44 protein-coding genes and 1 tRNA gene (2 of these 45 only partly in view) are annotated in these 57,671 nt (G+C 61.3%); 14 read left to right on the top strand and 31 right to left on the bottom strand.

The annotated features are described in order from the left end of the window. A protein-coding gene (gene chvE, locus GTW23_RS08875; RefSeq protein ID WP_152008780.1) for a multiple monosaccharide ABC transporter substrate-binding protein crosses the window boundary here: on the bottom strand, positions 1–794 show its 5' portion. It extends 271 nt beyond the left edge of the window; 794 of the gene's 1,065 nt are visible here — the first part of the coding sequence; the start codon lies at positions 792–794; the stop codon falls past the left edge of the window. 163 nt (positions 795–957) lie between these two features. Here chvE and GTW23_RS08870 point away from each other — a divergent pair, with 163 nt between their 5' ends. Continuing rightward, positions 958–1,893 carry a LysR family transcriptional regulator gene (locus tag GTW23_RS08870; protein WP_152008779.1) on the top strand — a complete coding sequence of 312 codons (936 nt, stop codon included), beginning with the start codon at positions 958–960 and terminating at the stop codon, positions 1,891–1,893. Between the two features lie 22 nt (positions 1,894–1,915). On the opposite strand, the gene pbpC is transcribed toward GTW23_RS08870, so the two are convergent. Further along, positions 1,916–4,009: a penicillin-binding protein 1C gene (gene pbpC, locus GTW23_RS08865; RefSeq protein ID WP_252915594.1), complete on the bottom strand. Its 2,094-nt coding sequence runs from the start codon at positions 4,007–4,009 to the stop codon at positions 1,916–1,918. A 14-nt stretch (positions 4,010–4,023) separates the two neighbouring features. Then, positions 4,024–9,483 (bottom strand): alpha-2-macroglobulin family protein, encoded by a 5,460-nt coding sequence (locus tag GTW23_RS08860; protein ID WP_252915429.1) that lies wholly within the window; start codon positions 9,481–9,483, stop codon positions 4,024–4,026. Positions 9,484–9,851: 368 nt separating this feature from the next. Between GTW23_RS08860 and GTW23_RS08855 the strand changes: the two genes are divergently transcribed. Continuing rightward, positions 9,852–10,214: an ArsR/SmtB family transcription factor gene (locus tag GTW23_RS08855; protein WP_252915428.1), complete on the top strand. Its 363-nt coding sequence runs from the start codon at positions 9,852–9,854 to the stop codon at positions 10,212–10,214. Between the two features lie 121 nt (positions 10,215–10,335). Here GTW23_RS08855 and hemA read toward each other — a convergent pair whose 3' ends face one another. Together hemA and GTW23_RS08845 are read right to left on the bottom strand one after the other, a co-directional pair. After that, complete coding sequence (hemA, locus tag GTW23_RS08850; protein ID WP_152008777.1) at positions 10,336–11,553, bottom strand: 5-aminolevulinate synthase; 1,218 nt, start codon at positions 11,551–11,553, stop codon at positions 10,336–10,338. Between the two features lie 210 nt (positions 11,554–11,763). Next, complete coding sequence (locus tag GTW23_RS08845; RefSeq protein WP_252915427.1) at positions 11,764–13,140, bottom strand: glutamine synthetase family protein; 1,377 nt, start codon at positions 13,138–13,140, stop codon at positions 11,764–11,766. 251 nt (positions 13,141–13,391) lie between these two features. Between GTW23_RS08845 and GTW23_RS08840 the strand changes: the two genes are divergently transcribed. Both GTW23_RS08840 and GTW23_RS08835 read left to right on the top strand, forming a co-directional pair. Continuing rightward, complete coding sequence (locus GTW23_RS08840; RefSeq protein ID WP_252915426.1) at positions 13,392–14,780, top strand: aspartate aminotransferase family protein; 1,389 nt, start codon at positions 13,392–13,394, stop codon at positions 14,778–14,780. A 107-nt stretch (positions 14,781–14,887) separates the two neighbouring features. Further along, positions 14,888–16,024: an acyltransferase family protein gene (locus GTW23_RS08835; protein WP_252915425.1), complete on the top strand. Its 1,137-nt coding sequence runs from the start codon at positions 14,888–14,890 to the stop codon at positions 16,022–16,024. Positions 16,025–16,106: 82 nt separating this feature from the next. Here GTW23_RS08835 and GTW23_RS08830 read toward each other — a convergent pair whose 3' ends face one another. The 8 genes from GTW23_RS08830 to GTW23_RS08795 all read right to left on the bottom strand — a co-directional run bounded on the left by GTW23_RS08830 (position 16,107) and on the right by GTW23_RS08795 (position 24,478). Next, positions 16,107–17,186: a BMP family ABC transporter substrate-binding protein gene (locus GTW23_RS08830; protein WP_152008773.1), complete on the bottom strand. Its 1,080-nt coding sequence runs from the start codon at positions 17,184–17,186 to the stop codon at positions 16,107–16,109. Positions 17,187–17,237: 51 nt separating this feature from the next. Beyond that, on the bottom strand, positions 17,238–18,158 hold the full coding sequence (locus GTW23_RS08825) for an ABC transporter permease (RefSeq protein WP_193217255.1): 921 nt from the start codon (positions 18,156–18,158) through the stop codon (positions 17,238–17,240). Next, positions 18,158–19,243 carry an ABC transporter permease gene (locus GTW23_RS08820; protein WP_252915424.1) on the bottom strand — a complete coding sequence of 362 codons (1,086 nt, stop codon included), beginning with the start codon at positions 19,241–19,243 and terminating at the stop codon, positions 18,158–18,160. Before GTW23_RS08820 ends, GTW23_RS08825 begins: the two co-directional genes overlap by 1 nt. After that, a complete protein-coding gene (locus GTW23_RS08815; RefSeq protein ID WP_375591130.1) occupies positions 19,233–20,804 on the bottom strand; it encodes an ABC transporter ATP-binding protein in 1,572 nt (523 codons plus the stop codon). The genes GTW23_RS08820 and GTW23_RS08815 overlap by 11 nt, the downstream gene beginning before the upstream one ends. A 305-nt stretch (positions 20,805–21,109) precedes the next feature. After that, the gene (locus tag GTW23_RS08810; protein ID WP_152008771.1) at positions 21,110–22,084 is read right to left on the bottom strand and encodes a quinone oxidoreductase family protein; all 975 of its coding nucleotides are present in this window, start codon (positions 22,082–22,084) and stop codon (positions 21,110–21,112) included. A gap of 61 nt (positions 22,085–22,145) precedes the next feature. Then, complete coding sequence (gene pcsA / locus GTW23_RS08805; protein WP_152008770.1) at positions 22,146–22,874, bottom strand: phosphatidylcholine synthase; 729 nt, start codon at positions 22,872–22,874, stop codon at positions 22,146–22,148. Between the two features lie 25 nt (positions 22,875–22,899). Beyond that, a complete protein-coding gene (locus tag GTW23_RS08800) occupies positions 22,900–23,517 on the bottom strand; it encodes a DUF1326 domain-containing protein (RefSeq protein WP_152008769.1) in 618 nt (205 codons plus the stop codon). Between the two features lie 28 nt (positions 23,518–23,545). After that, positions 23,546–24,478, bottom strand: a complete 933-nt coding sequence (locus tag GTW23_RS08795; protein ID WP_252915423.1) for a DUF2182 domain-containing protein — start codon at positions 24,476–24,478, stop codon at positions 23,546–23,548. A gap of 92 nt (positions 24,479–24,570) precedes the next feature. On the opposite strand from GTW23_RS08795, the gene GTW23_RS08790 reads away from it, so the two are divergent. Beyond that, positions 24,571–25,770 carry a UbiH/UbiF family hydroxylase gene (locus tag GTW23_RS08790; protein WP_252915422.1) on the top strand — a complete coding sequence of 400 codons (1,200 nt, stop codon included), beginning with the start codon at positions 24,571–24,573 and terminating at the stop codon, positions 25,768–25,770. An 85-nt stretch (positions 25,771–25,855) separates the two neighbouring features. On the opposite strand, the gene GTW23_RS08785 is transcribed toward GTW23_RS08790, so the two are convergent. Further along, positions 25,856–26,821 carry an AEC family transporter gene (locus GTW23_RS08785; RefSeq protein ID WP_152008766.1) on the bottom strand — a complete coding sequence of 322 codons (966 nt, stop codon included), beginning with the start codon at positions 26,819–26,821 and terminating at the stop codon, positions 25,856–25,858. A gap of 135 nt (positions 26,822–26,956) precedes the next feature. On the opposite strand from GTW23_RS08785, the gene hspQ reads away from it, so the two are divergent. Beyond that, the gene (hspQ, locus tag GTW23_RS08780) at positions 26,957–27,286 is read left to right on the top strand and encodes a heat shock protein HspQ (protein WP_152008765.1); all 330 of its coding nucleotides are present in this window, start codon (positions 26,957–26,959) and stop codon (positions 27,284–27,286) included. Positions 27,287–27,374: 88 nt separating this feature from the next. Here the strand turns inward: hspQ and GTW23_RS08775 are convergent, their stop codons facing one another. Beyond that, complete coding sequence (locus GTW23_RS08775; RefSeq protein ID WP_152008764.1) at positions 27,375–27,983, bottom strand: invasion associated locus B family protein; 609 nt, start codon at positions 27,981–27,983, stop codon at positions 27,375–27,377. A gap of 345 nt (positions 27,984–28,328) precedes the next feature. On the opposite strand from GTW23_RS08775, the gene GTW23_RS08770 reads away from it, so the two are divergent. Next, positions 28,329–30,107 carry an extracellular solute-binding protein gene (locus GTW23_RS08770; protein ID WP_252915592.1) on the top strand — a complete coding sequence of 593 codons (1,779 nt, stop codon included), beginning with the start codon at positions 28,329–28,331 and terminating at the stop codon, positions 30,105–30,107. A gap of 35 nt (positions 30,108–30,142) precedes the next feature. Beyond that, positions 30,143–30,826, top strand: coding sequence for a DsbA family oxidoreductase (locus GTW23_RS08765; protein ID WP_252915421.1), 684 nt, complete (start codon positions 30,143–30,145; stop codon positions 30,824–30,826). A gap of 7 nt (positions 30,827–30,833) precedes the next feature. On the opposite strand, the gene GTW23_RS08760 is transcribed toward GTW23_RS08765, so the two are convergent. The 4 genes from GTW23_RS08760 to GTW23_RS08745 all read right to left on the bottom strand — a co-directional run bounded on the left by GTW23_RS08760 (position 30,834) and on the right by GTW23_RS08745 (position 37,495). Further along, positions 30,834–32,141 carry an MFS transporter gene (locus GTW23_RS08760; RefSeq protein WP_252915591.1) on the bottom strand — a complete coding sequence of 436 codons (1,308 nt, stop codon included), beginning with the start codon at positions 32,139–32,141 and terminating at the stop codon, positions 30,834–30,836. Between the two features lie 219 nt (positions 32,142–32,360). Next, a complete protein-coding gene (locus GTW23_RS08755) occupies positions 32,361–33,479 on the bottom strand; it encodes a metallophosphoesterase (RefSeq protein WP_252915420.1) in 1,119 nt (372 codons plus the stop codon). Between the two features lie 189 nt (positions 33,480–33,668). Next, a complete protein-coding gene (gene mfd, locus GTW23_RS08750; RefSeq protein ID WP_252915419.1) occupies positions 33,669–37,175 on the bottom strand; it encodes a transcription-repair coupling factor in 3,507 nt (1,168 codons plus the stop codon). Continuing rightward, positions 37,172–37,495 carry an FAD assembly factor SdhE gene (locus GTW23_RS08745; protein ID WP_152008759.1) on the bottom strand — a complete coding sequence of 108 codons (324 nt, stop codon included), beginning with the start codon at positions 37,493–37,495 and terminating at the stop codon, positions 37,172–37,174. Before GTW23_RS08745 ends, mfd begins: the two co-directional genes overlap by 4 nt. 93 nt (positions 37,496–37,588) lie before the next feature. Here GTW23_RS08745 and recG point away from each other — a divergent pair, with 93 nt between their 5' ends. Then, a complete protein-coding gene (recG, locus tag GTW23_RS08740) occupies positions 37,589–39,706 on the top strand; it encodes an ATP-dependent DNA helicase RecG (RefSeq protein ID WP_252915418.1) in 2,118 nt (705 codons plus the stop codon). A gap of 6 nt (positions 39,707–39,712) precedes the next feature. Here recG and GTW23_RS08735 read toward each other — a convergent pair whose 3' ends face one another. From GTW23_RS08735 to glmU, 3 genes are all read right to left on the bottom strand, one after another. Continuing rightward, positions 39,713–40,405 (bottom strand): DUF502 domain-containing protein, encoded by a 693-nt coding sequence (locus tag GTW23_RS08735; protein ID WP_152008757.1) that lies wholly within the window; start codon positions 40,403–40,405, stop codon positions 39,713–39,715. 100 nt (positions 40,406–40,505) lie between these two features. Then, the gene (gene glmS / locus GTW23_RS08730; protein WP_252915417.1) at positions 40,506–42,332 is read right to left on the bottom strand and encodes a glutamine--fructose-6-phosphate transaminase (isomerizing); all 1,827 of its coding nucleotides are present in this window, start codon (positions 42,330–42,332) and stop codon (positions 40,506–40,508) included. Positions 42,333–42,455: 123 nt separating this feature from the next. Next, positions 42,456–43,823 (bottom strand): bifunctional UDP-N-acetylglucosamine diphosphorylase/glucosamine-1-phosphate N-acetyltransferase GlmU, encoded by a 1,368-nt coding sequence (gene glmU / locus GTW23_RS08725; protein WP_252915416.1) that lies wholly within the window; start codon positions 43,821–43,823, stop codon positions 42,456–42,458. Between the two features lie 108 nt (positions 43,824–43,931). On the opposite strand from glmU, the gene GTW23_RS08720 reads away from it, so the two are divergent. Further along, a complete protein-coding gene (locus GTW23_RS08720) occupies positions 43,932–44,861 on the top strand; it encodes a DMT family transporter (protein ID WP_252915415.1) in 930 nt (309 codons plus the stop codon). Positions 44,862–44,885: 24 nt separating this feature from the next. Here GTW23_RS08720 and GTW23_RS08715 read toward each other — a convergent pair whose 3' ends face one another. Further along, entirely contained in the window at positions 44,886–45,635 is a 750-nt protein-coding gene (locus tag GTW23_RS08715) for a cytochrome c biogenesis CcdA family protein (RefSeq protein ID WP_152008753.1), read from the bottom strand. 354 nt (positions 45,636–45,989) lie between these two features. Between GTW23_RS08715 and GTW23_RS08710 the strand changes: the two genes are divergently transcribed. Further along, positions 45,990–46,065, top strand: a tRNA-Lys gene (locus tag GTW23_RS08710). Positions 46,066–46,300: 235 nt separating this feature from the next. Here the strand turns inward: GTW23_RS08710 and GTW23_RS08705 are convergent. The 8 genes from GTW23_RS08705 to hemP form a co-directional block, all read right to left on the bottom strand. Continuing rightward, a complete protein-coding gene (locus GTW23_RS08705; protein WP_252915414.1) occupies positions 46,301–47,959 on the bottom strand; it encodes a hypothetical protein in 1,659 nt (552 codons plus the stop codon). 96 nt (positions 47,960–48,055) lie between these two features. Continuing rightward, complete coding sequence (locus GTW23_RS08700) at positions 48,056–49,339, bottom strand: flavin-dependent oxidoreductase (protein WP_252915413.1); 1,284 nt, start codon at positions 49,337–49,339, stop codon at positions 48,056–48,058. A 106-nt stretch (positions 49,340–49,445) separates the two neighbouring features. Further along, positions 49,446–50,594, bottom strand: a complete 1,149-nt coding sequence (locus tag GTW23_RS08695; RefSeq protein ID WP_252915412.1) for an NADH:flavin oxidoreductase/NADH oxidase — start codon at positions 50,592–50,594, stop codon at positions 49,446–49,448. A gap of 186 nt (positions 50,595–50,780) precedes the next feature. After that, the gene (locus GTW23_RS08690) at positions 50,781–51,575 is read right to left on the bottom strand and encodes a heme ABC transporter ATP-binding protein (protein ID WP_152008749.1); all 795 of its coding nucleotides are present in this window, start codon (positions 51,573–51,575) and stop codon (positions 50,781–50,783) included. A 1-nt stretch (position 51,576) separates the two neighbouring features. Then, entirely contained in the window at positions 51,577–52,668 is a 1,092-nt protein-coding gene (locus GTW23_RS08685; protein ID WP_252915411.1) for a FecCD family ABC transporter permease, read from the bottom strand. Next, positions 52,658–53,575 carry a heme/hemin ABC transporter substrate-binding protein gene (locus GTW23_RS08680; protein WP_152008747.1) on the bottom strand — a complete coding sequence of 306 codons (918 nt, stop codon included), beginning with the start codon at positions 53,573–53,575 and terminating at the stop codon, positions 52,658–52,660. The genes GTW23_RS08685 and GTW23_RS08680 overlap by 11 nt, the downstream gene beginning before the upstream one ends. Next, positions 53,572–54,645 (bottom strand): hemin-degrading factor, encoded by a 1,074-nt coding sequence (locus GTW23_RS08675; protein ID WP_252915410.1) that lies wholly within the window; start codon positions 54,643–54,645, stop codon positions 53,572–53,574. The genes GTW23_RS08680 and GTW23_RS08675 overlap by 4 nt, the downstream gene beginning before the upstream one ends. Before the next feature lie 8 nt (positions 54,646–54,653). Next, entirely contained in the window at positions 54,654–54,845 is a 192-nt protein-coding gene (gene hemP / locus GTW23_RS23480; protein WP_324288465.1) for a hemin uptake protein HemP, read from the bottom strand. A 238-nt stretch (positions 54,846–55,083) separates the two neighbouring features. Here hemP and GTW23_RS08665 point away from each other — a divergent pair, with 238 nt between their 5' ends. The 3 genes in view from GTW23_RS08665 to GTW23_RS08655 are tightly spaced (at most 18 nt apart) and all read left to right on the top strand, a layout consistent with a single transcriptional unit that may run on beyond the window. Beyond that, positions 55,084–57,201, top strand: coding sequence for a TonB-dependent receptor domain-containing protein (locus tag GTW23_RS08665; RefSeq protein ID WP_252915409.1), 2,118 nt, complete (start codon positions 55,084–55,086; stop codon positions 57,199–57,201). Positions 57,202–57,219: 18 nt separating this feature from the next. Further along, entirely contained in the window at positions 57,220–57,660 is a 441-nt protein-coding gene (locus tag GTW23_RS08660) for a hypothetical protein (protein WP_252915408.1), read from the top strand. Then, positions 57,657–57,671, top strand: the 5' end (the start) of a protein-coding gene (locus tag GTW23_RS08655; protein WP_252915407.1) for a MotA/TolQ/ExbB proton channel family protein. It continues 627 nt past the right edge of the window; the window shows 15 of its 642 coding nt (coding positions 1–15); the start codon lies at positions 57,657–57,659; its stop codon lies off the right edge, out of view. The genes GTW23_RS08660 and GTW23_RS08655 overlap by 4 nt, the downstream gene beginning before the upstream one ends.

The following is a 57,671-nucleotide window of genomic DNA, read 5'->3' as shown; positions in this document are numbered from 1 at the left end:
TGGCCGGTCACGATCGGCATTTTGAGGTCGCCGGAACCGTAGCCAACGCCCTTGAGCGAGGACAGGATGCCGATCGAAAGTCCGTCATAGGGTGAGAGCACGCCATGAACAGGCATGTCGGTGTAGTGGGCGGACAGAAGATTGTCCATGCGGGCCTGCGCCACCGCGCCATCCCAGCGAAGCGTGCCGACCTTGTCCATGCCCATCTGGCCGGAGACGATGACCACGTTGCCGGAATCGATCAGCGGCTGCAGAACGCTCATCGCGCCGTTGTAGAAAAAGAAGGCATTGTTGTCGTCCGGCGAGCCACCGAACAATTCGACATTGTAGGGGCCTTCGCCAAAGCGGGCCTTCAAGCCGTCAACCAGCGAACTGGCCTGCTGCACGCCGACCTTGAAGTTATCGAAGGTGGCATAATAGTCGACATTGCCGCTTTCGCGGATCAGCCGGTCATAGGCAATCACCTTGATGCCCGATGCGGCGGCATTTTCGAGCGCATTCGACAGCGTGGTACCGTCAATGGCGGCAATCACCAGAACATCCACACCCTTGGTGATCATGTTCTCGATCTGCGCCAGCTGGTTGGGAATGTCATCCTCTGCATACTGCAAATCGGTGGCGTAGCCGGCGGCGGTAAACTGCTCGACCATCGAGTTTCCGTCGGAGATCCAGCGCGCGGATGATTTGGTCGGCATGGCGATACCGACAGTGCCCTTGTCCTGGGCGATAACAGGCGTCGAAATAAGACCGACGCCAAGCGCCACTGTCGCCAGAATAGATGTAAGCTTCTTCATAAAGTCCTCCCGAGACAATGCCATGCAGCGGCCCTCCTCCTCGGAAGTCCGACCCTGCCGACCATAAGGATCCATTTGAACCCGAGCGCAGGGTAGCGGGACTTCATCATGCATTTCAAATGAATAGATTGACATTCTGCATACCAAAATTGATAAGCAGAAGATGGCACCTTCCTCCCGCAACCTGCAACTCAAGGACTTCCGCCTGATCCAGGCGATCCACGAAACCGGCCAGCTTGGTCTTGCGGCCGAGCAGCTGGCTCTTTCGCAGCCCGCCGCATCCCGCATGCTTGCGCACATTGAGCGCGCGGTCGGTGGTCCGGTATTCCTGCGTCATCCCAAGGGCATGACACCTACGCCGGTTGGCGAGACCCTGATCCGCAACGGCCACAACCTGCTCAACGGCCTTGACCGGACGCTCAGGGAGATATCGTCCGTGAGCGAGGGCCTGGCAGGCACGGCGCGGGTCGGCTCGGTTACCGATGGCGCGGTTGCCTTTGTGGTGCCGGCTATCCAGCAGCTCAAGAAGACGGCCACCGGAGCCGACATCCACGTCGATGTCGCCCCCAGTGACGCGCTCGTCGAAGGCCTGTTCCGCGGTGAATATGATTTTGTTCTCTCGCGGATACCGCCGAGTTATGACAAGCGCCAGCTCGAGGTGCGTCCGGGTAGGCACGAGGATATCTGTTTCATGACCCGGGCCGGCCACCCGCTTGCGCAGAACCCGACGGCACCGCTCGAGGAACTCGCTGCCTATGAGTGGGTCGTCCAGGCTCCGCAGACACCGCTGCGCCAGGCGGTTGAATCGGTTTTCGTCTCCGCGGGCGTCGATCTGCCTGTCGACATCGTCAACACCACATCCATGCTGGTGATGATTTCCTATCTCGCTTCATCCGACGCGCTGGCGCCGACGCCGAGACCGGTGGCGGATCTGTTTGTCGCAAACAAGCTCGCAGGCGGTCTGGCTATTGTCGGCCCCCAGGAGCAGATCCTGGTCAGTCCCTACTATCTCATCTCCCGCAAGAACGTCATCATCAGCGCGGTCGCAACGCGCCTGCGCGAACTTGTCTTTGCCGCAATGAACACCCCGGCAGCTTAACCCTGAAATGCCGTCCGGCGGATCAACGTGCGTCGATGAACACGCTGACGCTTGCCGCCCTGCCCTTTGCATCCATCACCGTCAGCGTCGATGCTCCCGGACTGTCAGGGGTCCAGTTCAGCACGCGGCGCCGTGTGGACTTCGGCAGCGCCTCGCCATTGGCGATCAACCGGTAGGGCCCCGACCCGCCCTGCAGCTTGATGACCAGCGGCATCAGTGGCCCCGCCCCGCCTGAACCGAGCGCCACGCGCGCTCCCTGCGGCGGATAGACGATCTGTGGCGGCAAAGTCCCACCGGCGGACACATTCGCTACCTTATCGGTGCTGCGGAACTTCTTCAGCGCATACGGCAGGCTGTCGCGTCCCCGCGCCACGAGTCCGCGCGGGGCTTCCGGAAAGTCCACCCGGTCCAGCCCGCTCCGCACAAAGGCCTCGAAAAGCAGCGGCGCCGCGGTCTCGATCCCCGAAAGACCTGGGACCGGCGCGGCATCGGCTCGCCCGACCCAGACTCCGAGCACATGGCGCCCGTCGAAGCCCACTGCCCAGGCATCGCGATAGCCGTAGGACGTTCCGGTCTTGTAAGCTATGGCAATGCGAGGTGCGCCCTGCGGCGCGGTGACACCGGACAGGATCTCGGCGACGCGCCACGCGGCGTCCGCCGCAATCACCGGCTGATCGAAAAGATTTTGGGGGGTGCCTTCCGTGCCATCCCGCAACATCCGTGCTGTGCCGTTGTTGGCAAAAGCGCTGTAGAGCTGGACCAGATCGCGAAGGCTTATCCCGGCTCCACCCAGACCGATCGCCAGCCCTGGTGTGCCGCCGGGCGGCAGTTCCAGTTGAATCCCGCCGCGCCTGAACCGGGACAGCAGCCGTTGCGGACCCACCGCTTCAAGCAAACGCACGGCAGGAACATTCAACGAAAACTGAAGCGCCTCGCGAATGCTGACTTCACCCATGTAACCGCGATCGAAATTGCGCGGCCGGTATCCGGAAAAATCCGCCGGCGTGTCGTCAATCATTGTCTCCGGCGCGATCAGCGCATCCTCGAAGGCCAGCCCGTAGATGAACGGCTTCAGCGTCGAGCCGGGCGAACGTATGGCGCGGGTCATGTCTATGGCGCCGGTGCGGCCCGTATCGAGGTGGCCGGTGGAACCGACGCTCGCCAGGATCTCGCCGGTTGCGGCATCGGCCAGCACCATGGCGAGCGACTGCCTGGGGCCAAGCCTGCCTGCGGTCTCGGTCGCAAGCAATTCAAGCCGTTCCTGAACCGCGCCATCGAGCGTCAGCGCAATCACATTGGCATCGGGTCGTGTCCGGATCGCGAGGTCTGCCGTGTGCGCGGCCAGGTCCGGCATCGTCATGCGGCGGTCCGGGATCTTCGTCCCCGAGGCCCGCATGATTTCGCTTTCGGGGATCAGCCCGGCTGCACTCATTCGGGAGAGGACCCGGTTTCGCGCCAGCCGCGCCTGCGCCTGGTGACGGTCCGGACGCCTTGATTCGGGCGATTGCGGCAGGGCAACAAGCAGCGCCGATTGCGACAGCGTCAGTTTCTTCGGCTCCCGCCCGAACCAGGCGAGGCTTGCGGCCCTGACCCCCTCGAGATTGCCGCCATAGGGGGCAAGCGTCAGATAGAGCGAGAGGATCTCGTCCTTGCTCATCCGCCGCTCGATCTGCAAGGCCCTCGCCATCTGCCTTAGCTTGGCGATCACCGAGCGTTCGCCGCGCGGCTCGATCAGCCGGGCGAGCTGCATGGTAATGGTCGATCCGCCTGAAACAATGCGCCCGCCATTGAGAACCAGTTGAACTGCGGCCCGCACCAGCGCCACAGGATCAATGCCAGGATGGCTACGAAACCTGCGATCCTCATAGGCAATCAGCATGTCGATGTAGTCGGGATCCACCGCATCGAGCGGCACCGGAAGCCGCCAGACGCCCCCTTCGGTTGTATAGGCGCGCAACAGCTTGCCATTCCGGTCAAGAACCCCCCGCGAAACATCGGCGGCCTGATCCAGAGGTGGCGGAAAGGCCCGATCCAGCCGGTCAAGCATCAGGGCGGTAAAACCGGTCAGGAGCATCAGGGCGACCAGCACGGTGGCTGCCCGCCGCCATGGGCGCATGCCGGCCGCGGACTTCATGGCGATCCGAGTACTTCCATGAAGCCGGTCGCCGTCCGCGCCGCGAGTTCGGGCCGGTACATGTCTTCCACCACCGCGGCAGGATGATTGTAGATGCCGGGCGTTACGGCGCGGACCACATAGGCAGCCACAAAATCCCTGTTCGAGGTGGCGCCGCGGTCGAATGCTGCCATGAACCGGTCGCTGCGGAACTCTGAATGGCTCGCCGAAACCTCGCCCAGCCACGGGAAATTGCCCAGTTCGGCGCTGCCGACAAGCCGTGGATTGTCTATGACAAGCCCCGCAGGCAGCAGATCGGTGACCACCACACGCGACGGCCAGGCGTTGGCTTCACGCATCTGCAGCACCACCAGAAAGCGCTCGTTCTGCTGCACCGAGGATATCGAGGCCGGCTGTCCATCCAGCGTGTAGTAACTCCTGTTGATCAGGAACCCGGTTCCGCCGGCGCTCAGTGGTTGGGAGGGTGCTGCAATCGTGGTCACAACTGCATCCACTGGATCAGCGCCCTGGTTGACGATGGTCAGCGGGTTGTCGCGGATGGTCTCGCCGCTCAGCCGCGTCTCATAGGCGCCGGCAAAAGCTTGTCCGTTGACATTGACCGAGATCGACCTGTTGCCCGCCGTAATCGCCCGGGCGGCAAGCACCATCCAGGCATCTTCCTGCGTGCTGGTTGATTGCCGCGCTGACTTGGCCTCGCCGACAAAGCGGACCAGTTCGGGAACAATGCCCGGGGTCGGAGTCGATTCTGCCGCCAGTGCCAGCATCGCCGCACCGTCGCGGAGCGCCGAACCATAGTCGTTGCGCGCACCCACGAGGGTTGCTGTCGAGCGCGCATGTTCAAATGCCGAGCGGAAGCTTTCGGCCGCCCGCTGCGGATCACCGTAAAGCGAAAGCGCTGCGCCGATCTGTGCGCGGGCAAGCGGCTGGGCGAAGGCGTCGATCTGGCTGTCGGAATAGTACCGAAGATCGGTGGCCGCCGCCTTGCGGTTGCGTGCCAGCACATAGAGCGCATAGGCAATGGCACTGCCCTCCGAGCTCACATCGGTGGTATAGGCCAGGGTGTTCTGAAGATTGTCGAGTGCCATGCGGCTCGCCACCGGTGGCACCGAAAACCCCTTCTCCATCGCGCGGGTGAGAAAATCAGTGACATAGGCGTCAAGCCAGAGATCGCCCGATCCCGGTCCCCAAAGACCAAAACTGCCCGAGGCGGACTGATAGGCAACGAGCCGGGTGATCGCATCGTTGACCCGTTTGCGGATGGTGTCCGCCTCATCACCGCTGGCGCCATCGCCGAGTTCGCTCAGATACAATAGCGGCAATGCCCGGCTGGTGGTCTGCTCGGCACATCCATAGGGATAGCGGTCAAGCGCCATCAGCAGCGACGCCACATCAAAGGCAGCGTTGCGGGTCACTCCCACAGTGACGGAGGCGCCATCAAGCAGGCTGTCAGCCAGCAGCTCACCGTCGATCCGCAAGGTGCCGCCGCCACCGGCAAGACTGATCACGCGCTTGGTGGTCACAGGCATCGCCGCAGGTCTGACAGTGATCGTCTCCTCGCGGTCAAGCGATAGCCCGTCAGGTCCCGTCAACGCGATTGTCAGCGTATCGGCGCCGCTCTGAAGCCCCTCCAGCGGCATTACCAGGCTGGCGCGCGTGCTGGACGGCAGAGAGAGTGTCTGACGCAGCCCGCTGCCGCCCTGAACCCTTCCCGATGCGGTGAACAGCTCGACCGTGTAGTCACCCTCTGGACCGTCCGTGTTGGCCAGTTCGACCACGATCTGCGACCGGTCACCGGGCGCAAGGAACTGCGGCAGGCTCGCGCTGATGACCACCGGATCGCGCACGATCACGTCGCGCGTCGCGTGCCCCACGGCGCCCGTACTCCAGGCCACGGCATTGACCCGGACCGTGCCGTTGAATTGCGGCATGTCGAAACTCACGATTGCGGTCCCGTCCCGCCCGACCTGGACCGGTCCTTCGTAGAAGGCGACCAGCTTCTCGCGCGGCGGACTGCCCTCCGAGCGCATCATCGCCCCGTCACCACCCGAACGGATCCGTCCAGTGATGCCGGCCGATCCGTCAATGAGGCGGCCATAGAGATCACGGATTTCAAGTCCCAGCGCCCGCTGTCCGAAATACCAGGCTTCAGGGTCGGCAACCTCGTGCCGGGTCAGGTTGAGGATACCCACATCAACCGCGGATACGCTGACGAACGCCTCTTCGCCCGGTGTCAGCCCGGCGAGCGTGACCGGAACAGTGAAGGCGCCACGCGGTTTTGCCTGATTTGGAAGGTCGAGTGCGACATCCAGCTTCCGGCTGCCCGGCTCGACCGCCAGCCACTTGACCCCGATTGCACGCATCGGCATGCGCGACTGTGCATCGGTTGGCCGGTAGAGCGTTGCGGTCACATAAGCGCCGGCGCCCCATTCATCGGTTACCGGCAGATCTATGGTCGTACCTTCCATGCCGACCGAAGCGGTCACGGTCTCAATCAGCCGCTCGGTGCCGACGGTTACCAGAACCTCGCCGGCAAAGCGGGGCGACATCCTCAATCGCGCGGTTTCCCCTACCTCGTAGCGGTCCTTGTCGAGAGCGATCTCAAGACCGTCGGGGGTCTCGATCGATTTGGCCTCGACGTACCAGCCGGCATCGAACAGAACGCTGCTTTCAGCCCCGTCGGCGCCTGTCACGTCAAGCCGGTAGCGGCCCCAGTCGACCACCTCCGCGATCGATGCGATGCTGTCGCTTGCAATATCGATCACCCCGTCGGCAATCTCTGTGGTGAAGTCGACCACCTCGTAATTCCAGGAACTGCCCTGCCGGTACCATTGGTAATTGCGTTCAACCTTGACCAGCGACCACGATGTGCCCTGCATGGCGATACGCGATCCGGCTCTGTCGACGGCGATCAGCTGGAAGCCTGCCTGACTGTTTTCTGCCACCTGATGGTCTTCGAACAGCGGCTTGATGCCGATGCGCGGACCCTCGGCGGCAACCTTTAGTTCGACCGAGCGTTCGACGGCCCGGCCACCGCTCTCGGAGGCCCGAATGGTCACATTCGCCGTCAGAAACTGGGTCGTGTCGGGCATGTTATCGAGATCGATCCCGACAGTCGCCTCGCCCCGCTGGTCGAGTGGCGGAAGATTGTCGAGAGAAATTCTGGCATTTTCGAATTCCTCGTCCGCCAAGCCGAACTCGAATCCGGCGAAGCCTTCGAGCGACCTGGTCCGGCTCAGGACGATGTCGCCCTCGGTTGCCAGTCCCTCTGCTGGCGCGCCATAGAGATAGCGGCCTGTAACCTCTATGTCAGCCGGGACTTCCGGGCTGACGATGGCATCGCCGGCATCCAGTTCGATTTCAATCCGGTCCGGTTGAAAGTCTTCGACCAGGAACGTCACTTCCGCCACGGCCGGTCGCTTCGGGTCCGTATGCAGTGCCGCGCGCCACGCGCCATGCATGGCGTTTTCCGGCAGGGCCAGCGCCAGCGCATGCCCGCCCAAGGCCGCGCCGTCTGAAACGATGCGCCGGTCTTCCACGCCGTCCGGCCTTTGCAGGACCAGCGTCAACGGCAGGTTTACGATCGCGTTCGCTGTGCCATCTCGCGCCAGCGCCGAAAGATGAACGGTCTCGCCGGCACGATAGATACCGCGTTCGGTCCAGGCCATGACATCGACCCCGCCGGGAGAGGCGCGTCCGGCAACGCCCCGGTCCGACAGGTCAAAGCCGCCGCGGGTCAGGTCAAGAAACACGAAGTCGCCGTCCGGGCCCTTGGCCAGCAATGCTGCCGGCGCCAGTCCGGCCTGTCCGCGAATGAGCCCGGGCTGGAATGTGGCCCGGCCGTCGGCATCGGTGACAGCCTCGCCCAGGATCTCGTTGTTGCGGGCCAGCAGGGTGAGCCCGACGGAATCCAGCGGCCTGGCCGAATCCAGCGACCGCAAGAACACCGACAACCCGTCATCGCCGGCAAAGGTGCTCACGCCGATATCGGAGATCACGAACCACTGGGTGGCTCGTGCTTCCCAGTTCTCGCTCTTGTCGCCCAGCGGAACTGCGCTCAGCACATAGACCCCGGGCTTGCGTTCGGGCAGCAGGCTGTCCACGGGAATGCTGGTTGTGACTTCCCGGTTGGCCTCACCGGCAATCTCGATCGTGCCCTCCCATACCGAGGCCCCCAGATCCTCGGTGATCGTGTCGAGCGAGTAACCGTCGAGTTGCCTGAGGAAGTCGGAACGGGCAATGATCTGAGAAAGGGCACGCTCGCCGACACGATACAGTTTCAGATCCGCCGAGGGCGCGTTGATTGTTACCAGAGGTATGCCAAGCCGGGATTTAGCGGGCAGAACAAAGCTCGATCCGGTAAACCGCGCTGACGGCGCCCGGTCCCGTACATAGACCGACAGCTCCACGGGTGCCTCAAGCACTTCCCCTATCGATGACGGCAGGCCCTGGCGCAACACGACTCGGTAACGCTGTCCATGCGAGAGACCGTTCACGCAGATTTGCCGCGTATCGGTGTCGATTGCGAGGGTGCTGGTTCCGTCAACACTGACAAAGCCGGCATAGTCCTGGCTCGTTACCAGGTCTTCGGAAAACTGCACGCAAACCCGCGGCGTTTCGCTGTCCGCGTCGACGGAATTGTCAACGACGCGAAAACCGCGGCTTGCCCGCAACTCCGCATAGGCCGAACGGAGGGCCGGTACTTCCTTGAGCTCGAGACTGGCCCGATAGGCTTCGAGCGCGGGACGCCAGTTCTGGGTGGTCTCGAACGCTTCGGCAAGAATGGCCAGTGCTCCCGCCCGCGTCGTCACCGTGCGCGACGTCCGGTAGGCGATGATTGCCGAGGAGACCGAAACCGAACGAAGGCTGCGCGCCAGGTTCTGGTCCTGTGGCGTATAGGCAAGTGCGGTCCGCGACAATCCAGCCCAGAGGTCGCTGCGTTCGGGCGCGGCGGCCGCAGCCATGGCGAAGTTGCGCACTGCACTATCCATGTCGCCGGATGCGAGCGCGGCGTCTGCCTGGCTTACCAGCCCGGCAACCCCGATGCTGCTGCCATTGCCGTACCGCGCCAGTGTGCGGTCACGGTAAGCCCGCGCCTCGTCAAGCACTGATGCTGGAACAAATGCCAGATCCGGGGCCGCGCCGAGATCAGGCTCTCCGTCGGTCACCACCCGCCCCGCAACGGCTCCGGCAAACGGGTTGATCGTGTTATAGTCGGATTTCAGAAAGCACCATCCGGCTTTGACGTTGTAGGTAAAAGCCTTGCACTGCCGGTCCGTCAGACATTCGGCCTTGCACTGGTCCAGTCCGATATTCTGGACCGTCCGAAGGTCAAATCCGAAGTAGTCGGCATTTTCGGTCGTTTCGATCCGTCGAGGTCCGTCCTGTGACAGTGCCGCCACCGGCACGGCCAGCAACGCAATCAAGGTGCAGACAAGCATGCGGTTGAGTGCAGACATGGAACCTCCCGCGCCCGAACCCGGATCGGGCAATTCGAAACATCCGATCCCCGGTGGCACCGATCCATCGGACCGTGTGACGGTTCAGATCTTCAAGAAAGAGAGTAGGACCGGACAAGGGCGCTGGGCAAGGCCTTGCAATGAAGATTCCGGTGTTTGCCGTTCTTGGCCAAAAGCGGCACCTAAATCGATTGGAAATATTGCAACGCACCCCAGGAATAAGCTAGAAACTATCCATGAACTGGAGCATCGGGCCTGTTGTGTTCGGTCTTCCCAGCGGTTGCAGGCACGTCTTTGTCTTACAGCCGCCCTTTTCCAGATCGCATTATCGCTATACAATAAACAAGATCCATCGAGCACGCACCAAAATGACACTGCCTCAAATCAAGACAGACATGAATCAGGAGGAAATGAATCTCCTGCTTGTTCAGGCGCGCAAGGCCAGTGACCTGTTGAAGTCACTCAGCCATGAAACGCGGCTTATGATCCTGTGCATTCTCTCCGAGGGCGAAAAGTCCGTCTCCGAGCTCGAGGAAATCCTGGCCATGCCCCAGGCTGCAGTCTCGCAGCAATTGGCGCGCCTGCGCCTCGATGGTCTCGTCGATACAAGGCGCGAAGGCCGGATGATCTACTACTCGATCCTCAATCACGAGGTCTCATCGGTCATCGGCACGCTCTATTCGCTGTTTTGCGCCCCTGTGCGCAACGAGGCAGACCAGCCCACCGACTGATCGCGCGATACCCGATCGAGCAGGCGCCACGATTACCGTTTCCTGCGCCTATATGTGAAAAAGCCCGGTCAGTTCACCACTGTCCGGGCTTTTGCTTGAAAACGTGATGTGCACGTATCCGTCAGGCGACCGCCCGCGCCAGTGCGCATTGCGACCACAATTCGCTCAGCGCGCCGGCCAGATGCTTGATGTCGGCATCGCTGTGCATCGGTGTCGGCGTGATCCGCAGGCGCTCGGTCTTGACCGGCACCGTCGGGTAGTTGATCGGCTGCACGTAGATGCCGTGGCTTTCCATCAGCACGTCCGAAATCCACTTGCACTTCGAGGCGTTGCCAACCATCACCGGCACGATGTGGCTCGGATTTTCCATGTGTGGAATACCATGCGAGTCGAGCGCCCGGCGCACCTTTGCCACCGTGTCCTGATGGCGGCGGCGTTCCAACTGACTTGCCTTGAGATGACGGATTGATGCCGCAGCGCCCGCGGCGAGTGCCGGCGGCAACGCCGTGGTGAAAATGAAACCGGAAGCAAAGCTGCGAACGAAATCACAGAGCGCGCGCGATCCGGTGATATATCCACCCATCACGCCGAATGCCTTGCCAAGCGTACCCTCGATCACGGTAAGGCGGTCCATCAGGCCTTCGCGCTCGGCAATGCCGCCGCCGCGCGGTCCATACATGCCCACGGCGTGAACCTCGTCGAGATAGGTCATGGCACCGAACTCGTCTGCCACGTCACACAGCGCCGCTATCGGCGCGACGTCACCATCCATCGAGTAGACGCTTTCGAAGGCGACCATTTTCGGTGCGGCCGGATCATCCAGTGCCATCAGACGGCGCAGATCTTCGGGATCATTGTGCTTGAAGACCCGCTTCTCGCAGCGCGAATGGCGAATGCCCTCGATCATGGAGGCGTGGTTGAGCGCGTCGGAATAGACGATCAGGCCCGGAATCTTGCCCGCCAGGGTTCCCAGTGCCGCCCAGTTGGAGACGTAGCCGGATGTGAAAATCAGCGCGTCTTCCTTGCCATGAAGATCCGCAAGTTCCTCTTCGAGAAGCACATGGTAGTGATTCGTACCGGAGATGTTGCGCGTTCCGCCAGCGCCCGCTCCGCAGCGGTCGATGGCTTCCTTCATTGCGTTGGTGACCAGCGGATTCTGTCCCATGCCCAGATAGTCGTTGGAGCACCAGACTGTCACGTCCTGCGTGGAGCCGTCTGCGCGATAACGCGTCGCGCGCGGAAAGCCGCCAGCGTGACGCTCGATATCGGCAAAAACCCGGTAGTTGCCGGCCTTGTGCAGGCCACCGAGCTTGTCCTCGAAGAACGCTTCAAAATCCATGGTATTCTTCCTATGTGTCACTTCCAAGATGCGAGACAATGCCAGTTTCGTCAACCCGGAAATCGAATTTTCGACGGCAGTCATATGGTCGCACAGGCGAGACCGACCGAGCTTTGTCCTATGTCAAATCGCCAGAAGAAGTTTTCCGCCGTTCGCATCCCTTCGTTTACGGGCCGAAAACCACGTCTTCCGATATAGGTCGGCCTCTTCTCAAAGGTAGGTCGAGCGTTCCAGAGGCGTGATTTCATTGTCGAATGCGACGAGCTCCTCGCGCTTGATCTCGGCAAAGATCTTGCGCAGTTCCGGACCAAACAGACGCCGGATGAAATCGGACCGTTCAAAGTCCTCGATCGCGTCGTCCATGTCGTCGGAAAGTTGCGGCAGCGGCACGTTGTAGGCATTGCCCTCCACCGGCGGCGGCGGCAGCTTGGCGGTCTCCAGCCCCTCGAGCATCCCGCCCAACACACCGGCCAGAACGAAATAGGGATTGGCATCGGCGCCCGACATCCGGTGTTCGAGACGCCGCGCCTTGTCATCGGACGCCGGTACACGGACCACCACCGAGCGGTTGTTGCGCCCCCAGGCAATCCGCGTCGGTGCATAGGAGCCCGGCTGCAGCCGCCGATAGCCGTTGAAGCCCGGGATGTAGAGCAGCAAGGTGTCCTTAAGCGTTGCCAGCAGGCCCGCGGCTGCATGCTGAAGTCGCAAGTCTCCAGCCTCGCCGGCAAAAACGTTGTTTCCGTCCCCATCAAGGATACTGGCGTGGACATGCATGCCGTTGCCGGGCCACTCGAGGAAGGGTTTGGCCATGAACGTGGCGCGCAGCCCGTGCTTGTGAGCCGATTCGGTGATCAGCCGCCGCAGCAGCACGGTATCGTCGGCAGCAGCCATCGCATCGGCGCGGTGCTTGAGATTGACCTCGAACTGTCCCGGTGCCGCTTCCTTGATGATGGTGTCGATCGGCAGCCCCTGGGCGACGGCTGCAGCGCGGATCTCGGCAAACAGTTCGCTCTGGCCGCGCAGCTCGGACAGCGAATACATCTGCTGCTGGTCCGGCCCCGGCCCCTTGTCCTTGCCCATCCGGCCCGATCGCTGGAACACGGCAGGATCCACCAAGTAGAACTCGAGCTCGAACGCGGTCACAGGCTTCAGGCCCTTGGTAGCATAGCGGTCGACGATGCGTTGCAGCACATTGCGCGGATCATAAGCGCAGGGCTCGCCGGATTCGGTGTACATCGACATCAGCACCTGCGCCGAGGGGCGCGGCGCCCATGGCGCCCGGTTGATGCGTCCGGGAATGGCCCGGCAGTAGCCGTCGATGTCGCCGGTCTCGATGTGGATCCCGGTGGCCTCAACCTCCCGGCCCCAGATGTCCAGGCCGAAGATCGACAACGGCATGTTGATGCCCGGATAACCGGCCTTGGCGAGCGCTTCGGTCGGCCCCCATTTGCCGCGCATCACACCATTGATATCGGGAATCAGAAAATCGACCGATTCAATATCGGGATTGTCGGCCAGGAACCGTTCGGCTTCTTCGTTTGTGGGAAGGTCTGCGTTTTGCATTTCCGTGCTGGCGCTCTCGCGCATAGTATCACCTTGCCCCTTCAGGGCCCCTTCAGGACTTTCAGTTGCCGCGCCACGACCCGGTACTAGGTTAGACTGCAGTGCCGCTTTGACCCCATGCATATACATTATCGCGTGAGTGACAACATTTGAGTGCGGCGGGCGCCAGGAGAAAGCCGCGGCGCTTGTCCGCGCCGAAAATTTGTGCACACACTCGGTTAAAGGTCAAACCGATTTCATCGCGGCCTCTCTGAAAACAATCAGGAACAGATATAATGCGCGTCAACGTGTCTTCTCACGATCTCAAGGTTTCCGACCACAAGCACCACCTTCATCCATTTACCGAGCATGGCGCCTTGGGAATCGATGAGCGGCGGGTCATCTCCCGTGCCGACGGTGTCTGGCTTTGGGATACGGACGGAAACCGCATCATGGACGGCATGGCCGGACTGTGGTGCGTCAACGTCGGCCACGGCCGGCAGGAAATCGTCGAAGCCGTCCGCGCGCAGATGAGCGAGCTGTCCTATTACAATACGTTCTTCAAGACCACGCATCCGCCAGTGATCGAACTGTCGCAAATGCTCAGCGATCTGGCGCCGGAACACATCAACATGGTCTTTTATGCCGGTTCCGGTTCCGAGGCCAACGACACCATCCTCCGCCTGGTGCGCAGCTATTGGGCGCTGAAGGGACAGCCGGGCAAGAACGTGGTGATCAGCCGCAAGAACGCCTATCACGGCTCGACCATGGCCGGTGCTTCGCTCGGCGGCATGGGCGCCATGCACAGCCAGGGCGGCCTGCCGATCCCCGACATTCACCACATCGACCAACCTTACTGGTTCGGCGAAGGCATGATGACCGGCATGAGCGAGGACGAATTCGGCCTCTGGGCCGCACGAGAACTCGAGCGCGCCATCGAGGAAATCGGCGAGGAAAATGTCGCCGCCTTCATCGCCGAGCCGATCCAGGGCGCCGGCGGCGTGATCGTGCCGCCAGCCACCTATTGGCCCGAGGTCAAGCGGATCCTCGAAGCCCGCGATATCCTGTTCGTTTCCGACGAGGTCATCTGCGGCTTCGGCCGTACCGGCGAGTGGTTCGGTTCCGGCTACTACGACATGAAACCGGACCTGATGGCGATCGCCAAGGGGCTCACCTCCGGCTACCTGCCGATGGGCGGCGTTCTGGTCTCCGACGAGATCGCCGAAGTCCTGCACAACGAGGGAGTCGAGTTCTTCCATGGCTACACCTATTCGGGTCATCCGGCCTGCTGCGCCGCGGCAATAGCCAATCTCACTATCATCAAGCGCGAAGGGCTGGTCGAACGGGTCCGCGACCAGATCGGACCCTATTTCCAGGAGCGCTGGAAAGCGTTGGAGGACCACCCCATGGTCGGCCAGGCCCGCATGGTCGGCATGTTCGGTGCGCTGGAACTCGTACCCGATGAAAACGACCTGAAGAAGCGCTTCGACAATGTCGGCAAGGTCGGCACAATCACCCGCGATCATTCCTTTGCCAATGGTCTGGTGATGCGCGCGGTGCGTGACTCGCTGATCATCTCACCACCGCTGAGCATCACCGAGGAGGAAATAGACGTCCTGATTGCTTCAGCCAGGAAGACACTGGATGCCGCCTGGAATGATGTGCGCAAGCAGGGGCTCGCCTGAGCCGCCGCCAGGCCGCTTAACCTTTACGCTTAAGCTTAACGCCGGGTTGTCAGACCCGGCGTTTCCGTTTGCGCTAGAATAACCTCATCCCAACAGGAGAGATCACCATGCGTGGCAGTCAAACATCCGGGCGGTCCGGTGTAAGCGACGCCAACCGGAACGGTTTGCTCGACCTGCTTCGCTTTGCGGCGGCGATGACGGTTGCTGTCTACCATTTCCTCTACCGCGGAGCTCAGGAAGGCGGTTATCTGGAGTTTTCTTTTGCTGCCGCTGGCGTCTCGGTTTCACTGGGCTATCTCGGCGTTAATCTCTTCTTCATGATTTCGGGTTTCGTCATCATCTGGTCGGCCACCGGCCGCGACTGGTATGGATTTTCGGTGGGGCGGCTGGCCCGGCTCTATCCGGCCCACGTGGTGGCCATGACCATCACCTTCCTGGCGATGCTTTGGTGGGCACAACCGCCCTACAGCACCGACGTGTTTGAGTGGCTGGCAAACCTCACCATGCTCGCGCCGATGTTCGGATCCGACTTCATGGATGGTGCCTACTGGTCCATCGTCATCGAGATCATCTTCTATGGCTGGGTGGCAATCGGCCTGTTCACCCGGGTGCTACCGCGCCACACCGATATTGCTGTGGCAGTCTGGATGCTGCTGGTGATGGTCAACAACACGATGCTGGGGTCACGTCCGATCGAACTGTTGTTTCTCACCGAATATGGAAGCTATTTCGCGCTCGGAGTCATGACCTGGCGGATCACGTCGCAGGGCGCCAGCGCGCTGCGTCTGCTGATTGCCGGAGTGGCACTGATCATGACCTTCCACGCAGCCGAAGTGCAACGGCTCGATGTCGTCTTCCGACTCGGCGAAGCCTCAAGTGCCGCCGTGGTGGCCCTGGCAAATGCGGGCATAGTTGCAGCATTCTTGTTGGCCGCCATCCTTGGCCGCCATGTCAGGGCTGGGACCTGGATCCTGGTGCTTGGCGGCATCAGCTATCCGTTCTACCTGGTCCACCAGAATGCCGGTTACATCCTGATGAACACCGTGGAGCCGACATTTGGTAAATGGGGTGCCTTTGCGCTGGCGCTGGTCCTGTCGCTTGCCGTCAGCTGGTGGATTTTCGCCCGCATCGAACCTGCGGGCCGGGCAATCATTCGCGCGCTGTTCGCGCCCGTTGGCCGGTTCTTGCCCCGGACCACGACACCATACCCCACCACGACGCCATACCCCGCGCCAGCCGAATAGGGCGATCAGACGCGGGGAATAACAAGAAGGGGCGGCCAATGTAGCCGCCCCCACCAATTGTCATAAGTCCGCAGAAGCGAGATTACTGCGGCAGCTGGTCGTCGATGCCCTTGACGTAGAAGTTCAGGCCGGCGAGTTCGCCGTCTTCGGCAACAACACCATCAGCCAGCCATTCCGAACCGTCCTGCTTCATGATCGGGCCGGTGAACGGGTGGAATTCGCCCGAGGTGATTTTCGCCTGGGTTTCTTCCGCCATCGCCTTAACATCGTCAGGCATGTTGGTGTAGGGCGCCATCACGACGTGGCCCTCGGCCATGCCGGCCCAGGTCCGCGACTGTTCCCAGGTGCCGTCGAGAACCGCGCTGATGCGTTCGACATAATACGGGCCCCAGTCATCGATGATGGAGGTAAGCTGTGTTTCCGGACCGAAGGCGATCATGTCTGATGCCTGGCCGAAGGCATGTGCACCGCGCTCGGCGGCAACCTGCATCGGTGCTGTGGAATCGGTGTGCTGGGTCAGGATATCGACACCCTGGTCGAGCAGCGCCTTGGCCGCATCGGCTTCCTTGCCCGGATCGAACCAGGTGTTGACCCAAACGACCTTGAGCTTGAAGTCCGGATTGATCGACTGCGCGCCCAGCATGAACGAGTTGATGCCCTGGACAACTTCCGGGATCGGGAACGAGGCGATGTAGCCGGCCATTCCGGCTTCCGACACCTTGGCGGCGATCTGACCGATCACATAGCGTCCCTGGAAGAACTTCGAGTCATAAGTCGCAACGTTGGGATGGTCGGTCTTGTAACCTGTTGCGTGCTCGAACTTCACATCCGGAAAATCCTTGGCAACCTTGTTGGTCGGATCCATGTAGCCGAACGAAGTTGTGAATATGATGTTACAGCCGGAACGGGCGAAACGCTCGATGGCGCGCTCGGAATCCGCGCCTTCCGGCACGCTTTCCAGATAGGCGGTTTCAAGCTTGTCGCCGAGTTTTTCTTCCGCATACAGACGGCCCTGATCGTGCTGATAGGACCAGCCGAAGTCACCCACCGGGCCGACATAGATGAAACAGGCCTTGACCTTGTCCATGCCCGCGGCGCTTGCTGGAGCTGAGATGCCGGCGAGCGCAGTGGCCGCGGCAAGGAGAAGAAGTGTTTTTTTCATTGGGTTCACCCTGTCTGGTTGGTTGTTGACATCATGCCGGGGGTATTTTGCCTACCTTTCCGGCACAAAGGATTTGCCGAGCGAAGCCGGCGTGTTGATGAGCGTCATCCTGCGATTCAGCGATATGATCACCAGTACCGCAATCGTGGCGAGGTAGGGAAGAGCCGAGAGAAATTGTGAAGGAATTCCCAGACCCAGCGCCTGTGCGTGCAATTGCCCGATCGAGACCGCTCCGAACAGATAGGCACCGGCGAGCACCCGGGTTGGCCGCCAGGAGGCGAACACCACCAGCGCCAGCGCGATCCAACCGCGCCCGGCAGTCATGTTCTCCACCCATTGCGGCGTGTAGACGATGGACAGGTGAGCCCCCGCAAGTCCCGCGCAGGCGCCACCGAACATGACCGCCAGATAGCGCGTACGCACGACCTTGACCCCCAGCGCATGTGCCGAGGTATGGCTGTCACCGATGGCTCTGAGCCTTAGCCCCGCACGGCTCCTGAACAGGAACCAGTTCACGCCGATCACCGCGATGATCGAGGTGTAGAAGATCGGGTCCTGGGAAAACAGCAAGCGTCCGAAGAACGGTATGTCGGAGAGAAGCGGGATCTCGATTGCCGCCAGCTTCAGGCCGGGAAGTCCGATGAAGGCTTCCCCGATCATGCCCGACAGACCGAGCCCGAGGATGGTCAGCGCCAGGCCGGTCGCCACCTGGTTTGCCACCAGTGTCAGTGTCAGGAACCCGAACAGCAGCGAGAACAGCATGCCCGCGACCAGTCCGCCAAGGGCGCCGAGCCCGGCCGACCCCGTCAGTTGCGCGATGGCGAAGGCCGCGACCGCGCCCATGATCATCATGCCCTCGACGCCCAGATTGAGAACGCCGGAACGCTCGACGACCAGTTCGCCAATGGCCGCCAGCAGCAGCGGCGTGGCGGCGGTCATGATCGTCAGGATGATTGCCTGGGTCATATCCATCAGGTGGCACTCCCCTTCTGTGCTGAGCCGAACACCAGCCGGATGCGGTAATGGATCAGCGTGTCGCATCCCAGCACGAAGAACAAAAGCAAGCCCTGGAACAGCCGCGTGACCTTGTCGGTGATGCCGATCGAGATCTGCGCCGCCTCGCCGCCAAGATAGGTCAGCGCCAGAATAAGCCCTGCCGCAACGATCCCCAGAGGATTGAGCCGCCCGAGGAAGGCCACGATAATGGCCGTGAAACCGTAGCCCGGCGAAATCACCGGGCGGAGCTGGCCGATGGCGCCCGACACTTCCGATATGCCGGCGAGGCCTGCTAGAGCACCGGAGATCAGAAAGGCGAAATAGACCATCTTCTTGTCGGAGAAGCCGGCAAACCGCCCTGCCCGCGCCGACTGGCCGAGCACGCTGATCTCGAACCCCTTGAGCGTCCGGCGCATGATGAACCAGAGCACCAGCGCCGCAATCAGCGCGAAACCGAAGCCCCAATGGGTCTTTCCGGTCTCGATGATCCTCGGCAAGATCGCGTTATCGGCAAAATTGCGGGTTTCGGGAAAATTGAAGCCTTCCGGATTGCGCCACGGGCCGCGGACCGTCCAGTCGAGCAGCAGTTGCGCGACATAGACCAGCATCAGGCTGGTCAGGATTTCGTTGGTGTTGAGCCGTGCTTTCAGGAAGGCCGGAATCGCCGCATAGGCGGCTCCCCCGATCATTGCGCAGATAAGCATCAGCGGCAGCATCAGCGGTGACTCCCAACCATGGAACACCACCGGCAAAACCGATCCTGCCATCGCCCCGATGATGAACTGGCCCTCCGCACCGATGTTCCAGTTGTTGGAACGGTAACAGACCGACAGGCCGACAGCGATCAGGATCAGCGGCGCCGCCTTGATAGCCAGTTCATGCAGTGACCAGACCTCGGTCAGCGGCTCGATGAAGAAGCTGTAGAGCGCAGAGACCGGATCCTTTCCAAGCGAGACGAAGAGGATCACGCCCGCAATCAGGGTCAGCCCCAGTGCAATGAACGGCGACAGCACCGAAAACAGCGCCGACATGTTTTCACGTTTTTTCAGCTCAATGCGCATGGACGGCCTCCGCATGGGCCTGGCCGGTTCCATCGTGGAAACCGCCCATCAACAGGCCGATCCGCTCTCGCGTCATGGTCGACGCGGGCTCGGGAGAGGAAAGCCGGCCCTCATTGATGACCGCGATGCGGCTTGCAATTTCAAACACTTCATCAAGGTCCTGGCTGATGACGACCACGGCGGAACCGCTCTTGGCGAGGTCGATCAGAGCCTGGCGAATGCGGCTCGCGGCACCTGCGTCAACGCCCCAGGTCGGTTGGTTGACCACCAGCACTACCGGCTGCCGGTCAAGTTCGCGTCCGACAATGAATTTCTGCAGATTGCCGCCTGACAGAGACCCTGCTGCCGGATCCTCGCCGGATTTGCGCACATCCATCGCCTCGCAGATGCGTTTGGCGGCCTTTGCCACGGCACCGGTGTTGATCAGCCCCAGTGGTCCGCCGGAGAGAAATGTCGCGCTGTCGGATGTATGGCGTGACAGCACCAGATTGGCGGTCAGCGGCATTTCGGTGACGGCCGCGTGGCCATGCCGTTCCTCCGGCACGAAGCCGCATCCGAGCAGCCGCCGCTCGGTGATCCCCATCCGGCCCGCCGACTTGCCACGGATCCGGATTGCGTCGGCGTCGCCAACCTTCTCTTCGCCCGAGAGAACGTCGAACAGTTCGCTCTGGCCATTGCCTGCGACACCGGCGATCGCGACGATTTCGCCGGCCTTTACCGATAGATCGATATCCCTGAGCGCCACCGCAAACGGCGAGCGTGACGGGGCACTCAGATTGCGGACCTCGATCAGCGTCTCGCCCGGTTCACCCAGGCCGGCGCCGGAGATTTCGGCCACCTCGCCGCCCACCATCATCCGGGCAAGCGACGACGGCGTTTCCTGTCTCGGATCGCATGCCCCGGTGACCTTGCCATGACGCAGGACGGTGGCCCGGTCGCAGATCCGCTGAACCTCCTCAAGACGGTGGGAAATGTAGAGAACCGAACGCCCCTCCGCTTTCAGCTTGGCAAGCGTTTCAAACAGCTTGTCGGCCTCCTGCGGCGTCAGCACCGAAGTCGGCTCATCAAGGATGATCAGCTCCGGGTTTTGCAACAATGAACGGACGATCTCGATCCTCTGGCGTTCCCCGACCGACAGGTCGGCGACATGCGCGGACGGATCCAGCGGCAGGCCATATTCAAGTGAAAGCCGCCTTGCCTCTTCGGAGATCCGGTCAATCGGAACGTTACCGTCGAGCGCAAGCGCGATGTTCTCAGCGACAGTCAGCGCCTCGAACAACGAGAAATGCTGGAAAACCATGCCGATGCCCGTCGCGCGTGCCTCTCCCGGGCTGCCGATTGTCACAGGGTCGCCTTTCCAGAGAATGCCGCCGGCACTGGGATCAAGCACGCCGAACAACATTTTTACCAGCGTTGATTTGCCCGCGCCGTTTTCCCCCAGCAATGCATGGATTTCGCCCGGAGCAATAGAGAGATCGATTTCGTCACAAGCCCGGAGGCTTCCAAAAATCTTGGTCAGCCCTCTGGTTTCCAGAAGCGGCGCTTCGGTTTGCTCGTTGATCACGTCACCCCCTGACTTCATCACCTGCGGAATCGCTCAGTTTTGAGGCATTATCTCCGCAAGCACAAGAAACAAGCTTCACCATGTGGTCGGGAAATTCAAGTGAGCGAATTCCGACCAGGCCATCGTCGCAGATCCCACCAAACGCAATATTTTTGCGTCGCACAAGTGGGGCTCGTTTGAAAACTACAAGCAATTTCAACGCTCGCGTTTCAAGACCCTTCGAAAAAAGCAGCAGCCGCCGCCTTTTCTCAAGATTATCCTGAGAGTGTTTCAGCGCGTATTGCTGGAGTTCACCGCCGCTGTCATGGCAGCAGAACCGTCGTACCGGTGGTCTTGCGCCCCTCCAGATCGCTGTGCGCTTGGGCGGCTTCAGCCAACGGGTAGCGTTGATTGATGTCGATCTTGACGACGCCGCGCGAAACCACGTCGAACAGCGCGTTGGCCGATGCTTCCAGTTCCGGGCGCGTCGCGATGTAGGTGAACAGCGTCGGTCGGGTGGCGTAGAGCGACCCCTTCTGCGAAAGAATACCGATATTGAACGGCTCGATCGGACCCGACGACTGGCCGAAGCTGGCCCACAGGCCGCGCGGCCTCAGGCAGTCGAGCGAACCGGGAAATGTGTCCTTGCCGACGGAATCATAAACCACGTCGGCACCCTTGCCGCCGGTGATCTCCCTGACCCTCTCGACGAAATCCTCGGTTCGGTAGTTGATGACGTGATCGTAGCCGTTGGCCGAAGCCAGTTCCGCCTTCTCGCTGGACCCGACGGTTCCGATTACGGTCGCGCCAAGCGCCTTTGCCCATTGGCCGACTATCAGGCCGACGCCCCCGGCTGCCGCATGATACAGGATCGTGTCGCCCGGCTTGACGTCATAGGTACGCCGAAGCAGGTACTCGGCTGTCATTCCCTTGAGCATCATGCTGGCGGCCACATCAAGCGCGATGTCGTTGGGAACCTTGACGATTTTCGTCGCCTCGATCACGCGCTCCTGCGCGTAGGCACCGATCGGTCCTGCATAGGCAATCCGGTCGCCCTCCTTGAAAAGGCTGACACCTTCGCCAACGGCTGTAACGACGCCGGCGCCTTCATTTCCCGGAACCAGCGGCAAGCCCTGCGGTGCGGGATAAAGCCCGGTGCGAAAATAGACATCGATGAAGTTGAGGCCGACCGCTTCCTGACGGATCCGCACCTCTCCCGGACCAGGATTCCCGACCTCGTGATCACGCCATTCCAGAACTTCCGGTCCGCCATGCTTGGAAACAACGATTGCCTTCATGTGGGTATCCTCTCTTACGGTCTCGGCTTGCGCCGATTGTTATCTCTCATGCGGGCTGCGATCAGCGCCGCCCCAACCCCGGAAACAGCTGCATGATCCCGCCAATGACAAACAGATAGGCTCCGGTCAGCATCACCGCCCACATCAGCCAGTCCGGGCTCTGGAAGTGCAACAGCAGCGCGTATCCCGAGAGCACCGACCAGACTGCGAAAACCGTAAGATTGACCGGCCGCAAGCGTACAACCCGCACCGGGTGCAGAAAATTGATCGGCAGGAAGGTCATGAAAACTGCCGCCAGCACGATCAGGAAAGCCACGATCTCGGAGGGATTGGTGACAAACAGGGTGAACACCAGCATGTTCCAGACCACCGGAAAGCCCGAGAAGAAGTTCTCGTCCGTCTTCATGCCCATGTCAGCGTAGTAGATCGCGCTCGACACCACGATCAGTCCCGCGGCGACGAAGGACAGCGGCTCGCCGATCATGCCGCTCTGATAGAGTGCGAAAGCCGGTATCAGGACGTAAGTCACGTAATCGATGACATTGTCGAGCATGGTGCCGGACCAGTTCGGCAGCACTTCCTTGACATTGAGCTTGCGCGCGATCGGCCCGTCGATGCCGTCAATCAGCATGGCGACCGCAAGCCACCACCACATATCGACAAACCGCTCTTCTGCAGCCGCCACCAGAGCAAGGAACGCCATGAACGAGCCGCTGGCGGTCAGGATATGAACCGAAAACGCCCTGATCTCCGCGTAGGGAACGCGGCGGTATTTGAATGGAAGCTTCATGCCGCCAACGCCTCCCAGCGCAGTCTCAGTTCGGGCCGCTCCAGTCGAGGGCGCAGATTTCGGCCGAGCGGCCGGCAAAGTTCCAGTTGCGGCCAAAGGCGCGCATCTTGGAACGTTCGGATTTCGCCACGATGATTTCCGGCGCAATCCAGTATTCGGAATTGCTGATCACCGTATCCTCGCCGTGGTTCTTGCCCGGTATCGGCGAAACGATCCCGTCGATGATTTTGGGAATCTTGACGATTCGCTTCTTGTCCTCGACCTCATAGCTGATCGGCTCCTGCTGCACACCGAGGAAATTGCCGACCAGGATGGAAAGCAGCGAAGTTGTTCCGCCAGCCTTGCCCGTAAAGATCTTGGTGAAGGCCTTGGTGGCGTAGATAGAGGCACGCTTGTCGACAAACAGCCCCGCGGTCCAGTTGCCGCGGCTCATGTAGCCGGGGATCTCCATGATCAGGCCAAGATTGAGGCCGGAAAGATCGGTGTCGCCGTAATAGCCGTTATCAACCCGGAACCCCGCCCAGGTCTGACAATAGCCCTCGGTGGGCGGATGCTGGCCGAGCGAGATCACGCAGGGGCAGAAAACTGTGCAATTGCACGAAAGCACCAGTTCACCCTTCAAAGCCCACTCTACATCAGCCATGAATCCTGTCTCCCTCAAGCCCTTGTTATTATGTCAGGGCGACCCATACCAGGACCGCTCCCCAGATACTTACTATCGCGCCGCCGGCTTTGGTTGTCACCCGCCCGGTTTCGGTTTTTTCGAGAAATGCGAACACCGTGAGCGCTGCCATCCAGACCACATTCATGCTGCCCACTGCAAGCATGATCAGCATCAAAGCCCAGCAGCACCCGAGGCACCATGCACCCTGTTCGACACCAAGCCGGAAAACGCCGCCCACGGTTGTCTTCCAGCGGGCGAACAGGGTCGTGAACGGGTTGCGGCACTTCGTCAGGCATGCATGTTTCAAGGAGGTGAACTGGTAGAGCCCGGCGCCAATCAGGATGCCTCCTGCAATCAGGCCCTGGACCGGTCCGGTGGCCGATATGTCTGCGATCTGGACGATAGCCAATTGCACGGAGGTAAAACCGATCGCGGCCAACGCCCAGACAAACAGGTAGCCCGCGGTCAGCACCACAGGATGAACCACCGGCTCGCCGCGGGCCGCGGCTGTGTCGGCGATCTCGGCATAGGTGCGGATCATCGGCGCGGCGGTCGGCAGCATCATCGCGGCGGCCATCGCAAACCACATGACGTAAAGTGCCAGTGCGGTGGAAAGAACGGGGCCCCCGGCGAGCCCGATTCCGGCATCCCCCGACAGGCACAAGGCCGCGATTGTTGCAGCAAATGAACCGGGTTCGAAGGGAAGATAGGGGGAAATCAGCGACATGCCCGGTCCGAGCGAATGAGCCGATCCCTGCAACTGCGCAACAGATCCGGCCATTCCCATCACGAACCACCAGGCGGCACCCGCAGTCAGCACAACCATTGCCAGCACCGGCCACAACGGACGCCGTGCAAGCCCGGCGATCATCCTGCCGGACCGGTCCAGCCGGTCAAAGCGGCCGTCGAGCGGGTCTGTGTTTGCACGGGGCGTGAACATGCGCCAAATGATCCCATGGAGTTCGTTCGTCTGGGGATGTAAAGGATGGATCAACCAGATGGCAATCGGTAACACGTTGAGAGGTCGAAGAATTGCAGCAGCATCATGATATCGCCGTCGTCGGCGGCGGCCTTGCCGGATCCGTGGCTGCGCTGGCCGCCGCTGCCGAGGGATGGCGCGTGGCCTTCATCGCACCGGCACCGCCGCGCCAGGATGGACGGACGACCGCCCTGCTGTCGGAATCGATCGACCTGCTTTCCCGCCTTGACGTATGGGAAGATGTCCGCGGCGTTTCGGCGCCGTTGCGAACGATGCGGATTCTGGATGGCACCAGCCGCCTGTTCCGCGCCCCACCGGTGTCGTTCCGCTCGAGTGAAATCGATCTCGATGCCTTCGGCTACAACATTCCCAACCAGCCGCTTTTCGATGTGCTTCAGGAAGCAACGCGCAAGTCCGACCTGATCGAGCGGTTCGAAAGCCCGCTTGAGAATGCCGAGCAATCGGAAGGTGCCGTCTCTCTGTTTCTCGAAGACGGGACCGAGGTCTCTGCCCTCGCCGTGCTTGCAGCCGACGGTCGCGGCTCGAAACTCCGCGAGGCGGTCGGCATCAATGTAAGAACCTGGACATACCCGCAAACCGCGCTTGTGCTCAACTTCTCCCATTCGATCGCCCACGCCGACACCTCGACCGAGTTTCACACCGAACAGGGCCCGTTCACCCAGGTTCCGCTGCCCGGCAAGCGCTCCAGTCTGGTCTGGGCCGTCCGGCCGGAGGACGTTGATGCAATCCTCGCCCTGCCCCGCGAAGCACTCAACCGGGAGGTCGAAACAAGAATGCGTTCCATCCTTGGAGCGGTTGAGGTCGAGGGAAAGGTGCAGGCCTGGCCGCTGTCGAGCCTGATCGCGGACAGTTTCGGCACGGGACGAACCATGCTTGTTGGAGAAACCGGCCACGCCTTCCCGCCAATCGGAGCCCAGGGTCTCAATCTTGGCCTGCGCGACATCATGCAGGCTGTCAGCACGATTCTGGACGCCGGTGGACCACAGAACGCCGCGGAAGCCGTCCGATCCTTCAACCGTCAACGCCGCGCCGATGTGACCAGCCGGACGGCCGGTGTCGACCTGCTCAACCGGGCGCTTTTGAGTTCCTTCCTGCCGATTCAGGCACTTCGCGCCGGCGGTCTTGCGGCATTGTCCGCCATTCCGCCGCTGCGGCTGCTTGCCATGCGCGAAGGCATGACACCTGGCTGGCGCCGCAGTGGCCTTGCAAAATCAGGACCCCAGCGCTTGTAGCATCACGTTCAGAAATGTCTGCAGGAACTTGAAATCACTATATATCGCAATGCTAAAATGCCTCTCAACGAGGAATTCTGTCCGTTCAGCCGGGAAAGAGATCGGGCGGCAAGGTGCCGCTGGTGATCAACCATAGCAGGACTGAGACGCTGCCGACACTGCAGACGGTGGTGACCAGCACGGTGGCGGAGGCGCGCTCGACCCATGTCGAGTACTGCTGGGCAATGACAAACACATTGGTTGCGGTCGGCAGAGAGGCCAGCAGCACCGCAGTGTAGACCCAGACCGGTTCGAAATCGCCGATCAGGCTCAGGCCCAGATACATCATCACCGGATGGGCGATCAGTTTCATCGGCACGATGAAGCCCAGCTCCACCGGTACCCGCTTGAGCGGCCTGAGCGCCAGCGTCACTCCCATCGCAAACAGGGCGCAGGGTGCAGCCGCCTGGGCAAGATAGTCGATCAGCCGTCCGACCGGGAGCGGCGGCACGAACTCGATCCAGGCGGCGGCAACACCGACTATCGTTGCCAGGATGAAGGGATGAAGGGCTATCTTGCGCACGACACCAAGCGCCAGCGCCCCCGGGCTGCGGTGGTCGCCGCCCGAAAGCGCCATCATCATCGGAGCGATGGTGAAATGCATGATGTTTTCGAAACAAAAAATCAGTGCCACCGGCACCGCGGCCGGCTCCCCGAAGGCCAGAATGGCGATGCCCGGGCCCATGTATCCAATGTTGCCGTAGGCGCCCGCAAGCCCCTGGATCGTGGCTTCGCCGATCAGTGCACGGCGAACGAGGATGCTTGCGGCGAAGACCAGAGCGAACACCGTATAGGTGACCACCATGCTGGTCAGCACGTAGTCCCAGCGCGCCAGCTGTTCGATCGGGGTGCGCGACAGGAGCTTGAAAAACAGCGCCGGCAGCGACACATAGATGATGAAGGTATTGAGCCAGCCCATCGCCTCCTGGGGCTGCCGGGTAATCCGCGCGGCAATGTAGCCAAGCAGGATCAGCCCGAAAAACGGCAGCACCAGACCAGTGATTTCAGCCATGCTTGATACCCGCCTGCGCTCTTAATACATTGCCTAAGCGATTGAAGGGGGTAGGTTCCCGGCGCTGCGCCGTCAAGGCCAAACAGTTGAACTTCTGTCCACGGTTCCCATCTTAAAGGGTAAAGGAACAAAGACATGCAGCTCAAAGAAGCCAAATTTCAGATCGGACAAATCGTCAAACACCGGATCTTTCCGTTCCGGGGCGTCATTTTTGACGTCGACCCGGTCTATGCCAACACCGAAGAATGGTGGAACGCGATTCCCGAGCAGGTGCGCCCGCGCAAGGACCAGCCATTCTATCACCTTCTCGCGGAGAACGATGAGACCGAATACGTGGCCTATGTATCGGAGCAGAACCTGCTGATCGATGACAGCGACCACCCGGTGCGCCACCCGCAGCTGGGCGATTTCTTCGAGGCCCAGGTCGATGGCGTCTACAAGCCCAAGGAGCGGATCAGCCACTGATTCAAGAAATCTGTCGGCAGCGCTCTTGAACGACAAAAAGGCCCGGATGCGTGATGCATCCGGGCCTTGTTGTTGAAAACCGCTTGGATCAGTTTTTCTTGGCCGCCGCCTGTGCCTCTTCAAGCTTCTTGCGGGCTTCCTCGGCCTTCTTGGCCATTTCTTCCTGCAGCAGGCGCTGGCGCTCCTGAAGTTCGGACTGGGCGATCGGATCGCCATCCCAGGCCTGGGTAAAGCCCTCGAGCGAAATCTTCAGCGGGTTCGGCGTACGCTGGTAATTGACCGACGTCAGAACCAGTTCGCCGCCCTTCTTGAACGATGACACCATGGCGTCGGTCAGCAGAATTTCCGCGACGCAGGTTTCGGGCATGCAGATCGCATACTCGACGCGCTGGGCCTGGCCGCCATCAACCTGCAGGTTGACGCCGGGCTGGATCAGGCGAGCTGTCGGCACTGTGACCTGCATAATCATGCGGTTCACCTTGCCGGTCACATTGATCAGGCCGACCGCGGTCAGCAACTGGCCTGTGGGAGCTGTGACGATGTTCTGAACGATGCAGACATCATTGTCTTCCTGCTTGGTGCAGGTCTTGTACCAGCCCTGGTTGGCACCCTGAGCGGAAGCGGACGCAGGCATGAACGCGGCGGCCAGACCAACCGACATGGCGGCTGCGAAAAGGGTCTTAGTGATGGCGGTCATTTGTTTCCATTACTCCTGAGTTGCAGCCCGCGGGGCAGCGTAGGGTTCGCGCGGATGAGGCGCCCTCTTGTATCTGTCGCGCCTTCTCGATTGAAAATGCGGCAACAGCAAGGCTTGTTTCGCGTTCCTGTTAGCGCGTGAAGACGCCAATATCCAGCCCGCGGCAGGACTTGAACCAAAAAAAACCGGCGGCGCCCGGTCAATGGTGGCCTGTGCCGGATGGCGCGTATATTCTCGGGGCGGGATTCGGCGCCACAGCAACCACGGGGCGGAACTGGAAACATGCCCGGGAGGATCGGAATGAACCAATTGCTTCGGACGCTGGCCATTGTCGCCGGGGTGATCATGGCTGGTCTGCCAAGAGCTCATGCCGAGCCTGTACATGCCATCGCCATGCATGGGGAACCGGCATTGCCGGCGGGTTTCAACCATCTGCCCTATGTCAATCCGGATGCGCCCAAGGGCGGAAAGGTGACCTATGGCGTGGTCGGAACCTTCGACAGTGTCCGTCCCTTCATCGTCAAGAGCATGCGGACCACTGCGCGCGGTCTGGCCGATCCGGTTTTCGGCAACCTCGTCTACGAAACGCTGATGGCCCGGTCCCAGGACGAACCCTTCACGCTTTACGGCCTTCTGGCCGAGACGGTGGAGTGGGACGAGGAGCGCAGTTTCATTCAGTACAACATCAATCCAGCCGCGCGCTGGTCCGATGGTGAACCGGTTACCGCCGATGATGTCATCTTCACCATGGAACTGCTCAAGGAGAAGGGCCGTCCGCCCTACAGCACCCGCCTCAACCGCGTGGCGAGCATGGAAAAGGTCGGCCCGCTCTCGGTCAGGTTCACCTTCAACGAGAATTCCAACCGCGAGTTTCCGCTGATCCTGTCACTGTCGCCGGTGTTGCCAAAGCATGCCACCGAGGTGGAGACCTTTGACCAGTCGACACTCACACCAGGGATCGGTTCGGGTCCCTACATCGTCAGCGAAGTCAAGCCGGGCGAACGCATCACCTATACGCGCCGGGATGACTACTGGGCAAAGGATCTGCCGGTCAAACGTGGAATCGACAATTACGACCAGATCGCGGTTGAGTATTTCCTCTCCGAAACCGCACAGTTCGAGGCGTTCAAGAAAGGCGTCTTCGATGTCTATCCCGATGGCAGCGCCACCAACTGGTCACGCGGCTATGACTTCCCGGCGGTGACGTCGGGTGAAATCTTGCGCAAGGAGTATGAGAGCCGCACGCCGTCGGGCATGTACGGGTTTGTCTTCAACACCCGCAGGCCGCTGTTTGAGGATGTCCGGGTCCGCCGCGCGCTGACCATGCTCTTCGATTTCGAATGGGCCAATCGCAGTCTTTACGACAACACTTACAAGCGCACCCATTCCTTCTGGGACGGGTCGGACCTTTCGAGCTACGGCAGGCCCGCCGATCAGCGCGAACGTGAAATCCTGGCCCCCTTCCCCGATGCAGTGTCGGCTGACATTCTCGACGGAACCTGGGTCCTTCCTGTCACCGACGGTTCGGGCCGCGACCGCAAGGTCCAGCGGGCGGCGCTGACACTGCTGCAGGAAGCCGGCTACCGGATCCAGGACGGCAAGCTGCTGGATGGAAACGGAAATCATTTTGCCTTTGACCTGATGACCCAGAACGAGGGACAGGAAAAACTGGCGATCGCCTTCCAGCGCTCGCTTGCCGCGCTCGGCATCGACATGTCGATTCGCACTGTTGACGATGCGCAATACCAGCAGCGCTCGCAGACCTTCGACTACGACATGATCATGAAGGCCTTTTCGTCGTCCCTTTCACCCGGTGCGGAGCAGATCAACCGCTGGGGATCCGCCTCCCGTGACATCCAGGGCTCATTCAACTTCGCCGGCGCGGCCAGCCCGGCAATCGACGCCGCCATCGATTCCATGCTCAATGCCCGCACCGCGGATGATTTCCGCCCCTCCGTCCGCGCCTTTGACCGTGTCCTTCTGTCCGGGCATTATGTCATCCCGGCCTTCCACTTGGGCAAATCCTGGGTCGCGCATCGCAGCCGCATCGCCGAGCCCGATGCTGGCCCGCCGCTCTACGGCTATTATCTGCCGGCCTGGTGGGACAGCAGTGCGGCACAATGAGCCATTGAACTGACAGACACCCGAAAGGTGACCTTATGACCGCTCCCTCATTGACCATCGACGTTGTCTCGGACGTGATGTGCCCCTGGTGCTATATCGGCAAGCGCCGGCTTGAAGACGCTCTGGCGGAGGTTCGCAACGAATTCGATGTGGAGGTCCGGTGGCGGCCCTACCAGCTCGATCCGACCCTCCCCAAGGAAGGCAAGGACCGGAAGCAGTATCTCGAGGACAAGTTTGGCGGTGCCACCGGAGCCGAGCAGGCCTACGCCACGGTTCGCGCAGCCGGTGAAGAAGAGGAAATTCCCTTTGCCTTTGACAAGATCAAGGTCTCGGCCAACACGCTCGACGCCCACCGGCTGATCCGCTGGGCCGGTTCCCTCGGGCTGCCCGCACAGCACCAGATGGTCGAACTGCTGTTCAAGGCCTATTTCGAGGATGGCAAGAGCCTTGGCGACGACGCCGTGCTGATCGAGGCCGCCGAACAGGTCGGGCTTGAGACGCCGGTGGTTGAGCGCTTGCTCTCGGGCGACGCCGATCGCGACACGGTCGCTGCCGAGATCGACCAGGCCCGTCAGATGGGTGTCACCGGGGTGCCCTGTTTCATCATCGACATGCAGTACGCGGTCGTCGGCGCCCAGTCCGCCGAGGCGCTGGCCGATGCCATGCGCAAGATCGTTGCCAGCCGAGGCAAAGAGGCAGCGGGGAACGACAACGGCTGAAGCGGGTCTATCGCCGGTTCACGGTTTCGTAGCGCGCGCGGCTGAGGCTGACCAGCGCGGAAACGGCGGTGCACAATCCGGCAATCACCAAGGCGATGGCAGGGGCGTCGCCCACTGGCACCAGCGCGAAGATGATCGACATCGATATCGCGCCCATCGTCTGGCCCATAAGGCGCGCCGTGCCCTGCATGGCTCCGGCAGCCCCGCTCCGGGCCTTCGGCGCCGAAAGCAGCAGAATCCGGTTGTTGGGCGTCTGGAACAGGCCAAACCCTGTCCCGGCAAGCGTCGTGCCGATCAGGAAGGCTATCCCCTTCGCATCCGGCGGAAACAATCCTGCGATCAGCAGTCCCAGAGCCAGCAGACCGCCGCCGCAAGCGCACAGCCACGCAGTCTTGATCCGGTCGGCAAGCCGTCCGGCTATCGGGGCCATGATGATGGTGGCGATCGGCCAAGGCATCATGTAGAGGCCGGTCAGAGCCGGTGTCATCCCCATGGTGTGATGAAGGTAGAACGGCAGTGCGACATAGGCCAGCATCTGACCGGTGAAGCAGGCCACAGAGGCAATCACCGCGACCCGAAACCCCGGATCGGAGAGGAGATCCGTCGGCACGATCGGCGTTGGGGTATTGCGTTCCAGCCTGAGCACCGCCAGCAAGCACAGGATCGAGCATCCGATCAGGATGGATCCGCTTGCGGGGGCGGTGGCGATCAGTTCCGCGCCGGCAAAGAAAAGGATGAACATCGCTGCGCTGGCAAGCAGTGCCGGCACATCGAGCCGCCGCCTGACCCCCGCCATGTGGCCGAGAAACCGGCCGCACGACAGCACCAGGAGACCGAGCGGCAGGTTGACTGCAAACAGCCAGGGCCAACTGGCGAAAGAGAGGATGGCCCCGGCCACCGCCGGCCCCGCGGCGGCAGAAATCGCGATCGCCATGGCATTGAAGCCGATGATGGTTCCCAACATGCGTTGCGGAACCGCGGTCCGCAGATTCATTGCCGCAAGCCCCATCATGGCGCCGGCCCCCAGACCTTGCATGAAACGCGCGGCGACCAGCAGCGGCAGGCTCCCGGCCAGCGCACAGGCAGTTGACGCGAGCGTGAAAACCGCGACGCCCATGAGGAAGACCCGTCGCGGACCATAGATCTCGCCGAGCGCGCCGCAGGGAAGCAGGGCCACCAGTACGGCGAGCTGGTAGCTCGAGACGACCCACACCGTGTCGCTGGGATGCGCCCCGAGCGAAATGGCAATAGAGGGCAGCGCCACATTGGCGATGGCGCCGTCGAGCACGACCAGCACCAGCGACAACAAGAGCACGCCGACGGCGAAGTGGCGCCGCGGCGCAGGCAATCCGTCGTCGGCCTGGTCGAAATGGGATGAGGTGGGCATCGCGATCATTTCATCTTTTGCTCGCACCAGCGATACAAGCGCCGCCCCGATTGCGCCAGACCCGATCGGAAAATTCAAAGTCGTGCCAGACACATGACAACACCATGGCTGCGCCACAAGTGCCGCAAGCTGTCCGCCAGGAAGGCCTTATCTCGTCTGCCTCAGGGTGATGCGTGTGAGTTCGGCAGGCCTGCCCAGCCGCAGCGCGAAACCGGGCCACAGCGCGGTGCCGTTGTTGACGTAAAGCTGCATCGAGCCGACCTGGTAAAGGCCGGAGACGAAGCCGTTGTTGGCTCGCGCCAGCAGCCGGTCCATCCCCCGGATCATGCCGCCATGGGTGTGTCCGGAGAGCTGCAGCGCCACTCCTGAAGCCGACGCCTGCTGGGCCATCATCGGCTGGTGGTCGAGCAGGATGACCGGCGCCGCGTCCGGTGCACCCTGAAGCGCCGCCTCGAGATCCGGGGCCGGAAAACCGTTTCGACCTGCCGATCGGTCGGGGAGGCCGGCGATCACCAGCTTGTCGCTGCCGCGCTCGATGACCGCATGGCTGTTGGAGAGAAGCCGCATATCCATGGCTTCAAAATGATCCAGGAAGGCGCCAGCATCGAAGAAATATTCATGATTTCCCGAAATGGCATAGATGCCGTCACGGGCGGAAAGGCCGCGAAGCGGTTCCACGTCGGCGCGCCGGTGTTCAAGGCTTCCGTCGATGAAGTCGCCGGTGATGACGATCAGGTCGGCATCAAGCGCATTTGCCTTTGCCACCATCGAGCCTGTCCAGGCAGCCGGAAACAGCCGGCTGATGTGCAGGTCGGTCAGTTGCACGATCCGGTATCCGTCGAACGCCGCGGCAAGGCCCGGGATGGAAATCTCGATGTCCTTGAGTGGCGGAACAATGATGGCCCTGCTGACGCCGAATGACGACAGGGCAAGAGCGGCAATGCCTGCGGCATATCTCACCTCAGCGGCAGGTTCGGAAAAATAGCCCGTGAAAACAAGGCCAACGAGTGCCCCCGCATCAAGCGCAATCTGGAACACCGCCAGAAGCACGATTGCACCAAACAGGACATTGAACGCTATCACCAATGGCCTCGGGAACTCCGGCGCAAACACCGAGCCTGACGACAGCCGGCTGACATAATGATATTGCGACGCAATCAGCAGTACCACCGCCACGACTGCCTTCAGCGTCCATGGCCAGGGCAGCGGCAGGATGAAGCGGACGAGAACCACCAGCCATGGAAGTCCGGTAACCAGATGAAACATCACATGCGCCTTTGATGACTTGAATGATCCCACAGCCGCGGGAATCTGGAACGTTCATGCTGGTAGCGAACCACCGTTTCCCCGGCGGCGGCTTTGTCTGAGCTGGCAGGCTTCCGAATGCCATTACCGGCAAAGACGCCTGTACCGGGTGAGGTAGAGAGCCGTTCGGCTTCTGCCACCCTCACCCGCTCAACCCGCAAGCTCCGCCAGATGCGTCATCACCACGGCGGCTCCGTTGAGCCGCTTGTCCGGGGTCGGCAGGTCGCGGATGAACACCACGCTCTGGTCGGGCCGGATCTTGGCCATGTTGCCCTGCTTGGAAATATGGCCCACCAGCCCGGCCGGGTTGGGGAATTCCTTGTTGCGGAACTGGACAACCACGCCCTTCGGACCGGCGTCGAGTTTCTCGACATTGGCCTTGCGGCACAGCGCCTTGATGAAGACGATCTTCAAGAGGTGCTGCACTTCCGTCGGCAACGGCCCGAAACGGTCGATCATCTCGGCCCCGAAGCCGTCGATATCGGCAATGTCGGTAATCTCGCCCAGCCTGCGGTAGAGCCCCAGCCGCAGATGCAGGTCCGGCACATAGTCTTCAGGGATCATCACCGGCGTCCCGACCGTAATCTGCGGCGACCAGCCGGTATCAAACACCGCGTCCTCGCCGCGGACCTCGGCGACCGCCTCTTCCAGCATGTGCTGGTAGAGCTCGAAGCCGACTTCCTTGATGTGGCCGGATTGCTCCTCGCCGAGCAGGTTGCCGGCGCCGCGGATGTCGAGATCGTGGCTTGCCAGCTGGAAGCCGGCGCCGAGCGTATCGAGCGATTGCAGTACCTTGAGCCGCTTGTCAGCGGTCGCCGTCAGCATCTTGTTGACCGGCAGCGTGAACAGCGCGAAGGCGCGCACCTTGGAACGGCCGACCCGGCCGCGCAGCTGGTAGAGCTGCGCCAGTCCGAACATGTCGGCCCGGTGCACGATCAGCGTGTTGGCGGTCGGCACGTCGAGGCCCGATTCGACGATCGTCGTCGACAAGAGCACGTCGTACTGCCCGTCGTAGAACGCGTTCATGATATCATCGAGTTCACCCGCGGCCATCTGGCCGTGGGCGATCGCGAATTTCAGTTCCGGCACGTCCGAGCGCAGGAACGCCGCCACATCCTCGAGATCGGCAAGCCGCGGACAGACATAGAAACTCTGCCCGCCGCGATAGTGCTCGCGCATCAGCGTTTCGCGCACGGTCACCGGATCGAACGGCGAGATGAAGGTTCTGACCGCCATCCGGTCGACCGGTGGCGTGGTGATCAGCGACAGTTCCCGCACCCCGGTCATCGCCAGCTGCAGCGTGCGCGGGATCGGTGTCGCGGAAAGCGTGAGCACATGGACGTCGCTCTTGAGCTCCTTCAATCGTTCCTTGTGCTTGACCCCGAAATGCTGCTCCTCGTCGATGATCAAGAGACCGAGATTGGCAAACTGGATCGACGAGCCAAGCAGGGCGTGCGTGCCGACAACGATGTCGGTCTTGCCCGAAGCGAGTTCCGTTTTCGTTAGCGCCAGTTCCTTGGCGCCGACCAGACGCGAGGCTTGGGCAATGCGGACCGGATAGCCGCGCAGCCGCTCGGTGAAGGTCTTGAAATGCTGCCGTGCCAGCAACGTCGTCGGCACCACCACCGCCACCTGCACACCGTTCATCGCCGCGATGAACGCGGCGCGCAGCGCAACCTCTGTCTTGCCGAAACCGACATCGCCACAGACCAGCCGGTCCATCGGCTGCCCCGCGGCCAGATCGTCGCGCACCCGCTCGATCGCAGCCATCTGGTCTTCGGTCTCGTCATAGGGGAAGCGCGCGGAGAATTCGTCGTAGAGCCCCTCGGGCGCCGCAAGTGCCGGTGCCGAGCGCATGTGCCGCTCGGCGGCAATCCGGATCAGCCCCTCGGCCATGTCAAGAAGCCGCTTCTTGAGCTTCGCCTTGCGAGACTGCCAGGCAACCCCGCCCAGCTTGTCGAGCTGCACTTCGGCGCTGTCCGAGCCGTAGCGGGTCAGAAGCTCGATATTCTCGACCGGCAGGAACAGCTTGGCGTCGCCCGCGTAATGCAATTCAAGGCATGCATGGGGGGCACCGGCGGCCTCGATCGTGCGCAGGCCGATGAACTGGCCAATCCCGTGTTCGGCATGGACGACATAATTGCCCTCGTCGAGCCCGGACACCTCAGATATGTAATCCGCACCGCGGCGCTTGCGCTTGGCCCGGCGCACCAGCCGGTCACCCAGCACGTCCTGTTCGCCGATAACGACAAGATCATCGATCTCGTAGCCGCCCTCGATCGCCAGCACTGCAGCCGCTGCCTCGCCGGGTTTCAGCTTGTCGATGTCGGCAAGACTGTTGATCCGGACAACGCGTTCAAGCCCGTGCTCATCGGTGACCTGCAATAGCCGGTCGAGCGATCCTTCCGTCCAGGCGGTGATCAGCACCTTGCGCCCTTCGGAACGCTTGACGCCGACATGGGTCACCAGCTTTTCGAACAGGTTGGCGCGGCCGCCCTCTTCCGATTTGTCGGATTCCGCGTCAGCCGCCCAGCGCGGACCGGTCGCAGTCGGAAGGTCGATCACCATCCGCGCCGACGTTTCCGGTTCGTGAAATGGCGTCAACCGGACTGCATTGAGGGCATCGAGGCGTTCAAGCAGTTCGGTCGTGTCGAGATAGAGCAGGTCCGGCCTGATCGCCTTGTAGGGCGTGGTCTGGACACCCCGGCCCTTCTCGATGTTTTGCGCCGTCTGCCTCGCTTCGTAATGGTCGACGATCTGCGCGCGACGTTCGCTTGCGGCTTCCGCGAGCATATGGTCACCGGTGATCCGGAAGCCGCCGAGATAATCGAACACCGTCTGCATTTCGTCGTGAAACAGGGGAAGCCAGTGTTCCATGCCCGGATAGCGGCGGCCTTCGCTGACCGCAACATAAAGCGCATCATCCCGGTTTGCCGCCCCGAACATGGAGAGGTAGTTGCTGCGGAACCGGCTGATCGTTTCCGGTTCCAGCGTAACTTCGCTCATGGCGTTGAGAGCAAGTTCCTTGGCCTGGGTCGTCGTGCGTTGCGAAGCCGGGTCGAAATGCCTGACACTCTCCAGAGTGTCGCCAAAGAAATCCAGCCGCACAGGTTCTTCGGCGCCAGGCACGAAGACGTCGAGAATGCCGCCGCGCACGGCGTACTCACCCACTTCGCGGACAGTAGCGACCCGCTCGAAGCCGTTCTTGGCAAGCCGAACGGACAGGTCCTCCATCTTCAGCCGGTTGCCGGCGCGGGCCGAAAACCCAAGATCCGACACCACTGTTCGCGATGGAACCCGTTGCAGCATGGCATTGACGGTCACCAGCAGGATTGCCGGATGCGGATTGTCCGGGAACTGCGCCAGGGAAGACAACGCCGCAAGCCGTCGTGCCGAAACATCGGCTCCCGGTGATACCCGGTCATAGGGCAGGCAATCCCAGCCCGGCAGGGTGAGTACCGGGATTTCGGGTGCGAAAAACGCGAGATTCTGCTCGAGATCGGCCATGCGCTGGCCGTCGGAGATGATGTGCGCCAGCGGACCGGTCGACCGGGCAAGCTCGGCGAGCGCCAAAGCTTCCATGCCCTGCGGCACACCGGCCAGCGTCACCGGCGTGTGCGAACCGGAGATCTTGGCAACCGGGATCACTGGTTTCATGATTTGCTCGCCGGTCCCTGCGATGTGTTCTGCTGCGGCTCGAAGTCGGGCACATAAGCGCGCATCCGGTCAAACAGCGCCGTGCGGAGGCGCTCCGGTGTCTCCGCTTCGCCTGTCACCCAGCGGAAAATGTCTGCATCCTCCTCCGCCATCAGCTCTTCGAGCTGGTCGAGTTCCGCATCTCCGAGATCAGCGATCTCGGCGTCGGCAAAACCGCCGATCACCAGATCCATTTCCCGGATGCCACGTCGCCACGCCCGCACGAGAATGCGACGGCGGCGCGGATCGAGGTCGGCGCTTGAGCGTGTTGTTCCGGTCATGACGGGCCTTTTTTGTTTGGACGGTTTCCATATCCTGTCGCCACGCAAATGTCAGCCTTGCCTTTGACCCAAAATTACCGTTCATCTGGTTCCATGCGACCACTTCAGCTCGACCCCCTGTTCAAACCTGTTGAAAGCCTGCCCGGGATCGGTCCAAAGCTCGCCGAGGCGCTGACGCGGGTGACAGGCCGCGAGGGGCCGGAAGACACCCGCGCGCTCGATCTCTTGTTGCTGCCGCCGCACGGTCTGATCGACCGGACCATGCGCTCGGGCATCACCGAAGCGCCGGAAGGCACGATTGCCACTCTCAAGGTTCGCGTGGACCGCCACCAGCCATCGCCTCCTGGCCGCAGAAACGCGCCCTATCGGGTGTTCGTGCATGACGATACCGGTGAACTGGCTTTGACCTTTTTTCACTCCAAGCGGCAATGGCTCGAGAAGACCCTGCCGGTCGGCGAAGCCGTGCTGGTCAGCGGCAAGGTCGAATGGTTCAACGGCAGACCGTCAATGGTCCATCCCGACCATATCGCCCTGGAAGCGGACGCGGACAGCTTTCCGTTGATCGAACCGGTCTATCCACTGACAGCCGGGCTGTCGCCGAAAATACTCCGCAGGTCGATCGAGTCGGCGCTGGACCTCCTGCCGGAACTACCAGAGTGGTCCGACGCCCACCTGGTGAGCAAGAACAGTTTTCCCTCTTTCGCCGACGCAGTCCGCGAACTGCACCATCCCGAAGCGGCGATCGATATCGAACCGCAGACACCGGCGCGCCGCCGCCTGGCCTATGACGAACTGCTGGCAGGCCAATTGTCGCTGGCACTTGTGCGCCAGACACTGCGCAAGCTGCCTGGACATCCCGTTGTCGCGGAAGGCCGCCTGCGCCAGGCGATCCTCGGAGCGCTGCCGTTTTCCCTCACCGGCAGTCAAACAACGGCTGTCGAGGAAATCCTCGCCGACATGGCCGGCAAGGACCGCATGCTGCGCCTTCTCCAGGGCGATGTCGGTTCCGGCAAGACCGCGGTGGCGATGCTCGCCATGGCCGATGCCGTGGAAGCCGGCGGCCAGGCGGTGCTGATGGCCCCGACCGAGATCCTCGCCCGCCAGCATCACGCCACGATCAGGAGAATGGCGGAGGCCGCCGGCATCGAGGTTGCCGTGCTGACCGCCCGCGCCAAGGGCCGTGAACGCGCCGAACTGCTTGAGCGCATTGCCAATGGCCAAGCCCGGATTGTGATCGGCACCCACGCGCTGTTTCAGGAATCGGTCGTCTACAAGAACCTCACCCTGGCGGTGGTGGATGAGCAGCACCGGTTCGGGGTTCATCAGCGGCTTCGGCTGACGGCCAAGGGAACCGCGCCGCACATGCTGGTCATGACCGCTACCCCTATCCCGCGCACGCTGGTCTTGGCGGCCTTTGGCGATATGGACGTCTCCAAGCTCACCGAGAAACCCGCCGGCCGCCAGCCGATCGCCACCGTCACCATCCCCGACGAACGTCTGGCCGAGATTGTCGACCGGCTGAAGAAGGCGTTGGAAGAGGGCAAGAAAGCCTACTGGATCTGTCCGCTTGTCGAAGATTCCGAGCAGAGTGACTTGATGTCGGTGGAAAGTAGGCATGCGAGCCTGGCAGAGGCGTTCGGCAAGGACATGGCACCGCTGGTATCGCTTGTTCATGGTCGCATGACGTCTGAAGAAAAAGACCAGGCGATGAGCGCGTTCAAGAACGGCCAGACCCGTCTGCTCGTGGCAACGACGGTGATCGAGGTCGGCGTTGACGTTCCGGATGCGACCATCATGGTGATCGAACACGCCGAACGTTTCGGGCTTGCCCAGTTGCACCAGCTCAGGGGTCGCGTCGGTCGCGGCGAAGGCGCATCGAGCTGCATATTGCTCTACCACGGCCCCTTGGGCGAAACCGCCGGCGCGCGGTTGCAGGTCTTGCGCGAAACCGAGGATGGCTTCCGCATCGCCGAGGAAGACCTCAAGCTGCGCGGTGAAGGCGAAGTGCTCGGCACGAGGCAATCGGGCATGCCGGGGTTCAGGCTCGCAAACCTGAGCGCTCACGCCGATCTTCTGGAAATCGCCCGTAGCGATGCCCGCAATGTGCTGGAGACCGACCCCTCACTGGCCTCGCCGCGCGGTGAGGCGCTCAGAATGCTGCTCTACCTGATGCGGCGCGACGAGGCGATCAGGTTCCTCAGAGCCGGCTGAAGGCTATCACTCCGCCGCTGGTTTGGCCTTTGACTTGGGCCTTGTCTGAACCGGAAGGACCTTTGGAAAATCCGGAGACACCAAGCCGGCCGAGATCACCATCTTGGCCGCCTCTTCGACGCTCATGTCGAGAATGATCACGTCCTTGCGCGGCACGAACAGCAGGAAACCCGACGTTGGGTTTGGTGTTGTCGGCAGAAACACCGACATTGAATCGTCCTCCGGCAGCCGCGAATTGACCTCACCCTTGGTATCGGTGGCGATGAAGACGATCGACCACAGTCCGCGTCGCGGATACTCGATCAGCGCTGCCTGCTTGAACGACCCGCTCTGCTCGGCGAGCACCGTCTGAAAGATCTGCTTGAGCCCCTTGTAGAGACTGCGCACCAGGGGCATCCGGTCGAGAAGCGATTCTCCGAAGGAGATGATCGAGCGGCCGACGAGGTTGGCAGTAAGAAACCCGATCATGGTGATCAGGAACAACGCTGTCAGCAGACCAAATCCCGGCACTGCAAACGGCAGGTAATAGTCAGGATTGTAGATGGCCGGAATATAGGGCTTCACCCAGCTGTCTACCCAGCCGATGAAGGTCCAGGTCAGATAGGCGGTAATAGCGAGCGGCGCCACGATGATCAGGCCGGTCAGAAAATAGTTTCTCAGCCGCCGTCCTGCGCCCAGCCGTTTCTGCTTGTCGGTCATTCGTCACCTTGCCTTATGGCATGCAAAACACCGCGCCTTGCGATCCCCGTTATATAGGGAACGCACAGAGGCGAAGACAAGTTCACCGCCGATCTATCTCTTATTCGACGGTGACCGACTTGGCGAGGTTGCGCGGCTGGTCCACATCCGTGCCCATGAAAACGGCGGTATGATAGGCAATCAGCTGAACCGGCAGCGCGTAGAGGATCGGTGCGACGATCTCGTTGACCTCGGGCAGCACGATGGTCGCCATGGTCTCAAGTGTCGTCGCAGCCGCGCCCTTTTCGTCGGTTATCAGGATGATCTGACCACCGCGGGCCGCGACTTCCTGCATGTTGGAGACTGTCTTCTCGAAATGCCGGTCATGCGGCGCGATCACGATTACCGGCATGTTCTCGTCGATCAGCGCGATCGGTCCGTGCTTGAGCTCGCCCGCCGCGTAGCCCTCCGCATGGATATAGGAGATTTCCTTGAGTTTCAGCGCGCCTTCGAGCGCCAGCGGAAAGCTGGTGCCGCGGCCGAGATAGAGCACGTCCTTGAAGCGTGACAGCTCGCGCGACAATGTCTCGATCTGCGGCTGGATCGACTGCAACACCTCGTTGAACAGACGCGGCGCACCGACCAGCGCCTGAACCATCCCGGTCTCGTCCTCGGCCGACAGCGTCCCGCGCGCCCGGCCAGCGATCATCGCCAGCGCGGCGAGCACCGAAAGCTGGCAGGTGAACGCCTTGGTTGACGCCACGCCGATTTCCGGTCCCGCAAGCGTCGGAAACGTTGCGTTGGACTCGCGCGCAATGGTCGATTCGCGCACATTGACCACCGCGCCGATGGTCAGACCATTGTCACGGCAGTAGCGCAGCGACGCCAATGTGTCGGCGGTCTCGCCCGACTGCGAGATGAACAACGCCGCCATCCTGCCCGTCAGCGGCATTTCGCGGTAACGGAATTCGGAAGCAACATCGATTTCGACTGGCAGGCGGGCAAAGCGCTCGAACCAGTACTTGCCGACCAGCCCGGCATAATAGGCGGTCCCGCAGGCAGACATCGCCAGCCTGTCGAGATTGGCGAAGTCGATCTGCGCACTGTCGAGCTTCACCCGACCCTCGGCGAAATCGATATAGTGGCTCAGCGTATGCGAGACCACTTCCGGCTGCTCGTAGATTTCCTTTTCCATGAAATGGCGATGATTGCCCTTGTCAACGACATAGGCGGCGCCCTGCGACTTCTGCCGCCGCCGCTCGACCAGCGTGCCGTTGCCATCATAGATCTCGAGGGCATCGCGAGTAATCACCGCCCAGTCGCCATCGTCGAGATAGGTGATCTCGTCGGTGAATGGTGCCAGCGCGATCGCGTCTGAACCGAGGAACATCTCGCCCTCGCCATGGCCAACCGCAAGTGGCGGGCCGGAGCGTGCACCGAGGATCATGTCTGGCTGGTCTTCAAACAGGACAGCAAGCGCATAGGCGCCCTCAAGCCGTCCGAGCGCCTTCTGCATCGCCTGGCGGGGCGCCAGGCCCTCCTGCCGGTAGGCGGCCAGCAGTTGCGCCACCACTTCCGTGTCGGTCTGGCTGTAGAAGCTGGCTCCCTTGGCGGTAAGCTCGGCGCGCAGCGGCGCGAAGTTCTCGATGATGCCATTGTGGACGACGGCGACACCATGGCAGAAATGCGGATGCGCATTGCTTTCCGTCGGTGCGCCATGGGTTGCCCAGCGGGTGTGACCGATGCCGATCTGGCCGGCCAGCGGCTCTTCGCCGAGCTTGCGGTCGAGATTGGCGAGCTTGCCTTCAGCCCGGCGGCGGTCGAGATGCCCGTCATGCACGGTGGCGACACCCGCAGAATCATATCCGCGGTATTCCAGCCTTTTGAGCGCGTCCACCAGCAGCGGAGCCACCTCGCGCTTACCAACTATCCCGACTATGCCGCACATGCGTTTCTCCTGGGTAAAGTGTTGGCCAAGCTCTTACCCAGCAACGCCGGTTTAGACCAGTGACCTAAGGTATTGCGTCCGCTCAATTTTCGTGACACCGCGTAACCGGTTCCGTCCCGGCGGTCAGCTTTGCGCCTGTTTCTTGAGCGCCTTGATGGCCGCGATCTTCTCCCGCAGGCGGTGCGCGCGACCCGGCTTTGTCTCCTGCCGCGCCCTTGCGATGGCCAGCGCATCGTCGGGAACATCCATCGTTACCACGCTTCCCGAACCGACATAGGCCCCGGCGCCGATCTTGAGGGGTGCGACGAGCGACGAGTTCGAACCGATGAAGCTCCCCGCGCCGATCTCCGTCAGGTGCTTGTTCTCGCCGTCATAATTGCAGGTGATCGTGCCGGCGCCGATATTGGCGGCCTCCCCGATGACGGCGTCACCGATATAGGTCAGGTGATTGACCTTGGCGCCCCTGCCGACCTTCGCCTTCTTGATCTCGCAGAAATTGCCGACCTTGGCCTTTTCTCCAAGTTCGGTTCCCGGTCGCAAGCGGGCAAATGGCCCGATGCTGGCATTGGCGCCGACATCGGCGCCTTCAAGATGGCTGAAGGCATGGATGACCGCACCCGGACCGACCCTGACGCCGGGACCGAACCAGACATTGGGCTCGATCGTCACGTCATTCTCCAGCACCGTGTCGTGGGAGAGAAATACGCTCGACGGGTCAATCATGCTGACCCCGGAGATCATTGCCGCGTGGCGGGCGCGGGCCTGCCAGACCTGCTCGATCTCGGCGAGTTCTGCGCGGGTGTTGCAGCCCATCATGTCTTCTTCGGGAGCCTCGATGGCAACGCATCTCAGTCCGCGTTCACGGGCGATCTCGACGATGTCGGTCAGGTAGTATTCGCCCTTGGCATTGTCATTGCCGATCGCTTCGAGCAGGCCGACGGCCTCCTCGCCTGAAAACGTGATGATTCCGCCATTGCAGAAATCGACAGCCAGTTCATCGCTGGAGGCGTCTTTGTGCTCGCGAATCGCAACGAGTTCGCCATCACGTTCGAGAAGCCGTCCATACCCTGTTGGATCGGCCGCGCGGAAACCGAGAACCACGACGTCAGCGCCCTTTGTCCTTTCATCTCTCGCCGCTGCAAGGCTGTCCGGACTGATGAGCGGGGCATCTCCATAAAGCACGATGACGTCGTCAAAGCCTTCGGCGATGACGTCTCGCGCCATCAGCACGGCATGTCCTGTCCCCTTGCGTTCGGTCTGCTCCACGGCGCTCACCGGCACCCCGAGCCCGGCTCCGGCTGCCTCCGTCACGCGCTCGGCCTCCCGACCAACCACCAGAGCAACCTTGTTGACGCCGGCGGCAGCGGCGGCACGGGTGACATGGGCGATCAGCGGCAGATTGCCGACGGTATGCAGCACCTTGGATTTCGACGACTTCATCCGTGTCGCATCCCCCGCCGCAAGCACGACTGCCAGACTTGTCCGCGCCATTCCGTCACCTCTTCATCGAATCGCTTGTTTAGCCGTGCCGGACGCTATAGCACCGGAACCTGAGTAATTCTCCTTCAAGCAAACATTGCCCCGATTTGGAAGCCCCCCATGACTGCCGCCTCACCCACCGTCGCGAAACCCATCCGCGCGCGCCTCGTTCCCCTGGCCGTCATGCTGCTGACCCCGTTGTTCTTTTCGTCCAACCTCATCTTCGGACGATCAACGATTCCTGAGGTGGCACCGTTTACCCTGGCGTTCCTCCGCTGGAGCGCCGCGGCCCTGCTGCTCTCGCCGTTCCTGTGGATGGCGCGCGACCGGCTGCGAACCTACGTGAGCGACCACCCGGTGCATTGGCTGGTGCTGGGTTTTTTGGGCATGTGGATCTGCGGCGCGGGCGTCTATTATGCGTTGCAATTCACCACCGCGACCAACGGCACACTGATCTACACAACCTCGCCGTTGATGATCATTATCCTTGAGCGCCTCTTTTTCGGCCGGCCGACGAGCTGGCGGGAAATCGCCGGCATCGTGGTCGGGTTCATCGGAGTGGCGATCATCGTGCTAAAGGGTGATATCACACGTCTTGCCACGACGTCCTTCAACTGGGGTGACCTGATGTTCATCGCCGCCGCTTTGTCCTGGGCCGGATATTCCGTCCTGCTCAAGGGCAGACGCACGGCTGGGCTGCCGGTCTCGGCGCTGTTTGCGGTTGTCGCTCTCTCCGGAGCGCTTCTGCTGGCCCCGTTTGCACTGTGGGAATTTCTTGCGGGGGCCATGATGCCGCGGAGCTGGAGCGCCTGGGGCGGCATTGCCGGCATTGTCGTGTTCTCGTCGTTGCTGGCGTTCTCCGGCTACCAGTACGGCGTCGCCCGGCTTGGCGCCTCGACCGCAAGCGTCTTCATGTATCTCCTGCCACCCTATGGCGTCGGTTTGGCGGTGCTGGTTCTCGGCGAGCCGTTCGAGATCTACCACGCCATCGGCATCTTAACCGTTCTGACCGGACTGGTACTTGCGACCGCGCCCGGGTTCAAGCGCTGATCCGGTCGTCGATTGCCGGCAGGCTCAGCCGATCCTGCCGAGCGCGGGAAACGTCTCGAGCAGCCAGTAGGCCATCGTCGCCATCCCACCGGTCAGAAACAGGATGCCGGTGAGCACCAGCAGTGCGCCGGTGGCTTTTTCGATGGTGCCCAGATGCCTGCGGAACTTTTGCGAGAACCGCATGAACCGTTCAGAAAACAGCGCGGCAATCCAGAACGGAACAGCGAGACCGAGGGAATAGGCGGCGAGCAGCATAGCGCCGGCACTGACGGTCTCCCGGCCCGCCGCAACCCCGAGCACGGCGCCCAGCACCGGTCCGATGCACGGTGTCCAGCCAAAGGCAAACGCCAGCCCCATCACATAGGCGCCGGACAGCGTGGCCGGCTTGCCTCCGCCGGCGAACCGGGCTTCCCGCGCCAGGAGACCGATCCGGAACACGCCAAGAAAATGCAGTCCCATCAGGATGATGACGATCCCGCCCAGCTTGGCCAGGAGATCCATGTGCTGGCGCAACGCAGCGCCGATACTGGAAGCACCGGCTCCGAGTGCGACGAAAACCGTGGCGAAACCCAGGGTGAAGAACAGCGAGGCGAAGAACACCGCCCGCCGTGTGTCCCGAGCCCGTGCCTCGGCACCGCTGCCGCGAAAATCCTCGACCGAAACGCCTGCCATGTAGCACAGATACGGGGGCACCAGCGGCAGCACGCAAGGCGAGAGGAAGGACAGGGCGCCCGCCAGGATGACGGTAAGCAGCGGAATGTCGGCGATGGTCACGAAATCTGGATCCCCTTGCCGGGCTACAGGTTGGACGGAGCGGGACGGAAAACCGCGTGGCCCTATCTAACCGCCAGCCGCGGGCTTCGCCAGTCACGTTTTTGCGCGCAAGCCGTGATAAATTGACACCCGGTTGCTGTAATCTTGCCTGTAATCTTGCCTGTAATCGTGCCTGTCACCGGTCCGGCTCAGTTTCAACAAATGCCCACCTTGGTCTGGTCAGGAAGCAGCCTGCAGAGCCCCCTGAAAAAACACTGGAGCGCATCGGTTTTTGCAGTTGACCATATGCAGATGCCTGCCTATGTTCCGCGCCATTCGAGCCCGACGCAAAGCGAAGCGCGCAGCGGGCTCCGGGAGAGCGTAGCTCAGTTGGTAGAGCAACTGACTTTTAATCAGTAGGTCCAGGGTTCGAACCCCTGCGCTCTCACCAAGAAAACTGACGATTTGTTCCTGAAATGCGATGGGCTTGGTGCTTTAGTGGGCGAGCCGCAGGAAACCGTCGACGTTACGATTTGCCTGACGAAATCATCAGGGCCTATAATTAGATGCCAGATCAATGAACCATCGGCCTCTGTGCAAGAGCGGATAAAACAGAGCTCTCAGGCTAGAAGTAATGGCCTGACCGAGATCAAGGTGAACGACAAAAACTCCGACATGACAAGCGCTTATTCGGTCATCTTCGTTGTCGTCTCTCCGCTAGACTGAAGTGACCATACTGCCCATACTTGGTTCTGGAAATGCCATGGAAGTGCGGAGCGGGCATAGTGGCGTGCAACGTGAAACGGGATTCGAGCTGGAGCATTGATGCCTTCATTCACGAACGGGTACAGGAGGCCACGGTTTATCAGATCGGCGGCGTATTGCTCGAAGAAATCTGGCACAGAAATACCCGCATTGGAGGCTGCGAGCAACGCAAGGGCATCCATACTCCTGTACGATATATGCGCGGGAATGTTTAAGGATTTCTGACCTTGCCAAGTAGGCGTATGGTAGGAACGCCCATCATCCCAGCCTGAATTAAACACACCTCCAGCGTATGACCACTTGTCCGGTCGCTGTTGGATGTTTTCTTCCGCAATAAAGCTTTCTATCATAGAAGCTATGATGGGCTTGAGCGCCTCGGGTGGGTTGGTGAGCGAAGCAGCCTCTATCCATCCGCTCTGATAGTTCCAGGGAACGTTAACACCGTCCGCCCAAAATGGCATGTACTTTCGATACTGAACCTCTGGACGAGGAACCAAAGAAATCAATTCGACTGTGTTTCTAGGGTTTCGGATCTGCGTGAGGACGCTAGAAAGCATCCTGTTGGCCAGATCATCCCCAATGACAGCCCGTGCGTGCTCGACCATCCTTGCTATCCTCGAAATGTGGATCAGGAAGGTGATTGGCTCTCTATCCAAGGAGTATCGACGTGTTGCGAGGCCGGGGTAAGTTGTCTCCCCAAGCCTTGCGATCGCTTCAATTTCCCGAGTTAACCTGTCCATTATTTCCGACTTAAAATCATCGGAAACTGGCATCTTGTATAACGCCGCCAAGCCAGACAAGAAGTAGACATTCGACCAAGCTACGCGGGCCTCAAGGTTCGTTTCGGCGTAGTTCGCGATACCCAAGCGTTCGTAGTCGAATCTGATTAGAGCTTCGGCATTGGTCGCAGAAAGATAGGTACCGTCAGCCTGAAGACTGTACGGAATGACGTTAGCGGGTACGGCTTCACAGTCGTAAATCTCTGTCGTGATAGAGCAGATCGAGAAAATCGGTTCATCTGGCGGCGGCATGTTCTCAGCTAGGTCGTCCCAACCTTTCTGAAGGAGGACATGAGATCCTTGAAGTTCAACAATCTCGTAGCCTGCAGGAACAGGGACATGGATGTAACTGGCGCCAAGCCAGCCATCCTGAATGCGGATACAGGCTGTCGTCCCGCAAATTAGGGCATCGTCGTCGATCACCGTCCGCAACTTGATGTCGATTCCTAACGGCAGGCTAGAAACACGATCAAAGGACGCCGACCCTTCGTTAACGGTGACGGTATAAAGATCACTTTCCTGTTTGCCTCTGGAAAGACGGTGCCCAGAAGGGACGTTGGCGGCTAAGTCGTAAACCAGGAGGTAGGCGGTGTCTTCAAATTCGAACGCACCTTGGGGGTAGTAATTGATCTTGGCATCTATAGGGATTTCGACCTGAACCCCAGCGCGAAAGATTTCCAATTGACCAGTTATAGCGTTCCGACCGAACGACAAACCCGCCGCACCGGAAAGCTCGATGAATTCAGAAGCCGATGCTCCGGTAGCGAACAGAATTGAAACAAGGGCAAGGATTTTTTTCATTGTGTTTCATAGACCTTGATGAAAGTTGGAATCAATACTCTCGTCATCGCTCTCGCCAGCACAGCCCGTCACGATGAATGGATTTACCGGCCTTGCTCAGGTCCTCACCCGGGCTCCTGGCGCTATCGTCGCAGGCGCGGCGTTCAGGGTGTCGCGGGCAAAGCCTGCGGCGGCCTTGTATTTGGCCATGAATTCGGACCGTTCGGCTTCCGTGATGACATTGTCGATATCGTTGAATTCGCCGCCGCAGCGGTCATTGACCATGTTGAGCAACCCGAACGGCCCTGCCCCGCGATTGCGCAGGATGAGCGCCGAGACCGGCGCGCACAGCTCGGCATTGTAGGCCTCGAGCGCGTCCTGACCGACGCCATGCGCAAGAAACTTCGCCCCCAGGATCCGGGCATCGATGATCGCCTGGCTGGCGCCGTTCGAGCCGGTCGGATACATCGCATGTGCCGCATCGCCCATCAGCGCCACCGGCCCGTCCACCCAGGTCGGCACCGGGTCGCGGTCGATCATCGGGTTTTCAAAGGCGATATCGGCGCCACGGATCAGCGCCGGGACATCGAGCCAGTCATAGGTCCAGTCCTCGAAATGGTGAATAAAATCGTCGATTCCGACCGGCCGGAACCAACCCATGGTCTCATGGGCTGAAGGGTCTTCATAGGTGACTTCGGCAATCCAGTTGGTCAGCGCCAGCCCGGTTTCGGGATCGGGAGCCGAAATCGGGTAGATCACCATCCGGTGCTTGTGCGTCCCGAGGCCGATGAAGGACGAGCCGGTCCGGACCGGTTTTGCCAGCGACGTCCCGCGCCACATCACCGCGCCACCCCAGTGGATCGGCGGCTGGCCGGGGTGCATCTGCGCCCGGATCGCCGAATGGATGCCGTCCGCTCCGATCAGCAGCCTGCCTGTTTCCTGCATCTCGCCGGTCTTGGTCTGCAGTGTGACGGTTACGCCGCCCTCCGGATTGGTCGCATAGCCGGTCGCGCGGCATCCGGGCCGCACCGCGTCGGATCCCGCCAGTTCGACAAAGCGGCGATAGAGAGACATGTGGAAGGCGCCCCGGTGCACGGCATATTGCGGCCAGTCATAGCCGGCCTCCAGCCCGCGCGGCTCGGAATAGATGTCCTGGCCTTTCATGCCGACCAGCGCCCACTCCTTGACGGACACCCCGAGCCCGTCAAGGTCCTCGGCCGTGAAGCCGAGGTCGAGCAGTTCCCGCACGGCATTGGGCTGCAGGTTGATGCCGACACCGAGCGGCTTGAGTTCGTTGACGGCTTCGAAAACCGTACACTCGACCCCGATCTGGTGCAGGGTCAGCGCCAGCGCCAGCCCGCCGATTCCCCCACCGGCGATAATCACCCTGTTTTCCGACATGTCCTGCTTCTCCGCCCCCTGATTGACACGCACCCAAGCGCGCCACCCCCATTACCATATCGGGCAGGCAAGTCGACAGTTCGCACGCGCCACGCAGGCAAACATCTCAGTCGCGCGGCTGATAGAAATCGGAAGTCTTCTGCCGGCCCGCCAGCCACCAGCCTGATTGCTCCGGCCATGTTTCGAACAGCGTGTCATGGCCGAGATCGCGCGCCGCATGCAGAGCCCAGTTCGGATCCACAAGCGCCTCCCGCCCGATGGCGATGAGATCGGCGCGTCCTTCTGCCAGGATTTCTTCCGCCTGTTGCGGATGGGTGATCAGCCCTACCGCCATGGTCGTCATGCCAACGTCGTTTCGCACCCGCTCGGCATAGGGCACCTGGAAACCGGGCTGGCGCTTCTGGCCGCCACCTGCCGTCGCCGCACCGGCGATACCGCTTGAGGAGCAGTCCATCACGTCAACGCCGATCCGCTTGAGTTCGCCCGCCAGAACCACCGTATCGTCAAGCGTCCAGCCTTCCGGCACACCATCAACGGCGGATGTGCGGAAGAACAGCGGCAGATCGTCGGGCCAAACCGCACGGACCCGCGCCGAGATCTCCAGCGCCAGCCGCATCCGCCCCTCGAGGCTTCCGCCGTATCCATCGGTCCGCTTGTTGGACAGCGGCGAGAGGAAACTGTGCACGAGGTAACCGTGGGCGCCATGAATTTCGGCAATCTTGTATCCGGCGGACAGTGCGCGCCGTGCAGCGGCTTCGTAGTCATCCAGCAGTTCGCCGATTTCCTGTACTGTCAGCGCATGCGGCACCGGCCAGCCTTCAGCCACCGGCAATCCGGACGGGCCGACAGGTGTCCACGGCATGTCACCGCGTGCGAAATCGGCATCGTTGAGCGGCCCGTTTCCGAACCACGGCCGCTGCATGCCTCCCTTGCGTCCGGCATGGCCGAGCTGGATCGCCGGAATGGCACCGTTGCGGAGCGCAAACTGCGCCACCCGGGCATGCCCCGGGATCTGGCTGTCTGTCCAGATGCCCGGGCATCCATGGGTGATGCGGCCGCGTTTTTGAACTGCGGTGGCTTCCGTGAAGACGATCCCGGCGCCACCGATGGCGAACCGGCCGAGATGGGTCAGGTGCCAGTCGTCCATGTGCCCGTCATGGGCCGAATACTGGCACATGGGAGAAATCACCACCCTGTTGCGGGTCGAGATCGAGCGTAATGTCAGCGGTTGAAACAGATGGGGGACTGCAGTCATCGGAATTCCTTGCGTGATTTTCGCCAGACGCTATCGCCTGGGTCAGCCAGAGGCAATCGACTGCGGCCAGATTTCAACAAAGCGGCCAGTCGGGCCGCCCGCACCCTGCCGGCCCGATGGATGGAGAAAATCGAACTGTAACAGGGAGAGAAGACGCGATGCGTCGGCCCGGCCGCCTGTGGCGTATCAGGCCGTCTGGCTCGAGCTGATCAGCGGCAGAACGAAGAAATCCATCCCTGCCGGAACAGTACCAACCGCCATCGGACAGCCATAGACGGCCTCGAGGTTGGATGGCGTGAGAACTGCGTGTGGGTGACCGCTGGCATGCACCCTGCCCCCGCTCATCAGCACCACATGGTCGGCGAAATGGGCGGTCAGATTGAGATCGTGCAGGATGGCGATGACGCCGCCGCCAGCCTCGGCATAGCGCCGCGCGATCTGCATGATCTGCAGCTGGTGCCTGATGTCGAGACTGGAAATGGGCTCGTCCAGAAATAGACATCGCGGTTTCCCCTCGAAAACCGGCTCCCAGACCTGGGTGAGAACCCTTGCCAGTTGAACTCGCTGCTGCTCCCCACCGGACAGTTCCTGGTAAAAGCGGCCCCCGAACCCCTGAAGGTCGACCGCGGCCAACGCCTGGTCGACGCGGCTGCCTGCATCGGCTCCGGTCTGGATGCCTGTGGTCAGCCCCAGTCGCACCACTTCATGCACGGTGAAGGGAAACGATAGGTTGGCAGATTGCGGCAGCACTCCGCGCAGGCTGGCAAGCTCCACCGGCCGGGCGCTGGCGATATCGACACCGTTGAGGCTTACATTGCCCTCGAAGCCGATCTCGCCGGTCAGCGCCCGCAGCAAGGTGGTCTTGCCCGAACCATTCGGGCCTATGATCACGGTGAACTGCTCTTTTGCGGCCTGCATGTCGATCCCATGCAGGATTTCGGTCTTGCCCAGACGGACATGAATGTTTCGCACGTCCAGCATGTCAGATATCCATCAGCCCGCGCCTGCGCAGCAGGATCCAGAGAAAGAACGGCGCGCCAATGGCCGCGGTGACGATACCGATCGGCAGCTCCGCAGGCGCCACGATCTGCCGCGCGATCGCATCGGCAAACAGCAGCATCACAGCCCCGAGCAGCGCGCAGGCCGGCAGTAGAAACCGGTGATCCGGACCGATCAGCAGCCGCAACAGGTGTGGCACCACGATCCCGACAAAGCCGATACCGCCCGACACCGCCACACATGCACCGGTGGCCGCGGCAACCATGACAATCGCCACGCGTTTGAAGACCTGGACATTGACACCGAGATGCTGCGCGGTCGCTTCCCCCAGCGTCATGGCGTTCAGCCCGCGCGCCATGAAGGGGGAAAAGACCAGGATAGGAACGATGATCGGGGCAACGGCCAGCACCTTGATCCATGTCGCCCCGGCGATTGAACCCAATCCCCAGAAGGTGAGATCGCGCAACTGCTCGTCATCGGCCCAGAACACCAGAAGCCCGGTGAAGGCGCCCGCCATTGCCCCTAGCGCGATGCCGGCAAGCAGCATGGTCGCAACCGAGGTCCTGCCGTTCCGGGTCGATATCCGGTAAAGCGCCATGGTGAACACCAGGCCGCCGATAAAGGCCGCGAACGGAATGTGGTACATGCCGAGAAAGGACGCCACCGGCGCCAGGGCTCCCGCTCCGAGCACGATGAATGTCACCGCACCGAGGCTGGCGCCGGCCGAAACGCCGACAATGCCGGGGTCGGCGAGCGGGTTGCGGAACAGGCCCTGCATGGTCGCCCCCGACACCGCAAGCGCCGCGCCGATCAGCATGCCCAGCAATGTACGGGGCATGCGGATATCGAGGATCACCACGCGCTCGACCGCGCTGATGAGATCGTCCTGCCCGGAGACAAGCGCCCATGCGACCGAGACCACCGATGTATCGGTGGCGCCCGAAGCAATGCTGAACATCGCCGTCAGCACGAGCACGACCACCAGCGCCAGCAGCATTCTGCGGGCGAACCAGGTCCGGTCGCCCGCATATGCGCCGTGTGGCGGGTTCATGCCGGTTTCAACACTAATGCTCATGGCCGTAGAGCGCCCCTGCAAGCTGGCTGATGGCCTCGCCGGTCCGTGGGCCGAACCCGAGCATCAACAGTCCGTCCATCCTGATGATCCTGCCATTCTTCACCGCCGGCGTCGTCGACAGCGCCGGATGGGCCTCGATCAGCGCGTCCATAGCCGCATGATCGGCGGTCGCACCGCGCCCGTTCATCATCAGGATCACTTCGGGTGCGGCATTGATCACCGCTTCGTTGCTGATCTGCTTGTAGCCCTTGAACTCGCTGATGACATTCTCGGCGCCGGCCAGTTCGATGATGTTGCTTGCCGCGGTGCCGGTGCCGGACGCGTTGACCTTGTCATCCGTCAGCGCCAGCACGAACATGACCTTGCGCTTGTCTTCAACGCTTGCCAGATGCTCGCGGGCCGTGGCGATATCATTGGCGACTTTCCGCTTCAGCGCCTCACCCTTTTCTTCCACACCGAGTTCGCGGGCGATGATGGTGATGTTTTCATCAATGCCTTCAAGCGTGAAGGTGTCGGGCACATCGACCCAGCGCACCCCTGTGCTCTTGAGCACCTCGACCGCTTCGCGCGGGCCGTTGTTCTCGCGGGCAAGAATCAGGTCCGGTTTTACCGACAACACGCCTTCTGGCGAAAGCGCGCGGATGTAGCCCACATCCGGCAAGGCGGTCGCCTCCGGCGGATAGCTAGAGGTCGAATCGCGACCGACCAACCGCTCCTGTTCACCCAGCGCATAGACAATCTCGGTCACCGCGCCACCGATGGCGAGGACCCGCTGCGCCTTGGCGTCGCCGGCAAGGGCAGCACCGGAAGCCAGCGGCAATGCCAAGAAGACAGCGCAGCCGAACCCGGCGAGAAGCGCGCCGCGACGGGTGAAATGGCTTGGCCCTGATGTGTTCACGGGACTCATTGCGCCACCTCCAGACCTTCCATCTCGCTGATGCGCGGCAGCGCATGAATCATGGCGTCCCAGCGCGAGACACGCTCTGAAACATCACCGCCACGACGGTCACCATTGATCAGGATGATCTGCTCGTCATGCTCGTCGAAGACCTCGATCGAAAAGATATCGCCGTTCTTGGTCGGTTTCCGTACAACCCAGATCGCGGCAAACCGGTCCGAGCGAAGATGCAGATGAAAGCCGCTGTCGAGGACGTTCAGCCACGGCCCGACCTGCTTGATGTTGCGCACTGGTCCGGAATGGATCTGCAGGATCCCCGGATTGCGCACAAAGGCCATGATCGGCACCTGTTCCTCGGACAACCGGTCAAACAGGATGTTGACGGCATCACCGGTCAGTCTTTCGGCAAAATCCTCGCCTATCAGACGGATGGCGTCGTGCCGTGAAATCCTGGCCTTGCGCAGCATCGTCTGGAACTGATGCGTGTCTTCCATTCCGGCCCAGCTTTCTCGCAAGACGGCAACCGCCTTTTCCGCCGGTGCTTCAAATGCCTTGGCGGGCGTGGCCACCTTGAAAACCGGCCCGGCGTCTTCCCTGTGCAGCCGTTCGCGCATCAGGTTCCACTTTTCGAGATCTGTGGCCTCGCGGGCGAAGACCTTGTGGACAGCGTCGCCATGAGCGTCGAAAAACTGGAAGCTGCGCTGCACCGACCCATCATCCAGAGGCTTTGCAACATGATAGGCGTGCTGCCAGTGCTTGGGGAAAATGCGCAGGTCGATGTCTTGCCCCAGCACCATTGATGCGTGTTTTCCCGCCGAAAACTTTTCATAAACACCGGTCTTCTCGTGAACCGCATTGTCGTTGCGTGACAGCGCCATCACTTCCCCGGCTTGATTGAGCATCGGGAAGAACACATCGAGATCGGGTTCAATCCGGTCGACATGGTCTCCGACGAAGGCTTCGAGAAACTGGGCCTCGGATATCCCCAACTGGGTGGCGAGATCTCGCTCGCGCATTTTCAGATTGTTGCGGCGGGCCTCCTTGATGGCGGCCGCGTCGGGAAGAGAATTCGTGTTCATTTGCCAGCTCACTTGTTGAGAATCAATTTGCCTTGCCTGGTGATTTTCAGGCGGTAGACGGCACCGTCATGCTCGATGCCGATCTCTTTGCCATCTCCGAACAGGGCTCGGGATTCGATGATCCGTTCGGCCGAACGGTCCGCTTGCGAAAGCTCGAACCGCTGCGCTGCAGCGCTTTCTTCGCGAGAGTTCTTGTCCATGGTCAACATCCGTGTGTTGGCCTGGCTGGCTTGACGCTGGCTTGGCGAAATTAATTGCGCGTTTATATCTTGACGAAAGCGCTCAAGTTTTAGTAATCGGTGTCTCGCATAAGCTGAGCAAAATTGTCAAGTTTGATTTTGAACTCGATAAACCGAAAAAGCCAGCAAGCGAGCAAGCGTACCGCCAGCCAGCTAATCATCAATCAGATGGATCCAAGGTAAGGGCGTTATGACTGCTATGAGAATTAACCTAACCCGCACTGCAGTGACATTGGCACTGTGCACCACAACGGCGCTGACGGCGGTGCCGTCGGCACATGCGCAAGAGGAAGCAAAGCCGCAAAATGGCTTTACCCTGCTGCAACGGCTCGTGCTTGGCGCCGGGCGCGCCAAGGTCGCAACCGAAACACCGCAGGCGGTCACCGCCCTCGAACAGCAGGATATCGATGAGAGGCAGGCCTCCACGGTGACCGACCTGCTCAAGGACGTGCCCAATGTTAGCGTGATCGGCGGCGCCAACCGCGCACTCGGCCAATCCTTCAACATTCGCGGTATCGGCAAGGGCGAATCCGCCTCCGATGAAGGCCGCATCATTGTAAATGTGGACGGTGTCCCGCAGTTCTTCGAGCAATACAGGATGGGCGGTTTCTTCAATGATCCCGAACTGTTCAAGCGGGTGGAAGTGCTGCGCGGCCCAGCCTCATCGACGCTCTACGGCTCCGGTGCGCTCGGCGGCGTGGTCAATTTCGAAACCAAGGACGCGTCCGATTTTCTCGCGGACGGTCAGACCGGCACACTCAAGCTTAAGGGAACCTATGATTCAAACCCGAACGGCTATCTGACCAGTGCCATTCTCGCTCTCCGCCTCAGCGACTACGCTGAAGTGCTGCTCACCGGCAACTACCGCACGGCTGACGCATTCAGGGACGGCGGCGGGCTCGAGGTGCAGGGCTCAGAGTTCACGACACCGAATGGAATGGCCAAGGGCACGTTCTACCTCGATGAAGCCAGGGAGCGCAAAGTCCAGCTCAGCTACAGCCAGTTTACCAGTGACCAGGACAACCAGGGCTATTCGCAGTTACAGCCGACCGGCGCCTTTGGCACGGTCGACCGCGTAGTCAACAACAAGCAGGCGCAGATTTCCTACGAGGATGCGGCAACCGACAATCCCTGGCTCGATCTGAAGCTTTCATTGTCCTACAATAACATCACAAACGAGCAGACCAATGCCTCGCTCGGCGCATTCAGCTCAATCGGCCAGGATTCGACCTACGGTTACGAGAGCTACCAGTTTCTCGGGCAGAACACCTTCGAATGGACCGGCGACACTTACGAGAACTATCTCACCGTCGGCGGCCAGATCATCCGCCAGAACCGTACCACCGGCACGGCCACTCCTCTCGGCCACCATCCCGAAGGCACCGACTTCCAGACCGGGATCTTCGTCCAGAACGAATTCATCTGGAACGACAGGCTGACGCTTATTCCGGGTGTCCGCTTTGATTACCAGAGGCTCAGCGGCGGCGATTCCGTTGGAACGCTCACCGGTGCTGCGGTTCCGGAAGACAAGACCGACACCGCCTTCTCTCCGAAAATCGCGGCTCTCTACAAGTTCACCGACAATTTCTCGGCCTTCGGCTCCTATGCGCACACCGAGCGGTTTCCGTCGCTCGATGAAATCTATTCCAACGATTACGGTGTCGGGCGAACCCCGAACTACAGCCTCGGTCTGAAGAAGGAAAAGTCGAACAATTACGAAATGGGCTTTGTCGTATCGACAACCGACCTGATCCAGGCCGGTGACAGCTTCGATTTCAAGACCACCGGCTTCTACAACAAGATCGATGATCTCATTGTCCGCCAGCGCAACATGTATCCGCAATACGTCAATGTCGGCCGGGCGGAGATTTACGGTGTCGAGTTCGAGGCCGGTTACGAGAGCAACAATTTCTTTGCCGATGCCGGTCTTGGCCTGACGGTGGGAACCGACCTGACCAACAACACGGCGCTGACGGAAGTTGCACCGGCTGAACTCAACATCGGTGCCGGCTACCGCCTGCCCGATCGCGGCCTGAGCTTCGGTTGGGAAGGCCGCTTCGTCTTTGCCGAGACAAAGGTACCCATGCCCACCGCAGCAACGACGGACTTCGCCGCTGAAAGACTCCGCCGCGCGTCCTTCAACACCCATGATGTCTACATCAACTGGCGGCCGGACATGGAAAGCCAGTTCGCCGGATGGGAAGCATCCTTCCGGGTCGAGAACGTCTTCGACACCAGATATCGGGACTTCCTGTCCAACGACAACGGCAAGGGCCGGACCTTCAAGGTCAGCCTCGCCAAGCAGTTCGGCTGGTAAGTTCCAAGGAGGCCAAAAATGCCAATCGCAAGCTCCAAACCTGCAATCCTGACGCTCGTCGTAGGGCTTGCGATTGCCGCAACAGCCGCGCAGGCCGATCAACAGGACCGGCCTGCGCTTTCCCTCGACCTCAATGCGCTCGAACAGGTCGGCCCTGCCTGTCGGCTCGTGTTCGTGGCCACCAACAACACCGGCGTCGAGATCAGCGAGATGTCCCTGGAAACCGTGCTGTTCAACCGCGCCGGCACCGTTGAGCGTTTCGCCCTGTTCGATTTCCAGGCGCTTCCGCAGGGAAAGACACGGGTACGCCAGTTCGATCTGCCCGAAAGTCGCTGCGGCGACATTGGCCGCGTCCTGATCAACGGCGTCGCATCCTGCAAGGGCGAAGCCCTGAAAGGAAACGAATGCATGGACCGCCTTGAGCTGAAGAGTTCCTCAAAGACGGAGATCGTCGGATGACACTTCTCGAA

This window comes from Parahoeflea alexandrii, assembly GCF_024105735.1.
In the GTDB taxonomy this organism is placed as follows: domain Bacteria; phylum Pseudomonadota; class Alphaproteobacteria; order Rhizobiales; family Rhizobiaceae; genus Hoeflea; species Hoeflea alexandrii.
This window is presented reverse-complemented; position numbering and strand designations above follow the sequence as displayed.

What these genes read in the sequence shown, in the direction of transcription:
- GTW23_RS08735 (WP_152008757.1), bottom strand. Translation starts at nt 40,405, where the DNA reads ATGACCGACAAGCAGAAACGGCTGGGCGCAGGACGGCGGCTGAGAAAC.
- hspQ (WP_152008765.1), top strand. Translation starts at nt 26,957, where the DNA reads ATGCAGCTCAAAGAAGCCAAATTTCAGATCGGACAAATCGTCAAACAC.
- GTW23_RS08720 (WP_252915415.1), top strand. Translation starts at nt 43,932, where the DNA reads ATGACTGCCGCCTCACCCACCGTCGCGAAACCCATCCGCGCGCGCCTC.
- GTW23_RS08860 (WP_252915429.1), bottom strand. Translation starts at nt 9,483, where the DNA reads ATGTCTGCACTCAACCGCATGCTTGTCTGCACCTTGATTGCGTTGCTG.
- GTW23_RS08675 (WP_252915410.1), bottom strand. Translation starts at nt 54,645, where the DNA reads ATGAACACGAATTCTCTTCCCGACGCGGCCGCCATCAAGGAGGCCCGC.
- recG (WP_252915418.1), top strand. Translation starts at nt 37,589, where the DNA reads ATGCGACCACTTCAGCTCGACCCCCTGTTCAAACCTGTTGAAAGCCTG.
- GTW23_RS08825 (WP_193217255.1), bottom strand. Translation starts at nt 18,158, where the DNA reads ATGGATATGACCCAGGCAATCATCCTGACGATCATGACCGCCGCCACG.
- GTW23_RS08800 (WP_152008769.1), bottom strand. Translation starts at nt 23,517, where the DNA reads ATGGCTGATGTAGAGTGGGCTTTGAAGGGTGAACTGGTGCTTTCGTGC.
- GTW23_RS08705 (WP_252915414.1), bottom strand. Translation starts at nt 47,959, where the DNA reads ATGAAAAAAATCCTTGCCCTTGTTTCAATTCTGTTCGCTACCGGAGCA.
- GTW23_RS08770 (WP_252915592.1), top strand. Translation starts at nt 28,329, where the DNA reads ATGGCTGGTCTGCCAAGAGCTCATGCCGAGCCTGTACATGCCATCGCC.
- hemP (WP_324288465.1), bottom strand. Translation starts at nt 54,845, where the DNA reads ATGGACAAGAACTCTCGCGAAGAAAGCGCTGCAGCGCAGCGGTTCGAG.
- GTW23_RS08810 (WP_152008771.1), bottom strand. Translation starts at nt 22,084, where the DNA reads ATGAAGGCAATCGTTGTTTCCAAGCATGGCGGACCGGAAGTTCTGGAA.
- GTW23_RS08665 (WP_252915409.1), top strand. Translation starts at nt 55,084, where the DNA reads ATGAGAATTAACCTAACCCGCACTGCAGTGACATTGGCACTGTGCACC.
- pcsA (WP_152008770.1), bottom strand. Translation starts at nt 22,874, where the DNA reads ATGAAGCTTCCATTCAAATACCGCCGCGTTCCCTACGCGGAGATCAGG.
- GTW23_RS08660 (WP_252915408.1), top strand. Translation starts at nt 57,220, where the DNA reads ATGCCAATCGCAAGCTCCAAACCTGCAATCCTGACGCTCGTCGTAGGG.
- GTW23_RS08755 (WP_252915420.1), bottom strand. Translation starts at nt 33,479, where the DNA reads ATGTTTCATCTGGTTACCGGACTTCCATGGCTGGTGGTTCTCGTCCGC.
- GTW23_RS08680 (WP_152008747.1), bottom strand. Translation starts at nt 53,575, where the DNA reads ATGAGTCCCGTGAACACATCAGGGCCAAGCCATTTCACCCGTCGCGGC.
- GTW23_RS08840 (WP_252915426.1), top strand. Translation starts at nt 13,392, where the DNA reads ATGCGCGTCAACGTGTCTTCTCACGATCTCAAGGTTTCCGACCACAAG.
- hemA (WP_152008777.1), bottom strand. Translation starts at nt 11,553, where the DNA reads ATGGATTTTGAAGCGTTCTTCGAGGACAAGCTCGGTGGCCTGCACAAG.
- GTW23_RS08845 (WP_252915427.1), bottom strand. Translation starts at nt 13,140, where the DNA reads ATGCGCGAGAGCGCCAGCACGGAAATGCAAAACGCAGACCTTCCCACA.
- GTW23_RS08690 (WP_152008749.1), bottom strand. Translation starts at nt 51,575, where the DNA reads ATGCTGGACGTGCGAAACATTCATGTCCGTCTGGGCAAGACCGAAATC.
- mfd (WP_252915419.1), bottom strand. Translation starts at nt 37,175, where the DNA reads ATGAAACCAGTGATCCCGGTTGCCAAGATCTCCGGTTCGCACACGCCG.
- GTW23_RS08830 (WP_152008773.1), bottom strand. Translation starts at nt 17,186, where the DNA reads ATGAAAAAAACACTTCTTCTCCTTGCCGCGGCCACTGCGCTCGCCGGC.
- GTW23_RS08775 (WP_152008764.1), bottom strand. Translation starts at nt 27,983, where the DNA reads ATGACCGCCATCACTAAGACCCTTTTCGCAGCCGCCATGTCGGTTGGT.
- GTW23_RS08855 (WP_252915428.1), top strand. Translation starts at nt 9,852, where the DNA reads ATGACACTGCCTCAAATCAAGACAGACATGAATCAGGAGGAAATGAAT.
- pbpC (WP_252915594.1), bottom strand. Translation starts at nt 4,009, where the DNA reads ATGCGCCCATGGCGGCGGGCAGCCACCGTGCTGGTCGCCCTGATGCTC.
- GTW23_RS08870 (WP_152008779.1), top strand. Translation starts at nt 958, where the DNA reads ATGGCACCTTCCTCCCGCAACCTGCAACTCAAGGACTTCCGCCTGATC.
- GTW23_RS08685 (WP_252915411.1), bottom strand. Translation starts at nt 52,668, where the DNA reads ATGAGCATTAGTGTTGAAACCGGCATGAACCCGCCACACGGCGCATAT.
- glmU (WP_252915416.1), bottom strand. Translation starts at nt 43,823, where the DNA reads ATGGCGCGGACAAGTCTGGCAGTCGTGCTTGCGGCGGGGGATGCGACA.
- GTW23_RS08765 (WP_252915421.1), top strand. Translation starts at nt 30,143, where the DNA reads ATGACCGCTCCCTCATTGACCATCGACGTTGTCTCGGACGTGATGTGC.
- GTW23_RS08745 (WP_152008759.1), bottom strand. Translation starts at nt 37,495, where the DNA reads ATGACCGGAACAACACGCTCAAGCGCCGACCTCGATCCGCGCCGCCGT.
- GTW23_RS08700 (WP_252915413.1), bottom strand. Translation starts at nt 49,339, where the DNA reads ATGTCGGAAAACAGGGTGATTATCGCCGGTGGGGGAATCGGCGGGCTG.
- GTW23_RS08795 (WP_252915423.1), bottom strand. Translation starts at nt 24,478, where the DNA reads ATGTTCACGCCCCGTGCAAACACAGACCCGCTCGACGGCCGCTTTGAC.
- GTW23_RS08820 (WP_252915424.1), bottom strand. Translation starts at nt 19,243, where the DNA reads ATGCGCATTGAGCTGAAAAAACGTGAAAACATGTCGGCGCTGTTTTCG.
- GTW23_RS08835 (WP_252915425.1), top strand. Translation starts at nt 14,888, where the DNA reads ATGCGTGGCAGTCAAACATCCGGGCGGTCCGGTGTAAGCGACGCCAAC.
- GTW23_RS08695 (WP_252915412.1), bottom strand. Translation starts at nt 50,594, where the DNA reads ATGACTGCAGTCCCCCATCTGTTTCAACCGCTGACATTACGCTCGATC.
- glmS (WP_252915417.1), bottom strand. Translation starts at nt 42,332, where the DNA reads ATGTGCGGCATAGTCGGGATAGTTGGTAAGCGCGAGGTGGCTCCGCTG.
- GTW23_RS08785 (WP_152008766.1), bottom strand. Translation starts at nt 26,821, where the DNA reads ATGGCTGAAATCACTGGTCTGGTGCTGCCGTTTTTCGGGCTGATCCTG.